The following is a 57671-nucleotide window of genomic DNA, read 5'->3' as shown; positions in this document are numbered from 1 at the left end:
ATCTGACGACCCAGTTCGGCGATACGCGCTTTAATCTCCGCTTCGGGGATCATTACTTCTACAGTATGTTTCATATCTCTAACCATATGATTTAAAAACAAATCACTTCGCACGGGCGGGATTCAGCACCGCAACAAAGCGCAAGACATGCAGTATACCAGTAAAACTATTCATTCGCGGAATCTGTTAATAAAGCTCAAATTGTGATGACGATCACACATGTTAAAACCTATAATTAATTGCTACTAAAATATTAATTAATTGAAATGGTGTTTCTTTATGGCAATTAACAATCCCGGCTCGCGACGATTACTCGTCACGCTAACCGCCCTATTTGCAGCGCTTTGCGGGCTGTATCTTCTCATTGGCGGAGGCTGGCTGGTCGCCATTGGCGGCTCCTGGTACTACCCTATCGCAGGCCTTGTGATGCTCGGCGTCGCCTGGATGCTGTGGCGCAGTAAACGCGCCGCGCTTTGGCTGTATGCCGCTCTGCTGCTCGGCACCATGATTTGGGGCGTCTGGGAAGTTGGTTTCGACTTCTGGGCGCTGACTCCGCGCAGTGACATTCTGGTCTTCTTCGGCATCTGGCTGATCCTGCCGTTTGTCTGGCGTCGCCTGGTCATTCCTTCTGGCGGCGCAGTTGCTGCGCTGTTAGTCGCACTGTTGATTAGCGGCGGTATCCTCACCTGGGCCGGATTTCACGATCCGCAGGAAATCAACGGCACTTTAAGCGTCGATGCCACACCTGCCGAAGCTATCTCTCCCGTTGCCGATCAAGACTGGCCTGCCTATGGTCGCAACCAGGAAGGTCAACGCTTTTCGCCGCTTAAACAAATTAACACCGATAACGTCCACAACCTGAAAGAAGCCTGGGTGTTCCGCACAGGCGATGTGAAGCAGCCGAACGATCCGGGTGAAATCACCAATGAAGTGACGCCAATTAAAGTGGGCGACACCCTTTACCTGTGTACCGCTCACCAGCGCCTGTTTGCGCTCGATGCCGCCAGCGGTAAAGAGAAATGGCATTACGATCCTGAGCTTAAAACCAACGAGTCTTTCCAGCACGTAACCTGCCGCGGCGTCTCTTATCATGAAGCCAAAGCTGAAACTGCTTCGCCGGAAGTGATGGCGGATTGCCCGCGTCGTATCATTCTTCCGGTCAATGATGGTCGCCTGATTGCACTCAACGCTGAAAACGGCAAGCTGTGCGAAACCTTCGCCAATAAAGGCGTGCTCAATCTGCAAAGCAATATGCCGGACACCAAACCGGGTCTGTATGAGCCGACTTCTCCGCCGATTATCACCGATAAAACCATCGTGATGGCCGGTTCAGTTACCGACAACTTCTCAACCCGCGAAACGTCTGGCGTGATCCGTGGTTTTGATGTCAACACCGGGGAGCTGTTGTGGGCTTTTGATCCGGGCGCGAAAGATCCGAACGCAATCCCGTCTGACGAACACACCTTTACCTTTAACTCACCCAACTCGTGGGCACCTGCTGCCTATGACGCGAAGCTGGATCTGGTCTATCTGCCAATGGGCGTGACCACACCAGATATCTGGGGCGGTAACCGCACACCGGAACAGGAACGTTATGCCAGCTCGATTCTGGCGCTGAATGCCACCACCGGAAAACTGGCGTGGAGCTACCAGACCGTTCACCACGACCTGTGGGATATGGATCTTCCGGCACAGCCGACGCTCGCGGATATCACCGTCAATGGTCAGAAAGTTCCGGTCATTTATGCTCCGGCGAAAACCGGCAACATTTTTGTGCTCGATCGTCGTAATGGTGAACTGGTGGTTCCGGCCCCGGAAAAACCAGTGCCACAAGGTGCAGCGAAAGGCGATTACGTTACCCCTACTCAACCATTCTCGGAACTGAGCTTCCGTCCGACGAAAGATTTGAGCGGTGCGGATATGTGGGGCGCCACCATGTTTGACCAGCTGGTGTGCCGCGTGATGTTCCACCAGATGCGCTATGAAGGCATTTTCACCCCGCCATCTGAACAGGGTACGCTGGTCTTCCCGGGTAACCTGGGGATGTTCGAATGGGGCGGGATTTCCGTTGATCCGAATCGTGAAGTGGCGATTGCCAACCCAATGGCACTGCCGTTTGTTTCGAAACTGATCCCACGCGGTCCTGGCAACCCGATGGAGCAGCCGAAAGATGCCAAAGGCACGGGTACGGAATCCGGCATTCAGCCGCAGTACGGTGTGCCGTATGGCGTCACGCTCAACCCGTTCCTCTCACCGTTTGGTCTGCCATGTAAACAGCCAGCATGGGGTTATATCTCGGCGCTGGATCTGAAAACCAATGAAGTGGTGTGGAAGAAACGTATTGGTACGCCGCAGGACAGCATGCCGTTCCCGATGCCTGTACCGGTGCCGTTCAATATGGGTATGCCGATGCTTGGCGGGCCAATCTCCACAGCGGGTAACGTGCTGTTTATCGCCGCTACGGCAGATAACTACCTGCGCGCTTACAACATGAGCAACGGTGAAAAACTGTGGCAGGGTCGTTTACCTGCGGGTGGTCAGGCAACGCCGATGACCTACGAAGTGAATGGCAAGCAGTATGTGGTGATCTCCGCAGGCGGTCACGGTTCATTTGGTACAAAAATGGGCGATTATATTGTCGCTTATGCGCTGCCGGATGATATGAAGTAACCATAATGCCCGGAGAGATCCGGGCATATTTCCGATTACGGTCTTTTTATACCGTAAACCCTAACATCATCCCCGTATCTTCATGCTCCAGCAGATGGCAGTGCGCCATATAAGCATGCTCTTTCGGTGCATCGTGATTAAACTTCACCAGTACTTCGCTGACATTACCTTCTACCTTAACGGTATCTTTCCAGCCTGCGCGATGCGTCGCTGGCGGTTTGCCATTTTCTGACAAGATACGGAACTGCGTGCCGTGAATATGGAACGGATGCAGCATCATGTCACCCACGCCAGAGATAACCCAACGTTCGTACTGCCCTTTCGCCGCCGCAAACATCGGCTTGTTCATATCAAACGCCTGACCGTTGATTTTATTGGCATGGTGGAAATCGAACTTCCCGCCGTGGTTCATATGATTCATATTGCCATGCCCCATATGGCCCATCATCTGGCTGTGATCCATCCCGGCCATCGCCTGATCGCCATATTTCTCCATCAGCATCTGCATCCCCATCATATCGAGCATCGGGTCCATGGAAAGTTGCAGCTTGCGTACCGTCAGCCCTTCCAGCGAAGGTAACGCAGGCAGGCTACTTAACGCATCAGGTAAGGCACCTGAAGCACTAATGGCAATCGGCTGAATCCGCATTACCGGATGCGGCTTATCAAACGGCGCGATCGCCATCCCCATCTGGCTGACTGGCAGCGTCACCAGGTCAAACGGTTTGTTGTCGTTAACCTCCACCAGCACTTCGAAACGCTCGCCCATCAGCACGGGAAGCTCGCTCACCTTCACCGGTTCGGGCAGCAGACCACCATCGCTGGCAATCACATACAGCGGGCGATTGTCGCTGGTGGCGAAATTGAGCGAGCGGGCGTTACAGCCATTGAGTAAACGCAGGCGCAGCCAGCCGCGCGGTGCTGCGTGTTGCGGGTAGATTGCACCGTTGGTCAGCAACGTATCACCAAACCAGCCCACGGCGGCGGTCATCACATCCAGTTGATAATCAATCTGTCCGTCGGCGTTAAATTTTTTATCCTGAACAATCACCGGAACATCATCGATACCCCACTGTTTTGGAAGCATTAATTTCAGGATCTCGTCATCTTCAATCACCACCAGACCTGCCAGCCCCATCGCCACCTGACGCCCGGTTTTGCCGTGCTGATGCGGATGGAACCAGCAAGTAGCGGCAGGTTGATCGACGTTCAGCGTCACCGTGCGTTGACCGCCTGGCGGAATAATTCCCTGCGGGCCGCCGTCCACTTCACCCGGTACTTCCAGCCCGTGCCAGTGCAACGTCGTCTCTTCCGTCAGTTGGTTATAGATATCAACCGTTACCGCTTTACCGCGCTGTAACTTCACCGCAGGCCCTAACAGATTACCGTTATAGCCCCAGGTGGTCGCCGTTTTCCCGGCAAAGGTGGACTGACCTGGCATGATCGATAATCTTATGCGGCCACGAACATCAGAAGTGAGGAGTTCGGGGATCGGCAGTGTTGGACGTTCTGCGGCAAAAACTGTTCGACTCCACAGCGGCAAAGCCGAAGCCACGCCCAGCGCGACGGAATATTTTAAGAAATCACGGCGTTGCATAGTTATTTCCTTATTCTCAAGCAGGCGAAACAAAATCAAACGTTGAGCATAGCCCTTCCCCTTACGGGAAGGTCAAGCCGCAGACACAATTTAATCGACAATAATGGTCGTCGCCTCGCTCACAGTGTGCTAACGTTTATCTTCTTTAAGTCCTGGTAGAAGCAATGAAGACGTTTTTCAGAACAGTGTTATTCGGCAGCCTGATGGCCGTTTGCGCAAACAGTTACGCGCTCAGCGAGTCTGAAGCCGAAGATATGGCCGATTTAACGGCAGTTTTTGTTTTTCTGAAGAACGATTGTGGTTACCAGAACTTACCTAATGGGCAAATTCGTCGCGCACTGGTCTTTTTCGCCCAGCAAAACCAGTGGGATCTCAGTAACTACGACACCTTCGACATGAAATCCCTCGGTGAAGACAGCTACCGCGATCTCAGCGGTATCGGCATTCCCGTCGCGAAAAAGTGCAAAGCCCTGGCCCGCGATTCCTTAAGCCTGCTTGCCTACGTTAAATAATCACAGCTCCTTTTTGTAGAAATATTGACCGTGCAACCACGGTCAATGTTAGCTATTATGTTGCGCTCTTTTTTTACGAGTGTTAACAAAGGAGGTATCAACCCATGGCCGAAAATAAACTGTGGCATGAAACGCTACACGACCAGTTTGGGCAGTACTTTGCTGTAGATAACGTTCTGTATCATGAAAAGACCGATCACCAGGATCTGATCATTTTTGAGAACGCCGCATTTGGTCGTGTAATGGCGCTGGATGGTGTAGTACAAACCACTGAGCGCGACGAGTTTATCTATCATGAGATGATGACCCACGTTCCACTACTGGCCCACGGTCACGCGAAACATGTGCTGATTATCGGCGGCGGTGACGGCGCAATGCTGCGTGAAGTGACCCGACATAAAAACGTTGAGTCAATCACGATGGTGGAAATCGACGCGGGCGTGGTGTCGTTCTGCCGTCAGTATTTGCCCAACCATAACGCCGGTAGCTACGACGATCCGCGCTTTAAGCTGGTGATCGACGATGGCGTCAATTTCGTGAATCAAACCAGCCAGACCTTTGATGTCATTATCTCCGACTGCACCGATCCTATCGGCCCCGGCGAAAGTCTGTTCACCTCAGCATTTTATGAAGGCTGCAAACGTTGCCTGAATCCTGGCGGTATCTTCGTCGCACAAAACGGTGTCTGCTTTTTACAGCAGGAAGAGGCCATCGGCAGCCATCGCAAACTCAGCCATTACTTCAGCGACGTTGGCTTTTATCAGGCCGCGATCCCGACCTATTACGGCGGCATCATGACCTTTGCATGGGCGACAGATAACGACGCCTTACGCCATCTCTCTACCGAAATTATTCAGGCGCGTTTTCTCGCCTCTGGCCTGAAATGCCGTTATTACAATCCGGCAGTCCATTCGGCAGCTTTTGCCTTACCTCAGTATCTGCAAGACGCACTGGCTTCACAGGCGCTCTAAGGAGAAGATAAGAAATTGAAAAAACTGAAACTGCATGGCTTTAATAATCTGACCAAAAGTCTGAGTTTTTGTATTTACGATATCTGCTATGCCAAAACTGCCGAAGAACGCGACGGTTATATTGCTTATATCGATGAACTCTATAATGCCAACCGTCTGACCGAAATCCTGTCAGAAACCTGTTCCATTATCGGGGCCAATATTCTTAACATCGCCCGCCAGGATTACGAACCACAGGGTGCCAGCGTCACTATTCTGGTGAGTGAAGAACCGGTCGACCCGAAACTTATCGACAAAACAGAACACCCCGGCCCACTGCCAGAAACCGTGGTTGCCCATCTCGATAAAAGTCATATTTGCGTACATACCTACCCGGAAAGCCATCCTGAAGGCGGTTTATGTACCTTCCGCGCCGATATTGAAGTCTCTACCTGCGGCGTGATTTCCCCGCTGAAGGCACTGAATTACCTGATCCACCAGCTTGAGTCCGATATCGTGACCATTGATTATCGCGTGCGCGGCTTTACCCGCGACATTAACGGTATGAAGCACTTTATCGACCATGAGATTAATTCGATTCAGAACTTTATGTCCGAAGATATAAAGACGCTGTATGACATGGTGGATGTAAACGTCTATCAGGAAAATATCTTCCATACCAAGATGTTGCTTAAAGAGTTCGACCTTAAGCACTACATGTTCCACACCAAACCGGAAGATTTAACCGACAGCGAGCGCCAGGAAATTACCGCTGCGCTGTGGAAAGAAATGCGCGAGATTTATTACGGGCGCAATATGCCTGCCGTTTAACGGCCCTGGCGGAGCACGGAGGCTCCGCCTGATTTACCTACTTCTGCTGCACGAAATTACGGTACGCCGCCACCACCTGAAGAAAATCCTCAACGCCGCAAAGCGACAAGCTCTCTTCGTCGTAGTAGTTCATCCCCTCTTCCATTTCATCGCCAGCGAATTCCAGTTGATTGGCGCGAACCATCACCTCTTCGCCGTCCATCCATAGCGTGTACTCATGCCCTGCCCGCTGCCAGGAACGTTCGCTACCTTTGAGCGTGCGCGCGGCGTCTTCCACTTCATCAAGCAAGGCCAGGTTTTCTTTCACCTCTTCATTAAACCAGTGCCCGACCACTTCATGCCCCATGGACATGCGCACCTTTACCACTCCGGTAATATCGCGCAGAAATTCGTAATCCATAGTGTGTTCCTCTGCTCCCGGCAATGCGCCGAAATCGCATTGCGCCATTGATGTAATTATCGCAGCCTTATCGGAGAAAAACAGCGGAGCGACGGTGGTTTAGAGATAAAAAAATGCCCGGGAATCACATTCACCGGGCATTGTGTCGTTTATGCGCAGCGCGTGCGCTTACTTATTAAACCGCAGTCTGGAAAATCACCCCGTCCGCTTTTTCGGTGTACTGAGAAAGCTGGTTGAAGTTCAGATAACGGTAAGTATCAACGGCAGTTTTATCCACCTGCGCAACGTAGGTCTGGTACTCTTCCGGCGTCGGCAGTTTGCCAATCAGCGCCGCAACAGCAGCCAGTTCCGCAGAAGCCAGGAAGACGTTCGCGCCAGTCCCCAGACGGTTCGGGAAGTTACGGGTAGAGGTGGAAACCACCGTCGCACCGTCTGCTACACGCGCCTGGTTACCCATACACAGGGAACAGCCAGGGATCTCGATACGCGCACCGCTCTTACCGAAGACGCTGTAGTAGCCTTCTTCTGTCAGCTGCGCGGCGTCCATACGCGTTGGCGGTGCCACCCACAGGCGGGTCGGCAACTGGCCTTTGTGCGCATCCAGCAGTTTACCCGCAGCACGGAAGTGACCGATGTTAGTCATGCAAGAACCGATAAACACTTCGTCGATCTTCTCGCCCTGTACCGCAGACAGCGGACGCGCGTCATCTGGATCGTTAGGTGCACACAGGATTGGCTCTTTAATATCCGCCAGATCGATGTCGATCACTGCCGCGTATTCCGCATCTGCATCGGCTTCCAGCAGCTCAGGATTCGCCAGCCATTTTTCCATGCCCTGAATACGGCGTTCCAGAGTACGACGATCGCCGTAACCTTCCGCGATCATCCACTTCAGCAGGACGATGTTGGAGTTCAAGTATTCGATGATCGGCTCTTTGTTCAGCTTGATGGTACAACCAGCGGCAGAACGCTCGGCGGACGCATCGGTCAGCTCAAAGGCCTGCTCAACTTTCAGATCCGGCAGACCTTCAATTTCCAGAATGCGGCCAGAGAAGATGTTTTTCTTACCTTTCTTCTCAACGGTCAGCAGACCTTGTTTGATCGCATACAGAGGAATGGCGTGTACCAGATCGCGCAGGGTGATACCCGGCTGCATCTTGCCTTTGAAGCGCACCAGAACAGATTCCGGCATATCCAGCGGCATTACGCCTGTTGCGGCAGCAAATGCCACCAGACCAGAACCCGCCGGGAAAGAGATACCGATCGGGAAACGGGTATGGGAGTCACCACCGGTACCGACGGTATCCGGCAGCAGCATACGGTTCAGCCAGGAGTGGATTACGCCGTCACCCGGACGCAGCGACACACCGCCACGGTTCATAATGAAGTCCGGCAGCGTGTGGTGCGTGTTAACGTCAACCGGCTTCGGATACGCCGCAGTGTGACAGAAGGACTGCATCACCAGGTCAGCCGAGAAGCCCAGGCACGCCAGGTCTTTCAGTTCATCACGGGTCATCGGGCCGGTGGTGTCCTGGGAACCTACAGAAGTCATTTTCGGTTCACAGTACGCGCCTGGACGAATACCTTTTACACCACAGGCGCGACCTACCATTTTCTGCGCCAGCGAGAAGCCACGGTCGCTTTCAGCGACATCTTTCGCCTGACGGAACACATCGCTCTGCGGCAGACCAAGTGCTTCACGCGCTTTGGTGGTCAGGCCACGCCCGATAATCAGCGGAATACGACCACCAGCACGCACTTCATCAATCAGCACGTCGGTTTTCAGTTCGAAGGTCGCCAGCAGCTCGTTGGTTTCGTGGTTACGCACTTCGCCTTTGTACGGGTAAACGTCAATCACATCGCCCATATTCAGGTTAGAGACGTCCACTTCAATCGGCAGTGCACCCGCGTCTTCCATCGTGTTAAAGAAGATTGGTGCAATTTTACCGCCGAGGCACAGACCACCGCCGCGTTTGTTCGGCACATGCGGAATATCATCGCCCATAAACCACAGTACGGAGTTAGTGGCGGATTTACGCGAAGAACCCGTACCCACAACGTCACCGACATACGCCAGCGGGAAACCTTTCTGTTGCAGAGCTTCGATTTGCTTGATCGGACCAACAGCGCCTGGCTGGTCTGGCTCAATGCCTTCACGGGCGTTTTTCAGCATCGCCAGCGCGTGCAATGGGATGTCCGGGCGCGACCACGCATCCGGTGCCGGAGAAAGGTCATCGGTGTTGGTTTCGCCAGTGACTTTGAAGACGGTAACGGTCAGTTTTTCAGCCAGCGCCGGGCGATTCAGGAACCATTCGGCATCCGCCCAGGACTGCATTACCTGCTTCGCGTATTTGTTGCCTGCTTTGGCTTTCTCTTCTACGTCATAGAAGTTATCGAACATCAGCAGCGTGTGGGACAGTGCTTTGGCAGCGATCGGTGCCAGTTTGGCATCATCCAGCGCGTCGATCAGCGGATGAATGTTGTAACCACCCTGCATGGTGCCCAGCAGTTCGATGGCTTTTTCCGGAGTCAGCAGTGGGGATTTGGCTTCGCCTTTGGCGACAGCAGCCAGGAAACCTGCTTTTACATAGGCGGCTTCATCGACGCCAGGGGGAACACGGTTGGTTAACAGATCTAACAGGAATTCTTCTTCGCCCGCGGGCGGGTTTTTCAGCAGCTCTACAAGCGCGGCCATTTGGTTTGCATCCAGGGGTTTGGGCGCAATCCCCTCAGCGGCACGCTCAGCTACGTGCTTACGGTATTCTTCTAGCACGACGGTTCTCCTCGCTCTCATTGTCATAGTGCGGCAGGCGATTCTCTTCACGCTCCTGTGAGACAGCAGTTTGTAGGGTAAATGCCCAGTACCGCAACGGGCAGAATAGCAGGATTTTGACGATGTGTTAATCTGTTTACAAAAAAGCAACATAAAAAAGTGGCTGAATCGTTAAGGATGGTCTAGAGATTGTTTCCCTCCGTAAAAACTTCGTTAATTCGCATGATGATAATCACCTTTCTCAACGAATCCCAAGATTAGTCAAAATTTAAACTACCGCCTCTTTATACTCGGATTCACAGCACCTGCGGGTGGCAGTTCGCCGACCATTGCGATTTCCTTGAGATCCGAATTATGAAAATGACTTTGCCGTTTAAACCCCATGTGCTGGCGCTAATTTGCAGTGCCGGGCTTTGTGCCGCCTCTGCCGGGCTATATATAAAAAGCCGCACAGTGGAAGCACCTGTGGAACCGCAATCGACACAACAGACTGCGCCTGACATCACCGCGGTTACGCTTCCTGCAACGGTTTCCGCGCCCCCCGTAACGCCTGCCGTCGTCAAATCTACATTCAGCACTGCACAAATCGATCAATGGATCGCGCCCGTCGCGCTATATCCCGACGCTCTGCTTTCGCAGGTGCTGATGGCATCGACCTATCCGGCAAATGTCGCCCAGGCCGTGCAGTGGTCGCACGACAATCCGCTCAAGCAAGGTGATGCCGCTATTCAGGCTGTATCCGACCAGCCGTGGGATGCCAGCGTCAAATCACTTGTGGCTTTTCCGCAATTGATGGCGTTGATGGGGGAAAACCCGCAATGGGTACAAAATCTTGGCGACGCGTTTCTGGCGCAGCCGCAGGATGTGATGGACTCGGTACAACGTTTGCGGCAACTGGCGCAACAAACCGGGTCACTGAAGTCATCAACTGAACAAAAGGTCATCACGACAACGAAAAAAGTCGTACCGGCAAATCAGCCCGCCAGCGCCCCTGTCACACAATCAAATAACGTTTCTACGTCCAGCCCCGTCGTCGCAGGACCTGCGCCGACCGTAATAACCATTGAGCCCGCCAATCCGGATGTAGTTTATATTCCCAACTACAACCCAACCGTGGTTTACGGCAGTTGGGCCAACACCGCTTATCCGCCGGTTTACCTGCCGCCGCCAGCCGGAGAACCGTTTGTTGACAGCTTTGTGCGCGGATTCGGCTACAGCATGGGCGTTGCTACCACGTACGCACTATTCAGCAGCATCGACTGGGACGATGACGATCATGACCATCATCATCATGACGATGATGATTACAATCACCACGATGGCGGTCATCGTGACGGTAATGGCTGGCAACACAACGGCGACAACATCAATATCGACGTCAACAATTTCAACCGTATTACTGGTGAGCATCTTACTGACAAGAATATGGCATGGCGGCACAATCCAAACTACCGCGATGGTGTGCCTTATCATGATCAGGATATGGCAAAACGGTTTCACCAAACCGATGTTAAAGGCGGCATGAGTGCCACACAGTTACCTGCCCCAACGCGCGACAGCCAGCGCCAGGCGGCAGCAAGTCAGTTTCAGCAACGAACACACGCAGCACCAGTCACTACGCGAGATACCCAGCGTCAGGCTGCGGCACAGCGGTTTAATGAAGCGGAACACTATGGCAATTATGACGACTTCCGCGAGTTCAGCCGCCACCAACCATTGACCCAGCAGCAAAAGGACACCGCTCGCCAGCGTTATCAATCTGCCTCGCCTGAACAGCGCCAGGCGGCTCGCGAGAAAATGCAGACTAACCCGCAGAACCAGCAGCGAAGAGAGGCGGCGCGTCAGCGTATCCAGTCGGCCTCGCCTGAGCAGCGTCAGGCGGCTCGCGAGAAAATGCAGACTAACCCGCAGAACCAGCAGCGAAGAGAGGCGGCGCGTCAGCGTATCCAGTCGGCCTCGCCTGAGCAGCGTCAGGCGGCCCGCGAGAAAATGCAGACTAGCCCGCAGAATCAACAGCAAAGAGATGCAGCACGTCAGCGTATCCAGTCTGCCTCGCCTGAGCAGCGTCAAGTTGCGCGGGAGAAAATTCAGGAGAGCCGCCCGCAACGTCTGAACGACAATAACCATACTGCCCGATTGAATAATGAGCAACGGTCAGCGGTACGCGAACGGTTGTCTGAGCGTGGAACAAGGAGACTGGAAAGGTAAATTGCAGGCATAAAAAAAGCGGCGTAGTTAGCCGCTTAAGACTGATGACAAACATCGAATTGCCCGATACGCAAGTTTATCGGGCCTACATAGCTCCTGCAATATATTGAATTTGCATGATTTTGTAGGTCGAATAAGGCGTTCACGCCGCATCCGGCATCAACAACGAGCACTTTATCAACAATCTGAAGCGGCCTGGTCAGCCGCTTCTTAATTTACCGGATGTTCCGGCACAAGAAGAATTACTTCTTCTTCGCTTTCGGGTTCGGCAGGTCGGTGATGCTACCTTCGAATACTTCTGCTGCCAGGCCCACAGACTCGTGCAGAGTCGGGTGCGCGTGGATAGTCAGCGCGATGTCTTCAGCGTCACAACCCATTTCGATTGCCAGACCGATTTCACCCAACAGCTCGCCGCCGTTGGTACCGACAATCGCGCCACCGATCACACGGTGAGATTCTTTGTCGAAAATCAGCTTGGTCATACCGTCTGCGCAGTCGGAAGCAATAGCACGGCCAGATGCAGCCCACGGGAAGGTGGCGGTTTCGTAACTGATGCCTTTCTCTTTCGCTTCTTTCTCGGTCAGCCCTACCCATGCAACTTCTGGTTCGGTGTACGCGATAGACGGGATAACTTTCGGATCGAAGTAGTGTTTTTGACCTGCGATAACTTCAGCGGCAACGTGACCTTCGTGAACACCTTTGTGTGCCAGCATCGGCTGACCGACGATATCGCCGATAGCAAAGATGTGCGGTACGTTGGTACGCAGCTGTTTGTCAACGCGGATGAAACCACGGTCGTCAACTTCCACGCCAGCTTTGCCTGCGTCGAGGTTTTTACCGTTCGGCACACGACCAATCGCTACCAGCACGGCGTCGTAACGCTGCGGTTCAGCCGGTGCTTTTTTGCCTTCCATCGTCACATAAATACCGTCTTCTTTCGCTTCAACGGCGGTAACTTTGGTTTCCAGCATCAGGTTGAATTTCTTGCTGATACGCTTGGTGAAGACTTTAACGATGTCTTTGTCCGCAGCCGGGATAACCTGGTCGAACATTTCAACCACGTCAATCTGTGAACCCAGCGCGTGGTATACGGTACCCATTTCCAGACCGATGATACCGCCACCCATTACCAGCAGGCGTTCTGGTACTTCTTTCAGTTCCAGCGCGTCAGTGGAGTCCCAGATACGCGGATCTTCGTGCGGAATAAACGGCAGTTGGATCGGGCGAGAACCCGCTGCAATGATCGCGTTGTCGAAGTTGATCACGGTTTTACCGTTCTCACCTTCAACTTCCAGGGTGTTAGCCCCGGTAAATTTACCCAGACCGTTGACCACTTTGACTTTGCGGCCTTTCGCCATACCAGCCAGACCACCGGTCAGCTGATTGATCACTTTCTCTTTCCAGGTACGAATCTTGTCGATATCGGTTTTCGGTTCGCCGAAGACGATACCGTGTTCAGCCAGCGCTTTGGCTTCTTCGATAACTTTTGCTACGTGCAGCAGTGCTTTAGAAGGGATACAGCCGACGTTCAGGCAAACACCACCAAGGGTGTTGTAACGTTCTACGATTACGGTTTCCAGACCTAAATCAGCGCAACGGAAGGCAGCGGAGTAACCTGCGGGGCCTGCCCCAAGTACCACGACCTGAGTTTTGATTTCAGTACTCATCATGACCTCTATATATTTATCTCCGGCGGTCATACCCGTCGTCTTTCAGGCCGCAGCGGCGTTAGCTTCACGCCCTCACCCCAGTCACTTACTTATGTAAGCTCCTGGGGATTCTGGCGCTTGCTACCTTGCTGCACCCAGAAATCCATAGGGTATGTGAAGTAATACCCTAACCACCACCGGGTCGTTCTATCCGTCGGTATTTTACAAAATTGTTAACAATTTTTAAACAACAAACGGCAACCGATTTGTCTATTCGCTAATAATCTCAATACATTCATGAGATTACCAGAAAAAAGCCGGCCGTTGGGCCGGCTCTTTTATTTACATCACCAGACGGCGAATATCAGACAGCGTGTTGTTAATGATGGTAATGAAACGGGCACCATCAGCACCGTCGATCACGCGGTGGTCGAAGGAGAGAGAAATCGGCAGCATCAGACGCGGCACGAACTCTTTACCATTCCACACCGGCTCCATCGCGGACTTGGAAACGCCGAGGATAGCCACTTCCGGCGCATTCACAATCGGCGCGAAGTGGGTAGTACCCAGGCCGCCGATGCTGGAGATGGTAAAGCAACCGCCCTGCATTTCGCCCGCAGTCAGCTTACCGTCACGCGCTTTCTTAGAAATAGTCATCAGCTCGCGAGACAGCTCGATGATGCCTTTCTTGTTGACGTCTTTGAATACCGGAACAACCAGACCGTTCGGGGTATCCACCGCCACACCGATGTTGATGTATTTCTTCAGGGTCAGACGCTGACCGTCTTCCGACAGCGAACTGTTGAAGCGAGGCATCTGCTCAAGCGCTGCAGCAACGGCTTTCATGATGAAGACAACTGGGGTTATCTTCACATCCAGCTTACGTTTCGCTGCTTCTTCGTTTTGCTGTTTACGGAACGCTTCCAGCTCGGTGATATCAGTTTTGTCGAAGTGGGTAACGTGCGGGATCATCACCCAGTTACGGCTCAGGTTAGCACCAGAAATTTTCTGAATGCGGCCCAGTTCCACTTCTTCGATTTCACCAAACTTGCTGAAGTCCACCTTCGGCCACGGCAACATGCCAGGGATACCGCCGCCAGTCGCTGCCGGAGCCGCTTCTGCACGTTTGATAGCTTCTTTCACGTAAGCCTGAACGTCTTCACGCAGAATACGACCTTTACGGCCAGAGCCCTTCACTTTCGCCAGGTTAACGCCAAACTCGCGTGCCAGACGGCGGATCAGCGGAGTCGCGTGAACGTAAGCGTCGTTTTCAGCAAATTCAGATTTGCCTTCGGCTTTCGCAGCCGGTGCTGCTGCCGGGGCTTCAGCTTTTGCTGCCGGAGCCGGCGCTGCCGCTTCCTGTTTCGCTGGAGCTGCCGCAGGCGCTGCGCCTTCAACTTCGAAGATCATAATCAGCGAACCAGTTTTCACTTTATCGCCAACGTTGACTTTCAGTTCCTTCACGACGCCAGCAAACGGAGCCGGAACTTCCATAGAAGCTTTGTCGCCTTCTACGGTGATCAGTGACTGTTCAGCGGCAACTTTGTCGCCCACTTTCACCATCACTTCGGTCACTTCAACTTCGTCACCGCCGATATCCGGAACGTTAACTTCTTTCACGCCAGCTGCAGCCGCTGGTGCTGCTGCAGGAGCCGCTTCCTGTTTAGCTGCTGGAGCTGCCGCGCCTGCTGCACCCGCGACTTCGAAGACCATAATCAGCGAGCCGGTAGACACTTTGTCACCCACGTTCACTTTGATCTCTTTCACGGTGCCAGCAAACGGAGCCGGAACTTCCATAGAGGCTTTATCGCCTTCTACGGTGATCAGCGACTGCTCAGCTTCAACTTTGTCGCCCACTTTCACCAGGATTTCGGTCACTTCAACTTCGTCGCTGCCGATATCCGGAACGTTAACGTCTTTTGCTGCCGCAGCCGCGGGTACTGCTGCCGGAGCTGCTTCTTTCTTCTCTTCTGCCTGAGCAGGTGCAGCGTCTGCTGCACCGTCGGCGGAATCGAAAATCATAATCAGTGCGCCGGTCTGGGTTTTATCGCCAACAGAGACTTTGATCTCTTTAACGATACCCGCCTGCGGAGACGGAACTTCCATAGAGGCTTTGTCGCCTTCTACGGTGATCAGCGACTGTTCGGCTTCAACTTTGTCGCCCACTTTGACCAGGATCTCGGTGATTTCAACTTCATCAGCCCCGATGTCCGGTACTTTGATTTCGATAGCCATTATTCTTTTACCTCTTACGCCAGACGCGGGTTAACTTTATCTGCATCGATGTTGAATTTGGCGATTGCGTCAGCAACCACTTTCTTATCGATTTCGCCACGTTTAGCCAGTTCGCCCAGCGCCGCTACAACCACGTAGGAAGCATCAACTTCGAAGTGGTGACGCAGGTTCTCACGGCTGTCGGAACGACCGAAGCCATCAGTACCCAGTACGCGGTAGTCGTCAGCCGGTACGTAAGTACGGACCTGCTCAGCGAACAGTTTCATATAGTCGGTAGATGCCACTGCCGGAGCGTCGTTCATCACCTGAGCGATATACGGAACGCGCGGAGTTTCCAGCGGGTGCAGCATGTTCCAGCGTTCACAATCCTGACCATCACGCGCCAGTTCGGTGAAGGAGGTCACGCTATAAACGTCAGAACCTACGCCGTACTCTTTCGCCAGGATCTGTGCTGCTTCACGGACGTGACGCAGGATAGAACCGGAGCCCAGCAGCTGAACTTTACCTTTGCTACCTTCAATGGTTTCGAGTTTGTAGATACCTTTACGGATACCTTCCTCAGCACCTTCCGGCATTGCCGGCATGTGGTAGTTTTCGTTCAGCGTGGTGATGTAGTAGTAAACGTTCTCTTGTTTTTCACCGTACATACGCTCCAGACCGTCATGCATGATGACAGCAACTTCGTAAGCGTAAGCCGGGTCGTAAGAGATACAGTTCGGGATAGTCAGCGACTGAATGTGGCTGTGACCATCTTCGTGCTGCAGACCTTCGCCGTTCAGAGTGGTACGACCGGAAGTACCGCCGATCAGGAAGCCACGCGCTTGCTGGTCGCCAGCCGCCCAGCACAGATCGCCGATACGCTGGAAGCCGAACATCGAGTAATAGATGTAGAACGGAATCATCGGCAGATTGTTGGTGCTGTAAGAGGTCGCCGCTGCCAGCCAGGAACAACCTGCGCCCAGCTCGTTGATCCCTTCCTGCAGAATCTGACCTTTCTCGTCTTCTTTATAGTAAGCAACCTGCTCGCGGTCCTGCGGGGTGTACTGCTGACCGTTCGGGCTGTAAATACCAATCTGACGGAACAGACCTTCCATACCGAAAGTACGCGCTTCGTCGGCGATGATCGGCACAAGCCTGTCTTTGATCGACTTGTTCTTCAGCATCACGTTCAGGGCGCGAACGAAAGCGATAGTGGTAGAGATCTCTTTGCTCTGCTCTTCCAGCAGCGCACCGAAGTCTTGCAGGCTCGGCAGCTCCAGCTTCTCGGTGAAGTTCGGCTGGCGGCTTGGCAGATAACCGTGCAGTTTCTGACGCTGAGCGTGCAGATAGGTATGCTCTTCAGAACCTTCCGGGAAGGTGATGTACGGCAGTTTTTCGATATCCGCATCAGACACCGGCACATTAAAACGGTCGCGGATGTGACGCACGCCGTCCATGTTCATTTTCTTAACCTGGTGCGCGATGTTTTTACCTTCAGCCGCATCGCCCATGCCGTAACCTTTAATGGTATGAGCAAGGATTACTGTCGCTTTGCCTTTGGTTTCCTGCGCTTTCTTGAATGCAGCGTAGATTTTCTTCGGATCGTGACCACCACGGTTCAGTGCCCAGATCTGCTCGTCAGTCCAGTCTGCAACCAGTGCTGCGGTTTCAGGATATTTACCGAAGAAGTGTTCACGAACGTACGCACCATCTTTCGATTTGAAGGTCTGGTAGTCACCGTCAACGGTTTCGTTCATCAGCTGGATCAGTTTACCGCTGGTATCTTTACGCAGCAGTTCATCCCAACGGCTACCCCACATCACTTTGATCACGTTCCAGCCAGCACCTTCGAAGATGCCTTCCAGTTCGTTGATGATCTTGCCGTTACCGGTGACCGGGCCGTCAAGACGCTGCAGGTTACAGTTGATAACGAAGACCAGGTTATCCAGTTTTTCACGGGTAGCGATGGTGATCGCACCTTTGGATTCCGGTTCGTCCATTTCACCGTCGCCGAGGAACGCGTAAACGGTCTGTTTAGAGGTATCTTTCAGGCCACGGTGTTCCAGATATTTCAGGAATTTAGCCTGGTAAATAGCACCAATCGGACCCAGACCCATAGATACGGTCGGGAACTGCCAGAATTCCGGCATCAGTTTCGGGTGCGGATAGGAAGAGAGGCCATTGCCGTGAACTTCCTGACGGAAGTTATCCAGCTGCTCTTGAGTCAGACGACCTTCCAGGAAAGCACGTGCGTAAACGCCCGGGGAGATGTGGCCCTGGAAGTAAACCAGGTCGCCGCCATCCTGCTCGTTGCGTGCACGGAAGAAGTGGTTAAAGCACACATCATAAATGGTTGCGGAAGACTGGAAGGACGCCATGTGGCCGCCCAGTTCGAGGTCTTTTTTCGACGCACGCAGAACCGTCATGATGGCGTTCCAGCGGATAGCTGAACGAATACGGCGTTCCAGTTCCAGATTACCCGGATACTCCGGTTGTTCTTCAACGGGGATGGTGTTGATGTAGTTGCTGATATCGGTGCCTGCGGCTACGTTGACTCCGCCTTTGCGGGCTTCAGCAAGCAGTTGGTCGATCAGATACTGAGCACGCTCAACACCTTCTTCACGGATGACCGATTCGATCGCCTGGAGCCAGTCGCGAGTTTCGATCGGATCCACGTCATTTGGGAAACGTTCTGACATGGGTTATTCCTTATCTATCTAATAACGTTGAGTTTTCTGGAACCTGTCCCATTGAACTCTCGCCGGAAAGCCCAATAAGACAGGTTCTACGTTTAGTTGCCGCGCTTTTATATGCGCTTGATTTACAACATCTTCTGGATAATTTTTACCAGAAAAATCACTAATTCTTTCGTTGCTCCAGACGGCGCAGAGAACGCTCACGGCGACTCTCTTCACGGCTTCTGTCGAGCAAAATTTCTTCGATAAAGGCCAGATGGCGATGCGATGCTTCGCGCGCTTCTTCCGGCTTACCGGCCATAATCGCTTCGAATATGCGGGTGCGGTGACTACTCACCAGCGGCAGCATCTCGCGACGCGAATAGAGCAATTCGAAGTTCTGACGGACATTCTGGGCCAACATCGGCTCCATACACCTTAGCAGATGAAGCAAAACCACATTGTGGGCCGCTTCGGTGACGGCAATCTGATACTGGAGTACGGCGTTTGATTCCGCGTCCAGATCGCCAGACTGCTGCGCCAGTTCTATGGCGTGGTGGAGTTCACGGATGCGTTCCTTGTCTTCATCGGTACTACGCAGCGCGGCGTAATAAGCGGCGATACCTTCCAGGGCGTGTCGTGTTTCGAGCAAGTCATACTGTGATTCAGGATGGTCGGAGAGCAGCTCCACCAGCGGATCGCTGAAGCTTTGCCAGAGGCTGCTCTGAACAAACGTGCCGCCACCCTGGCGACGAAGCAACAAGCCCTTCGCTTCGAGACGTTGAATCGCCTCACGCAATGAGGGACGGGATACATCGAACTGTTTTGCCAGTTCGCGTTCCGGTGGGAGTTTTTCGCCCGGGCGGAGAGTGCCTTCGAGGATCAAAAACTCCAGTTGCTGCTCAATCACATCGGAGAGTTTTGGTTGGCGGATTTTGCTGTAGGCCATGAGTTCCTGTCTTAAGCCACTTGCCGAAGTCAATTGGTCTTACCAATTTCATGTCTGTGACGCTAAAGTAACAAAGTATTCACCTTATGTCCATACAGGTTTTGATTGAAATCATGAAACTGTGCACATTTTAACAACTTGACATATATAACGTTTCAAAATTGTAACTATGCACAAATGTAGACTTTACGTAGTAAAGTGATTTTTTAACGATTATTAAACTATAAAAATCCGAATTGAACCGATTCACTTACCAATTTTTCGATTTTTAATTCAATTAAAATGAATTTATATTCATTTTATATATTGAGCGGATTTGAGGCTGATCTTTACAAACGGTTCCTTTTTAAGCAACTCATCTTCAACCATGCATAAAGCGGGTGCATTCGCTGCCACATACCATTATTCTTGATCTGACGGAAGTCTTTTTGTAACAATTCAAACGTCCTTAATGTAAACAAATTAATACAACAAACGGAATTGCAAACTTACACACGCATCATTGCGTAGATCAAAAAAACAATCACCGCACGAGGTTTCATGATGGAAGGTCAACAGCACGGCGAGCAGCTAAAGCGCGGCCTTAAAAACCGCCATATTCAGCTTATCGCGCTGGGTGGCGCAATAGGAACCGGGCTATTCCTGGGAAGCGCCTCCGTAATACAGTCCGCAGGGCCAGGGATTATCCTGGGTTATGCCATTGCAGGTTTTATCGCCTTTCTGATCATGCGTCAGCTAGGTGAAATGGTGGTCGAAGAACCTGTCGCAGGCTCCTTCAGCCACTTTGCTTATAAATACTGGGGCAGCTTTGCCGGATTCGCTTCTGGCTGGAACTATTGGGTACTGTACGTTTTAGTTGCCATGGCAGAACTTACAGCTGTCGGCAAATACATCCAGTTCTGGTATCCGGAAATCCCCACCTGGGCTTCTGCCGCCGTATTCTTTGTGGTGATTAACGCCATCAACCTGACCAACGTTAAAGTGTTTGGTGAGATGGAGTTCTGGTTTGCCATTATCAAAGTTATCGCGGTGGTGGCGATGATCATCTTCGGCGGCTGGCTGCTGTTCAGCGGCAACGGCGGCCCGCAGGCGACCGTTAGCAACCTGTGGGCTCAGGGTGGCTTCCTGCCGCACGGCTTCACCGGGCTGGTGATGATGATGGCGATTATCATGTTCTCGTTCGGTGGTCTGGAACTGGTGGGGATCACCGCTGCAGAAGCTGATAACCCGGAGCAAAGCATCCCGAAAGCAACTAATCAGGTTATCTACCGCATCCTGATTTTCTACATTGGTTCGCTAGCCGTTCTGCTCTCACTGATGCCATGGACACGCGTTACCGCTGACACCAGCCCGTTTGTGCTGATCTTCCACGAGTTAGGCGATACCTTTGTGGCAAATGCGCTGAACATCGTGGTACTGACGGCTGCGCTCTCCGTGTACAACAGCTGCGTATATTGCAACAGCCGTATGCTGTTCGGTCTGGCACAACAGGGTAACGCACCGAAAATGCTCGCTTCCGTCGATAAACGCGGCGTACCAGTAAATACCATTCTGGTATCTGCGCTGGTTACGGCATTGTGCGTACTGATTAACTACCTTGCCCCAGAGTCCGCTTTCGGACTGTTAATGGCGCTGGTGGTTTCTGCACTGGTTATTAACTGGGCGATGATTAGCCTGGCACATATGAAGTTCCGTCGCGCTAAGCAGGAACAAGGTGTGGTAACTCGTTTCCCTGCCCTGCTCTATCCGCTGGGTAACTGGATCTGCCTGCTGTTTATGGCGGCGGTACTGGTGATAATGCTGATGACGCCGGGGATGGCGATTTCGGTTTACCTGATCCCGGTATGGCTGGTTGTGTTAGGTATCGGTTATCTGTTCAAAGAGAAAACCGCAAAAGCCGTAAAAGCACATTAATCTCTCTACGCCCTCACCCGTTCTGGGTGAGGGCAGCAATATTTACACCAATGTCCCGTAAATCGTCAGTAGCGCAATCACCACCACAACCACGAACGAGGTTTTCTTCGCCATTGAAACCGCTGCTTTCGGTGTCTCAACCTTATCGACATGCGGTTCACGCGCCAGAGAGAACTGTGCCAGACGCGTTAACACCTGGTATTGCGATGTATGGAAATCGGTCAGTGAAGCAAACCAGGCTGGTAACGCTTTCTCACCGTGACCAATCAAGGCATAAACTACGCCCGCAAGGCGAACTGGCACCCAATCCACTACATGAAGCACGGCATCAACCCCCGACTGTAAGCGATGATGCGGCGTCTGGTAGCGCGCCAGCCAGTATTGCCATGCACGCAAGAATGCATAGCCCATCAGGGTAACGGGTCCCCAGATACCGCCTACAATTAGCCAGAACAGTGGCGCAAGGTAAAAACGAAAGTTAATCCACAACAGGGCATTTTGCAGTTCACGCAAAAACTCACGCTCATCGCAGCCTGCGGGGACGCCATGAATCATGGTTAACTCGCGAGCCATCGTGGAACGGGCATGGCTGTCGTTACGAGAAGCTGCGGTCAGATAAGCATGATAATGGAGACGAACTTTTCCTGCGCCAATACACAACAAACCAATCAACAGCCACACCACCAGCGTCGGGACGTTGAACAATAACCCATGCAACGCGCGCAACAGTAAAAAGGTCGCCCCCATCGCGATAATGGTCATCCCTAATGTGCGCCCCAGCGAAAAATGTTTCACCCGACGGAAAAACGCCTCGAGGCGGTGATCAAGCTGCCAGTGCTCGCCCAACTTAAACAGGCGCTCGAAAATTAACACCAGTAAGGTTGTAAACAGCGTCATGTTGTCTCCTTGCTGACCAGGGCGCGAAACCGTGCCCAATCAAAGGCAGGGCCGGGATCGGTTTTACGCTCCGGCGCAATATCACAATGGCCCGTCATATTATTGGCAATGGCTGGATAGCGATGAATCAATGCCCGCGTGACCGCCGCCAGTTGCTGATACTGCGCATCGGTATACGCCAGCGTATCAGTGCCTTCCAGCTCAATCCCAATAGAGAAATCATTACAGCGTTCGCGCCCCTGATACACGGAAACACCCGCATGCCAGGCGCGTTTATCGAAAGGAACATACTGGACAATTTCACCATCACGGCGAATCAAACAGTGAGCGGAGACGCGTAAATGGGCAATCTCTGCAAAGAAGGGATGAGCCTGCGGATCAATAGTTCCGGTGAATAATGCATCAATCCACGGACCGCCAAACTCGCCTGGCGGCAGGCTAATATTGTGCACCACCAGCAAGGTGGGAGTTTCGTCATCCGGGCGACAATCGTAATGTGGTGAGGGAACGCGGCGCGCGCCGACCAGCCACCCCTGTTCTAACAACATGCAGGATCTCCTTATATGTGGTGCTAATACCCGGTTCAGAGTAGCATGTTTCTACCTTATGATTCGTTAGCTATCTGGAGTTTTAACATGCCGCCTCGCCGCTATAACCCTGACACCCGACGTGACGAGCTGCTGGAACGCATTAATCTCGATATCCCCGGCGCGGTGGCCCAGGCGCTGCGAGAAGATTTAGGCGGAACAGTCGATGCCAACAACGACATTACGGCAAAACTTTTACCGGAAAATTCACGCTCTCATGCCACGGTGATCACCCGCGAAGAGGGCGTATTTTGTGGTAAACGCTGGGTTGAAGAAGTGTTTATTCAACTGGCAGGCGACGATGTCACCATTACCTGGCATGTGGATGACGGTGATGTCATTAACGCCAATCAACTCCTTTTCGAACTCGAAGGCCCATCTCGCGTGCTGTTAACCGGCGAACGTACTGCGCTTAATTTTGTACAAACTCTTTCTGGCGTAGCCAGTAAGGTTCGCCACTATGTTGAGTTACTGGAAGGCACCGATACGCAGTTGCTGGATACGCGAAAAACCTTACCCGGCCTGCGTTCTGCCCTGAAATACGCGGTACTTTGCGGCGGCGGGGCTAACCATCGTCTGGGGCTTTCTGACGCCTTCCTGATCAAAGAAAACCATATTATTGCCTCCGGCTCAGTGCGCCAGGCGGTCGAAAAAGCGTCCTGGCTGCACCCGGATGCGCCAGTAGAAGTTGAAGTCGAGAATCTGGAAGAACTTGATGAAGCACTGAAAGCAGGTGCCGATATCATCATGCTGGATAACTTCGACACAGAACAGATGCGCAAAGCCGTTAAACGCACCAACGGCAAGGCGCTGCTGGAAGTGTCTGGCAACGTCACCGACAAAACGCTACGCGAGTTTGCTGAAACGGGCGTGGACTTTATCTCCGTCGGTGCGCTAACTAAACACGTACAGGCACTCGATCTTTCAATGCGTTTTCGCTAATTGCTGACAGATTTATCCGCTCCATCGCGGGCGGATAACCTCCCCTTCCCCAACTTTCTTCGTAACGCCTCGCAAATTTTCTGTCTTTCGCTGCAACGTAATAAAAAACCTCGGAAGCCGCCTTCCCGTTTCGTTTTTTGCCCCTCGCCTGTGCTGATGGCGTTTGCCAAAGTAGCGCCAACCAAATCAAGGAGCGAAACAGATGGACAAGCAACGCGGTTTTACACTTATCGAACTGATGGTGGTTATTGGCATCATTGCCATTTTAAGCGCCATTGGTATTCCCGCTTATCAAAACTACCTGCGCAAAGCCGCACTTACCGACATGCTACAAACCTTTGTGCCTTACCGTACCGCCGTAGAATTGTGCGCGCTGGAACATGGCGGACTGGACACCTGCGACGGCGGCAGCAATGGCATCCCCTCGCCTACCACCACCCGCTATGTTTCAGCCATGAGCGTGGCAAAGGGCGTGGTGTCACTGACCGGGCAAGAGAGTCTCAATGGGCTAAGCATCGTTATGACACCCGGTTGGGATAACGCTAACGGTGTCACCGGCTGGACGCGCAACTGCAATATTCAAAGTGACAGCGCATTGCAGCAAGCCTGCGAAGATGTCTTCCGCTTTGATGACGCCAACTAAGGAGCGGCGATGAATATTTCACAGCTCACCGCCCTGTGTTTGCGTTACCAGGGGGTCTTACTGGATGCCAGCGAAGAAGTGGTTCATATTGCGGTGGTCGATGCCCCCTCACATGAGTTGCTGGACGCATTGCATTTCGCTACCACCAAACGTATTGAGCTCACCTGCTGGACGCGCCAACAGATGGAAGGTCACGCCAGCCGCTCACAACAGACATCGCCCGTAGCCGTTCAGGAGAAGCATCAGCCCAAAGCAGAGTTGCTGACCCATACGTTGCAATCTGCACTGGAACAACGCGCGTCAGATATTCATATCGAACCAGCGGACAATAGCTATCGTATCCGCTTACGTATCGACGGCGTGCTGCATCCTTTACCTGATGTTTCACAGGATGCCGGAGTCGCTTTAACCGCCAGGTTAAAAGTGCTGGGAAGCCTGGATATTGCGGAACATCGCCTGCCGCAGGACGGGCAATTCACTGTCGAACTGGCCGGGAACACCGTCTCATTTCGCATTGCTACCTTGCCATGTCGCGGCGGTGAAAAGGTGGTATTACGGTTGTTACAGCAGGTGGACCAGGCGCTGGATGTCAACACGCTAGGGATGCAACCGTCACAACTGACGGACTTTACCCACGCCTTGCAGCAACCACAGGGACTGGTGCTGGTAACTGGCCCTACCGGCAGCGGCAAAACAGTCACGCTGTATAGCGCACTGCAAACGCTGAATACCGCCGATATTAATATTTGCAGCGTGGAAGATCCGGTTGAGATCCCCATCGCCGGGCTAAACCAGACACAAATACATCCGCGTGCCGGACTCACCTTTCAGGGCGTTTTGCGGGCGTTATTGCGCCAGGATCCTGACGTCATCATGATCGGAGAGATCCGCGATGGCGAAACGGCAGAAATTGCCATTAAAGCCGCGCAAACGGGTCATCTGGTATTGTCCACGCTACACACCAACTCCACCTGTGAAACGCTGGTGCGTTTACAGCAAATGGGCGTTGCTCGCTGGATGCTCTCGTCGGCCCTCACTCTGGTAATAGCCCAGCGCCTGGTACGTAAACTTTGTCCGCATTGCCGCCAGCAGCATGGGGAACCGATCCGCCTTCCGGACAATGTATGGTCATCTCCGCTGTCCCGCTGGCAGGCACCGGGTTGTGAACATTGCTACCACGGTTTTTATGGTCGTACCGCCTTGTTTGAAGTCCTGCCCATTACACCAGCCATACGCCAGCTTATTTCCTCTAATACTGAAGTTGAATCGCTGGAAACGCACGCCAGGCGGACAGGTATGCGCACACTTTTTGAAAACGGCTGCCTAGCCGTGGAACAAGGCTTAACCACCTTTGAAGAGTTAATCCGCGTGCTGGGGATGCCACATGGCGAATAAGCAACTCTGGCGATGGCATGGCATAACCGGCGACGGCAATGCGCAAGATGGGATGCAATGGTCAGAGAGCCGTGCTTTGCTACTTTTGGCTCTACAGCAGCAAAGGGTTACCCCACTAAGCCTGAAGCGAATCGCCATCAATTCTGCGCATTGGCGAGGAGATAAAAGCGCGGAAGTCATTCATCAACTGGCGACGCTACTTAAAGCCGGGTTAACGCTTTCTGAAGGGCTGGCACTGCTGGCTGAACAGCATCCAAGTAAGCAATGGCAGGCATTGTTGCAATCGCTGGCGCACGATCTCGAACAGGGCATTGCCTTTTCCAGTGCCTTATTACCCTGGTCAGAGGTATTTCCGCCGCTCTATCAGGCGATGATCCGCACGGGGGAAGTGACCGGTAAGCTGGATGAATGCTGCTTTGAACTGGCGCGTCAACAAAAAGCCCAGCGCCAGTTGGCCGACAAAGTGAAATCAGCGTTGCGTTATCCCATCATCATTTTAGCGATGGCAATCATGGTGGTTGTGGCAATGCTGCATTTTGTTCTGCCGGAGTTTGCCGCTATCTATAAAACCTTTAACACCCCACTACCGGTACTAACGCAGGGGATCATGACGCTGGCAGACTTTAGTGGCAAATGGGGCTGGCTGCTGATAGTGCTCGGCTTTCTGCTGGCGATAGCCAACAAACTGCTGATGCGTCGCCCTACCTGGCTTATTGCGCGGCAGAAATGGTTATTACGCATCCCGATAATGGGAGCCCTGATGCGGGGACAAAAACTCACGCAGATCTTTACGATTCTGGCGCTGACACAAAGTGCAGGGATTACTTTTTTGCAGGGAGTGGAGAGCGTCAGGGAGACGATGCGCTGCCCGTACTGGGCGCAACTTCTGACACAAATTCAGCATGATATCAGTAACGGTCACCCCATCTGGCTGGCGCTAAAAAATACGGGGGAGTTTAGCCCGCTCTGTTTGCAGTTAGTGAGGACAGGAGAGACATCCGGGTCGCTGGATCTCATGCTGGAGAATCTTGCCCATCATCATCGGGATAACACGCTGGCGCTGGCAGATAACCTTGCCGCCTTACTGGAACCGGCGTTGCTGGTCATTACTGGAGGAATTATCGGTACGTTGGTGGTGGCAATGTATCTGCCAATTTTCCATCTGGGCGATGCGATGAGTGGGGTGGGATAATGCTGGCGTGTTGCTCCACGCCAGCATTGGGAGATTACAGATTATTGAAGATGCGGTTTTCTTGTTCCAGTACGCGGATAAACGTGGTGCGTTTGGTCAGCTCTTTCAGGCGTGAAGCCCCAACGTAAGTGCAGGCTGAACGCAGACCGCCTAAAATATCACGCGCGGTATTTTCAACCGGACCGCGCAGAGGAAGCTTAACGGTTTTACCTTCTGCAGCGCGATATTCCGCAACGCCGCCAACGTGACGTTTCATCGCAGACTCGGAGCTCATACCGTAGAACAGCATAAATTTCTCACCGTTCTCTTCAACAATACGGCCGCCGCTCTCTTCGTGACCAGCCAGCATTCCGCCAAGCATTACGAAATCGGCACCGCCACCAAAAGCTTTAGCCACATCGCCCGGTGTGGTACAGCCGCCATCGCTGACGATCATCCCGCCCAGACCGTGCGCGGCATCGGCGCATTCGATCACCGCAGAAAGCTGCGGATAACCGACGCCCGTTTTCACGCGAGTTGTACAAACAGAGCCAGGACCAATGCCAACTTTAACGATATCGGCACCGGAGAGGATAAGCTCCTCACACATTTCGCCAGTTACCACATTGCCTGCACAAATAGTTTTGGTCGGCCACGCTTCACGCGCCTTCGCCACAAACTGCACGAAGTGCTCAGAATATCCATTCGCAACATCAATACAAACGAAGTTTAATGCCGGATTCAGATCGAGAATTTGTTTAGTTTTTTCGAAATCGGCATCCGACGTGCCGGTAGAAACCATCACATGTTTCAGCACATCAGCAGAAGAATTGTTGATAAACGCTTGCCACTCTTCAACAGAGTAATGTTTATGTACAGCGGTCAAAATATCGAAAGAAGCCAGTGCCGTAGCCATACTAAAAGTGCCTACGGTGTCCATATTTGCGGCGATAATCGGCACGCCGGACCAGCTTTGACCTGAATGTTTGAAGGTGAATTGACGTTCCAGTTCAACATCGGAACGGCTTTTAAGGGTAGAGCGTTTAGGGCGGATGAGGACGTCTTTAAAACCTAACTTCAGATCTTCTTCGATACGCATGTGCAGATTCCTGGGGTTAATGGCTGTAAGGGTAAGAGCGCAACTCCAGTGACGCTATCATACGCACTAATCGATATGGCGCAAGACTGCGAAATTGTCTTTTTTTACGCTACAATCCCATAAATTTACCTGGTAAATAGTGGGCGAACGTTTCATCAATTTCGCTTTCGCGCGCTCTTTATTAACATTTTGATAATCATGATGAATTCCCAGGAATATATATTATGAGGTATACAGTTGCCTTAACAGGCGGCATTGGCAGTGGCAAGAGTACCGTTGCAAATGCATTTGCTGACCTCGGAATTAATGTCATTGATGCCGATATTATTGCACGTCAGGTGGTTGAACCGGGTACACCTGCACTGCGTGCCATTGCTGAACACTTTGGCGCGGATATGATTGCTGCTGATGGAACATTGCAACGTCGCGCCTTGCGCGAGCGGATCTTTGCCTATCCGGAAGAGAAAAACTGGCTTAATGCCCTGCTGCATCCTCTGATTCAGCAGGAGACGCAACGCCAGATCCAGCAAGCAACGTCACCTTATGTGTTATGGGTTGTGCCATTGCTGGTAGAAAACTCACTGTATAAAAAAGCGAATCGAGTGCTGGTGGTGGATGTCAGCCCAGAAACGCAGCTTAAGCGCACCATGCAGCGCGATGATGTTACTCGCGAGCATGTCGAACAAATTCTTGCTGCCCAGGCAACGCGCGAAGCCCGTCTTGCGGTGGCAGATGACGTCATTGATAATAACGGCACACCAGATGCTATTGCATCAGATGTTGCCCGCCTGCACGCACACTATTTGCAGCTCGCGTCGCAGTTTGTCTCACAGGAAAAAACTTAATGCAGACCCAGGTCCTTTTTGAACATCCACTAAATGAAAAAATGCGTACATGGCTGCGCATTGAGTTTTTAATTCAACAACTCACCGTAAATTTGCCTATTGCTGACTACGCTGGTGCTCTGCATTTCTTCCGTAATGTTAGTGAATTGCTGGATGTGTTCGAGCGTGGAGAAGTTCGTACCGAACTACTGAAAGAGCTGGAACGTCAACAGCGTAAACTCCAGACCTGGATTGGTGTGCCTGGCGTGGACCAGACCCGTATTGAAGCATTAATTCAGCAGTTGAAGGCCGCTGGTAGCGTACTGATTTCCGCGCCGCGTATCGGGCAATTTCTGCGTGAAGACAGGATGATTGCCCTGGTGCGCCAGCGTCTGAGCATTCCCGGCGGTTGTTGCAGCTTTGATTTACCTACGTTGCATATCTGGTTGCATTTACCCCAGTCGCAGCGCGACAGTCAGGTCGAAACCTGGATTGCCAGCCTGAGCCCGCTGACACAGGCACTTACAATGGTGTTGGATTTGATTCGTCAGTCGGCACCGTTCCGCAAACTGACCAGTCTGAACGGTTTTTATCAGGATAACGGCGAAGACGCCGATTTGTTACGCCTGAATCTGGCACTCGATTCACAGCTTTACCCGCAAATATCCGGTCATAAGAGCCGTTTTGCCATTCGCTTTATGCCGCTGGACAGTGAAAATGGACAAGTACCGGAACGTCTGGATTTCGAACTGGCTTGTTGCTAAGGAGTAAAAATGTCAGAAACTATTACGGTGAATTGCCCCACCTGCGGGAAAACGGTGGTGTGGGGTGAAGTCAGCCCATTTCGGCCATTTTGTTCCAAACGCTGCCAGTTGATCGACCTCGGAGAATGGGCTGCGGAAGAAAAACGAATCCCCAGCAGTGGCGATCTTTCTGAGAGCGATGACTGGAGCGAAGAGCCAAAGCCGTGACATTTGTCTGATGCCGCACGTACGCCTGATAAGACGCGCCAGCGCCGCATCAGGCATCGTGTGTAAATGTCGGATGCGGCGCAAACGCCTTATCCGACCTAAAAAACCTGATTTATCAACGAGTTAATAAACCTCGTAGGCCTGATAAGACGCGCCAGCGTCGCATCAGGCATCGTGTGCAAATGTCGGATGCGGCGCAAACGCCTTATCCGACCTTGTATTATCCCTCCTGTGCAGAGAAAATTGGCCAGTTTTCTCTGCCTGCAGTCCGTATGCCGTATCCGGCCTTGGGTTCTAACCTGTGTTGTAGATTTATGCAGCGGACTGCCTTTCTCCCAAAGTGATAAACCGGACAGTATCATGGACCGGTTTTCCCGGTAATCCGTATTTGCAAGGTTGGTTTCACTATGGAACATGAACTTCATTATATCGGTATCGACACCGCTAAAGAGAAACTGGATGTCGATGTGTTGCGTCCTGATGGTCGTCATCGCACCAAAAAATTCGCTAACACCACTAAAGGGCACGATGAGCTGGTGAGCTGGCTGAAAGGTCACAAGATTGACCATGCGCATATCTGCATCGAAGCGACCGGCACCTATATGGAACCTGTCGCAGAGTGCCTTTACGATGCAGGCTACATAGTGTCAGTCATTAATCCTGCACTGGGTAAAGCTTTCGCTCAGAGTGAAGGACTGCGTAACAAGACTGATACCGTGGATGCGCGCATGCTGGCAGAGTTCTGTCGTCAGAAGCGTCCTGCAGCCTGGGAAGCGCCTCACCCGCTTGAGCGCGCGTTGCGTGCCCTGGTAGTACGCCACCAGGCGCTGACAGATATGCACACACAGGAACTGAATCGCACTGAAACGGCGCGGGAAGTCCAGAGGCCGAGCATTGATGCTCACCTTCTGTGGCTTGAAGCAGAGCTGAAGCGTCTTGAGAAGCAGATAAAAGACCTGACAGACGATGATCCGGATATGAAACACCGCAGGAAACTGCTGGAAAGTATCCCGGGTATCGGAGAGAAAACATCTGCGGTATTGCTGGCTTATATCGGTCTGAAGGACCGCTTCGCCCATGCCAGACAGTTCGCCGCTTTTGCGGGTCTGACACCACGGCGTTATGAATCAGGCAGCAGTGTGAGAGGGGCAAGCCGGTTGAGTAAAACCGGACATGTGTCGCTTCGCAGGGCGTTGTATATGCCTGCAATGGTAGCCACCAGTAAGACTGAGTGGGGACGGGCGTTCCGCGACCGTCTGGCAGCTAATGGCAAGAAAGGAAAGGTGATTCTCGGCGCGATGATGCGTAAGCTGGCACAGATGGCGTATGGAGTGCTGAGGTCAGGGGTGCCGTTCGATGCGTCACGGCATAATCCGGTAGCGGCGTAAAAATCGCGGAAGGGATGAAACAACAGCGCCTGACGGCGCTGTGTCTGGCATGCCTGCAATCAGGGAAACCGGGGTAGAAAAAAAACTTGCAGGCCATAACAGTATCTACAAAATCTGATTTATCAACGAGTTAATAAACCATGTAGGCCTGATAAGACGCGCCAGCGTCGCATCAGGCATCTTGTGCAAATGTCGGATGCGGCGTAAACGCCTTATCCGACCTCCAGACACTTAAGCTTCGCAATTACCGGTTCATTGGCTGGCGGAAAATCTTCTGCATCGAGGCTGGCCAGCGCCATCCACTCACCGGGCTGTCCCTCTTTCCCCCATGGTTCCCCTTCCCAGCTTTCGACCAACCAGAACCACAGTGTGATATGCCTGTCAGAGAACTGATATTCCAGCTTTTCAAACAGCGAAAAACGTTGCGGGGTAACCCCGACTTCTTCCTGAAGCTCCCGTACCATCGCTTGTTCTGCCGTTTCTCCCGTTTCTATTTTACCGCCCGGAAACTCCAGCTTATTTGCCATGTGCGCATCTGCGGCGCGACGGGTTATAAAGATTTCGTTGTTTTCGTTGCGAATAATACCTACCGCGATTTGCAGTTTTTTCATTGTCTTAAGCCTATAAAAAAGGCGCAGAATCCTGCGCCTTTTATTTCAACACTTAGCTTTTATTGCAGGCGACCATGGCACTGCTTGTATTTTTTACCAGAACCGCATGGGCAAGGATCGTTACGTCCAACTTTACGATCGCCGGTTTGCGCTGCCAGCGCAGCCGCAGCTGCAGAGTCGTCATCCTGATGGCTAAGCTGCTGCATTTGCGCTAAACGCTCAGCTTCCATACGACGCTGCTGCTCCAGCTCTTCAACTTCTTCCGGCATGCGTACTTGTACTTTGCTTAACGTGCTGATGACTTCATATTTCAACGATTCCAGCATCGCCGCAAACATGGAGAACGATTCACGTTTGTATTCCTGCTTCGGATCTTTCTGTGCATAGCCACGCAGGTGGATACCCTGACGCAGATAGTCCATCGCCGCCAGGTGCTCTTTCCACAGGGAGTCCAGCGTTTGCAGCATCACCCCTTTCTCGAAGTGACGCATCATCTCAGCGCCAACCACTTCTTCTTTACGGTGATACACTTCGATGGACTGCTCCAGGATACGCTCACGCAGCGTCTCTTCATGCAGTTCTGGCTCTTTGTCCAGCCACTCGGCAATCGGCAAATCAAGGTCGAAGTCGTTTTTCAGACGTTCTTGCAAACCTGGAATGTCCCACATTTCTTCCAGTGACTGTGGCGGAATGTAGGCATCGATGGTTGCTTTGAACACATCTTCACGAATGCTGTTGATGGTTTCGCTCACATCGCTGACATCCAGCAGTTCGTTACGCTGGGAGTATATGGCACGACGCTGATCGTTAGCTACGTCATCGTATTCCAGCAGCTGTTTACGAATGTCGAAGTTACGGCTTTCAACTTTACGCTGAGCATTGGCAATTGCTTTAGTTACCCACGGATGCTCAATGGCTTCACCGGGTTTCATACCCAGTTTACGCATCATGCCTGATACGCGGTCGGAAGCAAAAATACGCATCAGCGCATCTTCCATCGACAGGTAGAAACGGGAAGAACCGGCATCACCCTGACGACCAGAACGGCCACGCAGCTGGTTATCGATACGACGAGATTCGTGACGCTCGGTACCGATGATATGCAGGCCACCTGCTTCCAGTACAGCGTCGTGACGCACCTGCCAGTCGGCTTTAATTTTTTCAATTTGCTCAGCGGTCGGGTTTTCCAGCGCGGCAACTTCTGCCTGCCAGCTACCACCAAGCACGATGTCAGTACCACGACCCGCCATGTTGGTCGCGATGGTCACTGCAGCCGGATAGCCCGCCTGAGCAACGATTGCCGCTTCGTTGGCGTGGAATTTAGCGTTCAGAACGTTGTGTTTGATACCGGCTTTGGTCAGCTCGTTTGATACCAGTTCCGATTTCTCGATTGAAATAGTACCCACCAGCACTGGCTGGCCTTTCGCAGTACGTTCTTTGATATCTTCAATGATCGCCTGAATTTTTTCCGCTTCGGTCATGTAGACCAGATCCGGCAGATCTTTACGAATCATCGGGCGGTTGGTCGGAACGACTACAGTATCCAGCTTGTAGATGGAACTGAATTCGAAGGCTTCGGTATCAGCCGTACCGGTCATCCCCGCCAGTTTTTCATACAGACGGAAGTAGTTCTGGAAGGTGATCGAAGCCAGTGTCTGGTTTTCGTTCTGAATCTGTACACCCTCTTTTGCTTCCACAGCCTGGTGCAGACCATCAGACCAGCGACGGCCCTGCATGGTACGACCGGTATGTTCGTCAACGATGATAACTTCACCATCTTTAACGATGTAATCGACGTCGCGGGTAAACAGCGCGTGAGCACGCAGCGCCGCCGTTACGTGGTGCATCAGCATAATATTGGCCGGAGAGTACAGCGACTCACCTTCATCCATAATGCCTTCTTTCACCAGCAGCTCTTCAATAAGCACCAGACCACGTTCGGTCAGGTTCACCTGGCGAGATTTTTCATCCACCGAGAAGTGGCCTTCGCCCTGGAAGGTTTCGGAGTCTTCTTTTTCCTGACGGATCAGGTACGGAATGATTTTGTTTACACGCTTATACATTTCCGAACTGTCTTCCGCCGGGCCGGAAATGATCAGAGGTGTACGCGCTTCATCGATCAGGATGGAGTCCACTTCGTCCACCAGCGCATAGTGCAGTTTACGCTGTACACGTTCTTCAGGGCTGAACGCCATGTTGTCGCGCAGGTAGTCAAAGCCGTATTCGTTGTTAGTACCGTAAGTAATGTCAGCCGCGTAAGCTTCACGCTTTGCCGGTGCTGGCATGCCCGGCAGGTTGATGCCGACGGTCAAGCCGAGGAATTCAAACAGCGGACGGTTGTTTTCGGCGTCACGTTGCGCCAGGTAATCGTTGACGGTAACAACGTGCACGCCTTTACCGGTTAATGCGTTCAGGTAAGCAGGCAGCGTTGCGGTCAGGGTTTTACCTTCACCTGTACGCATTTCCGCGATGCAACGTTCATTAAGAACCATACCGCCGAGCAGCTGTACGTCGAAGTGGCGCATGCCAAAAACACGCTTACTGGCTTCACGCACGACAGCGAAGGCTTCCGGAATCAAGTTTTCCAGCACTTCGCCTTTTTCCAGACGCGCGCGGAACTCTGCCGTTTTTCCTTTCAGTTCTTCGTCGGAGAGTTTTTCAATCTCCGGTTCCATGGCATTGATAATGTTGACGACTTTGCGCATCCGGCGCAGGGTACGATCGTTACGACTACCGAAAACTTTAGTTAATAATTTGATTAGCATAATAAAATCTCAAACACCCCGCATTGCGGAGTAAATAAAATGAAGTAAAGGTTTCTCGTTGTTAGCTGAGGCGTTGAGGGCCAGCACGGATGCCCTGCGCCTGGCTTATCCAGACGGGCGTGCTGAAGTTTACTTGAGGGGTAAAATGCGCATAATCAATGCGATAACCATTTTCAGACCGCGTGCCTTCCTGGGTCAGCAGCGCGCTGAGCGTATCCAGTAAAGCAAGATGTTGCGCCTGAAGCGGTAAAGATTCCTCGGCAACGGGCAGCGTTTGCGGCGCCATTGCAAAGGAGAGATGGCGGATTACCGTGCGAATAGCATGTTGATGCCAGTAATCAACGGAATAGTTCGAGTTCGGGCGGCGTGTGTTTGCTTCCAGCAAGGCCAACTGACTAAAGTTAACTTTGGCGGAAGGCTCGTGATTGCGCGTTGTCGCTTTTGCGGGCGCGTTTGGCTCGGCGGCGTTGCTGAGCGCAGGCAAACCTAAACTCGCCGCGACCATCCCTAATAAGAGATGCGGCCAGAAGTAGCGTCTACCTAACTGTCGCCAGCGCGTCAGTATTCCACTCACGTTATTGCCATCCCGATCGTATTCAACGTTTTTAGCGCACAAATCTTATCATTAAAGCCAGAAGTCCACAGCAGTATTCAAGATAAGTAACACGTAAAAGTGCTTAAGAAAACAGCGTTCGCACCGATTTCTTACGACACTGTAAAAACTCAAAAAAAAACGACTGGGTCACCTGGCCGGAGAGAGTGCCAGATTTGCCAGTCGAATTTTATACGACAGTATAGATGTCGTTATGCCAGTACGGCTGAAGGCGCTTTGAAGGCCAACGGCAGTTCTGCGTCGTCCTGGAAGGTCACATATTCCCAGGCTTCCTGTTTCGCCAGTACAGCCTGTAACAGTTTGTTATTCAGTGCATGACCGGATTTATAAGCGGTAAATGCGCCGATAATGTTGTGACCACACATGAACAAATCACCGATCGCGTCGAGCATTTTGTGACGCACAAACTCGTCTTCAAAACGCAGGCCGTCTTCGTTCAGTACGCGATAATCGTCAACAACGATGGCACAATCGAAGCTGCCGCCCAGGCACAGGCCACGGGACTGCAGATATTCGATATCACGCATGAAACCAAACGTACGCGCACGGCTGATCTGGCGCATAAACGCATCAGCAGAGAAGTTCATCGCATAGCGTTGATTGCTGGAATCGATTGCCGGATGGTTGAAATCGATGGTGAAGTCCAGCGAAAAACCATTGTACGGCTTGAATTCAGCCCACTTATCGCCATCTTCGACGCGAACAGTCTCTTTGATGCGAACAAATTTCTTGGCGCAGTTCAGCTCGTCGATACCAGCATCAAGCAGCAGGTAAACAAACGGAGCGGCACTGCCGTCCATGATTGGGATTTCCGGCGCGTTAACTTCGATAACAATGTTATCGATGCCTAAGCCCGCGAGCGCTGCGTTCAGGTGCTCAACAGTTGAAATCCGTACATCATGCTCGTTGACCAGACACGTACAGAGCATGGTATCACGCACAGATTTGGCATCGGCCGGGAAATCTACCGGTGGATTCAAGTCGGTGCGACGATAGATGACCCCGGTGTTGGCCGGCGCAGGGCGTAAGGTCAGGGTGACTTTCTTGCCGGTATGTAAACCGACACCCGTCGCCTGAACGATACGTTTAAGTGTCCTTTGTTTGATCATCGTATTATCTCGCCAAATTATCTATCCAACCGAAGTGTACTATACATTCGGCAGGCCAGTTTAGCACAAAGAGCCTCGCAACCCAAATTCCAGCTAATTCTTAGTCAGCTTGCTTACGCAGGAATGCCGGGATATCCAGATAATCCGGCTCTTTCACGGTTTGTGGCGTATTGTCGTTCACCACTTTAGCCACGGGCTTCTGCTCTTGCGTCAGCGGCGCCATACCATGCTGCTGGTAGCGATCCATCACTGGCTGTTGAACTTGCTTATTGGTCACGAGGGTGATTTCAGGACGTTTGTCCATACCGATACCTGTAGCAACCACGGTTACACGCAGTTCATCGTTCATATCCGGGTCAAGAGAAGTACCGATAACCACAGTCGCGTTGTCCGAAGCAAATGCACGGATGGTGTTACCTACGGTTTCGAACTCATCCAGACGCAGGTCGAAGCCCGCAGTGATGTTAACCAGCACGCCGCGCGCGCCAGACAGGTCGATATCTTCCAGCAGCGGAGAAGAAATTGCCATTTCGGCCGCTTCTTCCGCACGGTCTTCACCGCTCGCCACGCCAGAACCCATCATTGCGTAGCCCATTTCAGACATCACAGTACGTACGTCTGCAAAGTCCACGTTCATCAGACCCGGACGAGTAATCAGCTCGGCGATACCCTGAACAGCGCCTTTTAGCACATCGTTAGCTGCGCCAAACGCGTCCAGCAGGGAGATACCGCGGCCCAGAACTTTCAGCAGTTTGTCGTTCGGGATTGTGATCAGTGAGTCTACATGTTTGGATAATTCAGTGATCCCCTGCTCCGCAAATGCCATACGCTTCTTGCCTTCAAAGTTGAAAGGCTTGGTCACAACAGCAACGGTCAGAATACCTAAATCTTTAGCCACTTCAGCAACAACCGGCGCTGCACCTGTACCGGTACCACCGCCCATACCCGCTGCAATAAAGACCATGTCTGCACCTTCCAGCGCCGCACGCAGTGCATCACGATCCTCATCAGCCGCATTACGGCCAACTTCTGGATTAGCGCCAGCTCCCAGTCCTTTGGTGATACCACTACCGATCTGAATCGTCTGCCCAACCGCTGTTTTACGCAGCGCCTGTGCATCGGTATTTACCGCGAAAAATTCAACACCTTCAATGCGCTCACGCACCATGTGTTCAACAGCATTACCGCCGCCGCCGCCGACGCCGATGACTTTAATCACCGCGTCGTTGGTAAGTTCCATTGGTTCAAACATAGTTTCTCTCCGATATGTGCCTGTCGCCTGAGGCCGTAATCACCGCCGGCCTCATAAAAATTAAAATTCTTTTCGCAGCCAACTATTGAGTCGCTTGATCCACGAGCCAACAGATGCTGTAACACGTTTTTCAACTTCCGCTTCACCGTTAAGATGTGACTCTTTCCCGTAATGAAGCAATCCCACTGCCGTTGAATAATACGGCTCCTGAGCGTAATCCGTTAAACCGGTGATATTCAGCGGCGCGCCGATACGCACCTGCGTATGAAACACGCGTTGAGCGCAGGCGGCAAGACCTTCGATCTGCGCCGCGCCACCGGTTAATACAATACCCGCAGCCAGGTGATGCTTTACGCCTTGTTGGCGAAGCTTTTCCTGCAGCTGCAATATCTCTTCGTTGACCAGGTTGAGCAGCTCGGTATAGCGCGGCTCAATCACCTCCGCCAGCGTCTGACGTTGCAGACTACGCGGCGGACGACCACCTACACTCGGCACTTCCACGCTCTCGTCTTTACCGACGATGGAACCCAGCGCGCAGCCATGACGAACTTTAATCGCTTCGGCGTCGCTTGGCGGTGTGCCAAAGGCATAAGCGATATCACTGGTCACGACATTGCCAGCATAAGGAATTACCTTGGTGTGACGCAATGCCCCGCCAGTATAAACGGCGATATCCATTGTACCACCACCGATATCGACGACGCAGACGCCCAGTTCACGTTCGTCTTCCGTCAATACCGAATAACTTGATGCCAGTCCGGCAAATATCAGTTGGTCAACTTTCAGGCCACAACGTTCAACGGCTTTCACAATGTTTTTTGCCATATCGTTGTGACATGTGATCAGGTGCACTTTTGCCTGCATACGCACGCCAGAAAGTCCTACCGGATTTTTGATCCCTTCCTGATAGTCAATCGCATACTCTTGCGGGATCACATGCAGCACACGATGTTCATCACGCACGCGCACCGATTTCGCGGTATGGACGACATTTTCTACATCTTCTTGTGTCACTTCTTCTTCAGAAATAGGCACCATACCAATTTCATTCTGGCAGCTGATGTGCTTACCAGAAAGCGCCAGATATACCGAAGAGATCTGACAATCTGCCATCAATTCTGCCTGGTCAATGGCGCGCTGTACGCACTTGACCACGGATTCGAGGTCGTTCACCCCGCCTTTATCCATACCACGTGACGGGCAGCTGCCCACACCAATGATATTGACCATACCGTCGGGCAGAACTTCCCCTACTAAAGCGGCAACCTTCGCGGTACCAATCTCCAGTCCTACTACCAGTTTTCTGTCCGTCGCCTTGATCATTGTTGTTCTGCCTGTGCCTGATTTTGTTGCTGAGTAGATTCCTCTGGCGGCAAGGGCGCCCAGCCGACTGCCGCACCAGAGTCATAACGCAAATCAACGTAGCTAATCCGTTTGCCATCGGTTTGCGCCTGCTGCTGTAAAACCGGATAAAGTTCTACAAAGCGAGCCAAACGTTTCATCGTATCGCCCCGGCCAAGATTGAGCTTAATATCGTTATTCAGCGTCAACTGCCAGGAGCGCCGCGCGGTCATCGCCGCTTCCTTCAGAGTAAATCTGTCCTTTGCCAGCATCTGCCCCATTTCGCGATAGCCCTGCAACACTTCATTTGCGCTGCCTTCCGGACCATACAACATTGGGAGCACCTGCTTGCTGGTGCGATCTGGCGGAACGCTGAAGGTGTTTCCTTCAGCGTCAACCATATGCTGATCATTCCAACGCGCAATCGGCACATATTCAACCAGATGAATCTTCAATTCATCAGGCCACTGCTTTCTGACGCTCACCTGCTTAATCCACGGCAGGCGTTGTTCAATTTGCGTCTGGATGATATTTACATCCTGGGTCATAAAGGTACCTGGCTCACCCAATGCCAGGATCGACTGCCGGATATCGTCATTACGCGTGTAATGGCGTTCACCGGTCAACACCAGCTTTGAGAGCGGCAGGCGTTGCGCATCTTCCATCCAGCCCAACACGACCCAGCCGCTCACCAACACTGTCGTTAAAACGGTCAGCAGGAAAAGGATCCCCGCCAGACGCGTTCCATTATTGCGGTGAGAAGAAATCTCTTCTTCACTGTTTCGCGTGTTCAGAGCAGCCTGCGACATATTAGTCCGCCAGTTCCAGAATTCGTACTACCAACTGCGAGAAGCTCATACCCGCCTGACGTGCCGCCATCGGCACCAGACTGTGACTGGTCATACCCGGTGAGGTATTAGCTTCCAGCAGATAAAACTGTCCATCGCTGTCCAGCATGACGTCTATACGTCCCCATCCTTTGCATCCTAAAGTCGTCCATGCTTTCAGCACTAATGCCTGCAAATTTGCCTCTTGAGCCACTTCTAAACCTGCCGGGCAGAAATACTGTGTCTCATCAGAGAGATACTTCGCCTCATAATCATAGAAGGTTCCAGCGGGTTGAATACGTATTGACGGTAAAATTTCTTCACCGAGTATCGCAACCGTGAACTCCGGCCCACTTAGCCATTTTTCAATCAATACTTCTTCATCGTGCTGAAATGCCAATCTTAATGCATCTTGCAGAGCATTTTCTGCTACTACTTTTGACATTCCCACACTGGAACCTTCGCGGCTCGGCTTGACGATAAGCGGCAAACCTAAGGCAGAAATTTCTGCTAACTGCTTATCACTAATGCCTTTTTCAAACTCTGCGCGGGTTAATGCTACCCACGGCGCTACCGGTAAACCAGCCCCCTGCCAAAGCAGTTTGCTGCGTAGTTTATCCATTGAAAGCGCAGATGCCATCACTCCACTGCCGGTATAAGGCAAGCCCATCAGCTCGAGCATACCCTGCAGCGTGCCATCTTCACCACCGCGACCGTGCAGAGCGATAAACACTTTCTGAAAGCCCATCGACTTCAGTTGCGTTACGTCGACTTCTTTCGGGTCGACAGGATACGCGTCAATACCGCCTTCACGCAGCCCAGCTAACACTGCCGCGCCAGAATTCAGAGAAACTTCCCGCTCTGCGGAGGTCCCGCCCAACAGGACCGCGATTTTATCAGTCATGTCGCTCTTCCTCTGTAGTTTGCGGCTTCAGTTTGATTTCAGCTAAAGATCGGGCAATTTTTCCGATATTTCCTGCCCCCTGAACGAGGATCAGGTCGTTACCAGTTAATACTGGTGCTAACATCTCGGCCACCTGCGCCGGGTCCGGCACCAGAATCGGATCAATTTTCCCACGGCCACGGATTGTACGACACAACGAACGACTGTCCGCTCCCGGAATAGGCGCTTCGCCTGCCGGATACACTTCCAGCATCAGCAGGGTATCCACCTGAGTCAGCACATTGGCAAAATCATCATACAGGTCGCGCGTGCGGGTGAAACGGTGCGGCTGAAACAGCATCACCAGGTTTTTATCCGGCCAACCTGCTCGCGCCGCTTTAATAGTGGCGTCCACCTCGGTCGGGTGGTGACCATAGTCATCAACCAGCATTGCCGTACCGCTTTTACCATTCACAGGTTCCAATGGAAATTCACCAAGGAAATCAAAGCGGCGTCCGGTTCCCTGGAAACTCTCCAGCGCACGCAAAATAGCCTCGTCTTCAATCCCCTCTTCCGTGGCGACCGCAACGGCAGCGGCAGCATTCAGGGCATTGTGACGACCTGGCGCATTCAGTGTAACGCGCATTGGCTCTTTGTCCTGACGCAGCAGCGTAAAGTGTCCCTGCGGGCCAATCTGCTGATAATCTTCCACACGCACGTCAGCATCTTCGCTGAAGCCGTAAGTGGTGGTTTGACGGCCTACACGCGGTAACAATTCGCGAATTACCGGATCGTCAACACACATCACCGCACGACCGTAAAACGGCAGGTTGTGCAGAAAATTAATAAAAGTCTGTTTTAAATTCTCAAAGTCGCCCTGGTAGGTATCCATATGGTCGGCTTCGATATTAGTGACAATCGCTACCATCGGTTGCAGATGCAGGAACGACGCATCGCTTTCATCAGCTTCAGCAATCAGGTAACGACCGTGGCCTAAACGTGCATGAACACCCGCCGCTTTTACCAGCCCACCGTTCACGAAGGTCGGGTCGAGGCCCGCTTCTGCGTAGATGCTGGAAACCATCGCGGTGGTTGTGGTTTTGCCATGCGTCCCGGCAATGGCGATGCCATGACGAAAACGCATTAACTCAGCCAGCATTTCAGCACGACGAATAACCGGAATACGTGCCTCATGAGCGGCAACAATTTCCGGGTTATCGGCAGAAATCGCGCTGGAAACTACGACCACACTGGCATCACGCACGTTTTCCGGGCGATGGTTGAAGTAAATCGTCGCTCCCAGGTTCATTAGCTGTTGCGTGACTGGGTTTGGCGCTAAATCGGAACCACTGATCTGATACCCTTCATTGGCCAGAACTTCGGCAATACCGCCCATACCGGCACCACCGATGCCGACAAAGTGTATGTGCCGAACGCGACGCATTTCAGGCACGATGGAACGCAGTTTTGCCAATTGTTGTGTATTCATTCTTTACGCCATTAACTTCTCAAATTCATACGATGCAAAAGGCATCGCTACGATTACGCCCGGGCAGCCCGGCTCACTTCATTTGCCACTCGCTCGGTGGCATCCGGAATGGATGCAGCTCGGGCGCGTTCTGCCATGGTTAATAAGGTTTCTCGCGACCACCCGGCCAGGGTGTTGGCGACGGCATCCACAGTAAGCTGCGGCTGCTCGATAATTTTGGCTGCGCCCGCTTTTTCCAGCGGCAGCGCATTCCAGTACTGTTGGCGGTCTTTATGTTGAAACGGCACAAACAACGCAGGTAGCCCTGCCGCAGCGATTTCACTCACCGTCAACGCGCCAGAACGGCAAACGACGACATCCGCCCACGCATAGGCCGCCGCCATATCATCAATAAATTCCGTCACTTTATGCTGCGGTTGCCCCGCTTCGGCATAAGCCTGTTCAACGGTTTGTTGCGAACCTTTGCCGCTCTGATGCCAGATAGTGACTGAATCACCCAGCTTTGCTGCAACCTGCGGCATTGTCTGGTTAAGGATGCGCGCTCCCTGGGAACCACCCACAACCAGAACACGAACCGGACCTTCACGACCAGCCATACGCTGCTGTGGCAACGGCAGCGCCAGCACATCAGTACGCACCGGGTTACCAACAACTTCGGCATCAGGGAAAGCCCCCGGAAACGCCTGCATCACTTTGGTAGCAATTTTCGCCAGCCATTTATTGGTCAAGCCAGCAATGCCGTTTTGTTCGTGAAGTACGACCGGAATGCCTAACGACCATGCTGCCAGACCACCAGGCCCGGAAACATAGCCGCCCATACCGAGCACCACATCGGGCTTGTAAGCTTTCATAATCGCCCGCGCCTGACGCCAGGCGTTAAATATCCGCAGCGGAGCCGCGAGCAACGCTTTAATACCCTTGCCGCGCAGACCAGAAATACGAATAAAGTCGATCTCGATACCGTGCTTCGGCACTAAGTCCGCTTCCATACGATCGGCAGTACCCAGCCAGCGAACTTGCCACCCCTGGGCCATTAAATGGTGCGCAACAGCCAGTCCCGGGAACACGTGCCCGCCAGTACCGCCTGCCATCACCATTAATCGCTTCCCTTTACCACTCATCGAGAACCTCGTACAAACGCCTGCGCTTTCTCCAGACGTGTTTCATAATCAATACGTAACAGCATCATGATGGCTGTCGACATAATCAGTAAGCTCGAACCACCGTAACTGATCAGCGGCAATGTCAGACCTTTAGTTGGCAACATCCCCGCTGCCGCGCCTACGTTAACCAGCGCCTGGAAGCTAAACCAGATACCAATTGAACAGGCGAGAAAACCGGAAAAACGGTGGTCAATTTCTAACGCTTTACGGCCAATCGACATCGCGCGAAAAGCGACGAAGAATACCATTAAAAGCGCCAGCACCACACCGATATACCCCAGTTCTTCGCCGATAATGGCGAAAATGAAGTCAGTGTGAGCTTCTGGCAGATACTCCAGTTTTTGTACCGAATTGCCTAAACCTTGCCCCCACAATTCGCCACGACCAAACGCCATCAGGGATTGCGTTAACTGATAGCCGCTACCGAAGGGATCTTCCCACGGGTTCCAGAACGCAGTAACACGGCGGATACGGTACGGTTCGGCGAGGATCAGCAGCACGACCGCTGAAATCCCCATGCCGATAATGGCAATGAACTGCCACAATTTTGCCCCCGCCAGGAACAGCATCGCCAGTGTGGTGACGAACAATACGACTACTGTACCAAGGTCTGGCTGTGCCAGCAGTAACACTGCCAGCACCAGAATTACGCCCATCGGTTTCAGGAAGCCGCGCAGGTTGTTACGTACTTCGTCGCCTTTGCGCACCAGATAGTTGGCGATGTAACAAAACAGCGACAGCTTGGTCAACTCCGCAGGCTGAATACGCAGCAGGCCGAGATCGATCCAACGTGATGCCCCTTTAACTGAGCTACCTACCACCAGCACGATCATCAGCAGGATGATTGATCCAAGCAGCATCGTGGCGCTGTAACGTTGCCAGAACTCCATCGGCAGACGCAGCGTAATGATCGCCAGAATGAATGCCAGGATCAGATAGACGCCATCACGCTTCGCGAAGAAAAACGGATCGTTGGTTAAGCGCTGCCCAATGGGCATTGACGCCGAAGTCACCATGATAAAGCCGATCGCCGCGAGGCCGAAGGTCAGCCACAGCAAGGTGCGATCGTACATGATCAGGCTGTCGGTATCTTTTTCCCGCGAGCCCATCACCCAGCCTTTAAGCGCCGTGGAGATCCAGACCAGGATACTGAGTCCTGGCAGGCGCGGCATTTTCAGGCGAGGGAGAGATAAACGCATCAACCTAACTCCTTCGCCAGACGGGCGAACTCATTGCCCCGTTGTTCAAAGTTCTTGAACTGATCGAGGCTGGCACAGGCTGGTGACAACAGCACCATATCCCCTGGCTGCACGCGTGGCGCCAGCAAGAGCATCGCCTGCTCCATGGTTTCGGTTTGCTCTGCCACTTCCGGGCGCAGCGCCGCTAACTGGGCGCCATCACGACCAAAACAGTACAAACGCACGTTGTCGCCATTCAGATAGCGCGCCAGTGGACTGAAATCCGCCGATTTGCCATCACCGCCCAGCAATAAATGCAGCGTACCGTCTACCTGCAAGCCGTTCAGCGCCGCCTCTGTACTCCCGACGTTGGTGGCTTTCGAATCGTTAATCCAGCGCACGCCGTTATGCTCCAGCACCACTTCAAAACGATGCGGCAGACCAGTGAACGTGGTTAACGCTTTCAGGCTGCTGGCGCGCGGTAACCCTGCGGCATCAGCCAGCGCCAGCGCTGCCAGCGCATTGGTATAGTTGTGTTGCCCGGAAAGTTTCATCTCTTTCACGTTCAACACTTTCTCGCCTTTCACCCGCAGCCAGGTTTCGCCCTGCTGATGATTCAGGTGATAGTCACCCATGTTGACGCCAAAGCTGACGCAGCGTTCATCCGCACCGCGAACCGGCATCGTTAAGGCATCATCGGCATTGACGACACAAACTTTCGCATTTTCGTAAATGCGCAGTTTTGCCGCACGATATTGCTGCAATCCAAACGGATAGCGATCCATATGATCTTCAGTCACGTTCAGAATGGTCGCCGCCACCGCCTGTAAGCTGGAGGTGGTTTCCAGCTGGAAGCTCGACAGTTCCAGCACGTACAGTTCGCACTCGGCATCCAGCAACATCAACGCAGGCAGGCCAATGTTACCCCCCACGCCGACGTTAACACCTGCCGCTTTCGCCATTTCGCCCACTAAGGTGGTGACAGTGCTTTTGCCGTTAGAACCGGTGATCGCCACAATCGGTGCCTGCGCTTCGCGGCAGAACAGTTCGATATCGCCAACAATTTCAATTCCGGCATCGGCAGCGGCGCTTAAAGATGGATGCGCCAGCGCAATACCAGGGCTGGCGACGATCAGATCGGCTGCCATCAGCCACGCGTCATTAAGACCGCCAGTGTGACGTTCCACCGCTTCGGGTAATTTATCCAGGCCAGGCGGTGTCATACGTGTATCCATAACGCGCGGCGTCACGCCGCGAGCAAGGAAAAAGTCCACGCAGGAAAGCCCGGTGAGGCCCAGGCCGATAATAACGACATTTTTACCCTGGTAATCAGCCATGATTAACGTACCTTCAGCGTTGCCAGACCAATCAGGACCAGCATCAGCGAAATAATCCAGAAGCGCACAATGACGCGCGGTTCCGGCCAACCTTTCAGTTCATAGTGGTGATGAATCGGCGCCATGCGGAAAATACGTTGCCCGCGCAGTTTAAAGGAGCCGACCTGCAAAATAACCGACAGGGTTTCAACCACAAACACACCGCCCATAATCACCAGCAGGAATTCCTGACGCAGCAGCACAGCGATAATGCCCAGCGCGCCGCCTAATGCCAGCGAACCGACATCGCCCATAAAGACCTGCGCCGGATAGGTGTTAAACCACAAGAAGCCCAGCCCTGCCCCGACTATCGCGGTGCAGACAATAACCAGTTCCCCGGCGTGCCGCAGATACGGTATATGCAAGTAGCTGGCAAAGTTCATGTTGCCGGTTGCCCACGCCACCAGCGCAAAACCACCGGCGACAAATACGGTCGGCATAATCGCCAGCCCGTCGAGGCCATCGGTCAGGTTTACCGCGTTACCGGTACCAACAATGACGAAGTAAGCCAGCAGGATGTAGAACAGCCCCAGCTGCGGCATCACATCTTTAAAGAACGGCACCACCAGCTGCGTTGCTGGCGTGTCTTTCCCCGCAAGATACAGCGCAAAGGCGACGCCCAGCGCGATCACCGACATCCAGAAATACTTCCAGCGCGCAATCAGGCCCTTGGTGTCTTTACGCACCACTTTGCGATAGTCGTCGACAAAACCAATGATGCCGTAACCCACCAGCACCACAAGCACGCACCAGACATATGGGTTAGCGGGATAAGCCCACAGCAGTACGGAGATCACAATCGCTGTCAGGATCATAATCCCGCCCATAGTCGGCGTACCGCGCTTACTAAAGTGCGATTCCGGGCCATCGTTACGAACGACCTGACCAAAGGAGAGTTTTTGCAAATGGGCAATCATACGCGGGCCCATCCACAATGAGATAAACAGCGCGGTCAGCAGGCTGACGATGGCGCGAAACGTCAGATAGGAAAAGACGTTAAAGCCGGAATAATATTTGACCAAATGTTCGGCCAGCCAAACTAGCATGTCCCATTCTCCTGTAAAGCGCGTACCACCTCTTCCATGGCGGCACTACGTGAACCCTTAACTAAAATCGTAATCACCTGTTGCTCTGCAATCAGTGATTTAAGAAGCGCAATTAACGCGGATTTATCAGCAAAATGTTCGCCAACGCCGCTGGCGGTGCTGATAGCATGGCTTTGTTTACCCACGCTTAACACGCGGTCAATACCAGCCGCCTTCGCCGCTTCGCCCACCTGTACATGGCAGGCTTCGCTTTCAGCGCCCAGTTCCGCCATATCGCCCACCACCAGCACGCGGTAGCCAGGCATTTCAGCCAGTACCTGGACTGCTGCGGTCATTGAACCGACATTGGCGTTGTAGGAGTCGTCGAGCAACAACTGGTTTTCCGCCAGTTGAATCGGGAACAGACGCCCGGGAACGGCTTTCAGATTCGCCAGCCCCGCTTTGATAGCATCAAGCGTTGCGCCCACGGACATGGAGAGCGCGGCGGCTGCCAGCGCATTCGCAATATTGTGACGCCCCGGCAACGGCAGCAGAACATCGACGCTACCCGTTGGGGTTTGTAGCGTAAATTCCGTACCGTGCGAAGTCACATGGATATTGGTGGCGGTGAAATCGCTGTTGGCGGCATTCGGTGAGAAACGCCACACTTTGCGTGAGCCAATTACGCTCTGCCAGTTCAGCCAGTCGTTGTTGTCGGCATTCATAATGGCGATACCGTTTTCCGGCAGGCCGGTAAAGATTTCGCCTTTCGCTTTCGCGACACCAGCAAGCGAGCCGAAACCTTCCAGATGCGCCGCCGCCAGGTTGTTGACCAGCGCCGCTTCCGGGCGAGTCAGACTCACAGTCCAGGCAATTTCGCCCTGATGGTTCGCGCCAAGTTCAATAACTGCGTAATCGTATTCCGGCGTTAAGCGCAGCAGCGTCATTGGCACGCCGATGTCGTTGTTGAGATTGCCCGCGGTATAAAGCGTATTGCCGCACTGGCTTAAAATCGCCGCAGTCATCTCTTTAACGGAGGTTTTACCGGAGGAACCGGTCAGAGCAACCACGCGCGCCGGAACTTGCTGGCGAACCCATGCAGCCAGTTCACCAAATGCCAGACGCGTGTCTTTAACGATTAACTGCGGCAGGTCGATATCCAGTGGACGGCTGACCAAGAGCGCGCCTGCGCCCCCAGCTTTCGCCTGGTCGGCAAAGTCGTGGGCATCGAAACGTTCGCCTTTCAGGGCAACAAACAGACAGCCTGGCGTCAGTTTCCGCGTGTCAGTCGTTACGGCATCCAGGGTGATATCCGCCCCTTTTAGTTCACCGTTGAGAATATCGGTAAGTTGGCTAAGGGTTACGCTAATCATGCGATCACCCCCAGCAGACGCGCTACCGTGACGCGATCGGAGTAGTCCAGGCGCTGATTGCCAACAATCTGGTAATCTTCATGGCCTTTGCCCGCGACCAGCACCACATCGTTCTCTTTAGCCTGCATAACGGCGCAAGTCACCGCTTCGGCGCGGCCTTCCATCACTTTGGCATGTCCGGCATCTAACATTCCCGCCAGAATATCGTTGATGATGGCGCGCGGTTCTTCGGTACGCGGGTTATCGTCAGTTACTACCGCCACGTCGGCAAACTCTTCAGCAATCGCCCCCATCAGTGGACGCTTGCCTTTATCACGATCGCCGCCACAGCCGAAGACGCACCACAGCTTGCCTGCACAGTGAAGTCGTGCAGCCTGCAAGGCTTTTTCCAGTGCATCCGGGGTGTGAGCGTAATCCACAACCACCGTCGGTTTGCCCGGTGCAGTAAACACTTCCATACGTCCGCAAACCGGTTGCAGACGCGCGGCGGTTTTCAGCAGGTCAGCCAGCGGATACCCCAGTGCCAGCAGCGTCGCCAGCGCGAGCAGCAGGTTGCTGACGTTAAAAGCGCCCATCAGATGGCTTTCAATTTCCCCATCGCCCCAGCTTGAACTAAAGCGAATGGTTGCGCCGCTGTCGTGATAGTTCACGTCGGTCGCTTTCAACCAGCGGCCATGACAGTTCAGATTGATATGGTCTTCCATCGACACCGCAACTGCATCCGGCAGTTTTGCCAGCCAGCGACGGCCTACTTCGTCATCGGCGTTGACTATCGCCTGACCGCAATGATGTTCAGAATAAAGCAGCCATTTTGCGGCTTCGTAATGTTCCATATCACCATGATAATCAAGGTGATCGCGGCTTAAGTTGGTAAAGACCGACGCCGCAAATTTCAATGCCGCCACACGGTGCTGTACCAGCCCGTGGGAGGAAACTTCCATTGCGCAAAAAGTCGCGCCCTGATCCACCAGCCCCGCCAGCTCATGCTGAACGTCGACTGCCGAACCGGTCGTGTTTTCCGTCGGAATAACTTTACCCAGCAGGCCGTTACCTACGGTACCCATCACCGCGCTGGTTTCACCAAGCAACTGACTCCACTGCGCCAGAAGCTGGGTAGTGGTGGTTTTGCCGTTGGTACCCGTTACGCCCACGAGACGTAAATTGTCAGAGGGTTCATGGTAAAAGCGGCCCGCCATCGCTGATAAACGCTCATTGAGCTGGCAGAGATAGATGACCGGTACGCCGTGCATTTCACGGATTTCACCATCGGTCGCCTCATCTTTTGCCTCTGCAATAATGGCAGCCACACCTTGCGCTATCGCCTGCGGGATATATCGACGCCCGTCCGCCAGATGACCTACTACAGCTACAAAAAGATCGCCCGACGCAGCCACACGGCTGTCGAGTGTCATCTCTCGCAGTGCTCGCGAAGGTGCGTTTGGCACCCACGGAGCAAGAAGGTCGCGCAAATTACGATCTGCCACCTGTCCCCTCGCCTTGATTAATCACAAATTCGTTTTTATCACCCGTTGTCAGCGCATCCGGTTCGATGTTCATGGTGCGCAATACGCCGCCCATGATGGCACCAAAGACCGGCGCGGAAACGGCGCCGCCGTAGTATTTACCCGCCTGCGGATCGTTGATAACAACAACCAGCGCGAAGCGCGGCTGACTCGCAGGCGCAACGCCTGCGGTATAAGCAATATATTTATTGATGTAGCGACCATCCGGCCCGACCTTTTTCGCGGTACCGGTTTTAATGGCGATACGATAGCCTTTAATCGCCGCCTTCACGCCACCGCCGCCCGGTAGTGCCACGCTTTCCATCATATGCACCACGGTGCGAACAATGGATTCCGGGAAGACACGTTCACCGGGAACCGGGGGATCAACCTTGGTAATCGACAGCGGGCGATAGATGCCATAGCTGCCGATGGTTGCGTAGACTCGCGCTAACTGTAACGGTGTTACCATTAGCCCGTAGCCGAAAGAGAAGGTGGCCCTCTCTATGTCAGACCACCGTTGTTTTTGAGGATATAAGCCACTGCGTTCTCCGACCAACCCCAAATTGGTCGCTTTTCCCAACCCAAAACGTGAGTAAGTATCTACTAACGCTGAGGACGGCATCGCTAACGCCAGCTTGGAAACACCGACGTTACTCGACTTCTGTAATACCCCGGTCAGGGTTAATTCGCTATAGCGCGCCACGTCTTTAATTTCGTGGCCGTTAATTCGATAAGGCACGGTATTAAGCACCGAGTTTTCCCGCACCACACCACGTTGCAACGCGGTCATCACCACCATCGGTTTGACAGTAGAGCCCGGTTCAAACACGTCGGTAATGGTACGGTTACGCATCGCCTCTTTTGGCGTGCCACTCAGATTGTTGGGGTTGTAAGACGGGCTGTTGGCCATCGCCAGCACTTCGCCGGTGTTGACATCCACCAGCACGGCGCTGCCGGATTCAGCCTTGTTAAAGGCCACGGCGTTGTTCAGTTCGCGATAAACCAGCGCCTGCAGGCGTTCATCAATACTCAACGCCAGGTTGTGCGCCGCCTGGCTGTCGGTAGAAGAAATATCTTCGATTACACGTCCATAGCGGTCTTTACGCACAATACGTTCGCCCGGTTGCCCGGTAAGCCATTTATCAAAACTTTTCTCGACACCCTCAATCCCCTGGCTATCAACGTTGGTAAAGCCAATGAGGTGAGCGGTCACTTCGCCAGACGGGTAGTAACGGCGAGATTCTTCGCGCAGATGAATCCCCGGCAGCTTCAGTTTTTTGATGTAGTCCGCCATGTCAGGGTTAACCTGACGCGCCAGATAGATAAAGCGCCCTTTCGGGTTAGCATTAATACGGGCGGAAAGTTGATCCAGCGGAATATTGAGCGCGTTAGCCAGCGCCTTCCAGCGGTCACCGACGCTGATGCCACCAGCTTCATGCACTTCTTTCGGGTCGGCCCAGATCGCTTTTACTGGCACACTCACTGCTAACGGGCGACCAGAACGGTCGGTAATCATGCCGCGGGAGGTAGAGACTTGCTGAACGCGAAGAGAGCGCATGTCGCCCTCTTTCACCAGCATATCCGGGGAGATTACCTGCAACCAGGCAACACGCCCCAGCAGGAAAGCCAGTGCCAATAAAATACAGCCGCATAACAACGCAAAACGCCAACTGATAAAGTTGGCATGTTCTTCCTGACGTTTTGATTTCTGCGTTTTCGCCGCTGCTTTCATGCGTCGCGTTTATCCTTATTTTTGCACTACGATATTTTCTTGTGATGGATCAACATGCTGCATTTGCAGCTTCTCCGTGGCGATCCGTTCCACCCGGCTATGGTCGCCGAGCGCATTCTCTTCAAGAATGAGGTTGCGCCATTCAATGTCTAAAGCGTCTCGCTCCAGCACCAGTTGTTCGCGCTGAGCGGTGAGCAAACGGGTATGGTGCGCCGTGGTCACCACAGTCACCGCCGTCAAAATAATGCAAATGAACAAGCAGAGCGGCAGCTTCCCAAACCGCAAAAGATCGTCACCGATAACGCCAGGCAAGGCATGGCGCTCGTGGCTTCCCATCGATCCTTTAACTTTGCTGAGGGCTTCTGTCACTCTGCTGATCATGCGTTCGTCCTCTCTGCAATACGCAGAACTGAACTACGGGCACGAGGGTTCTCTGCCACCTCTTCTTCGCCCGGCATCAACTTACCTAGTGCTCGCAACTGACGGCCACCCAGTTTTTTGAGCTGCTCTTCAGTCATCGGTAACCCTGCCGGAACTTGTGGACCGCGACTGTTTTCACGCATAAAGCGTTTCACAATACGATCTTCCAGCGAATGAAAACTGATGATCGAAAGCCGCCCGCCTGGGGCCAGCACGTTAAGCGAGCTTTTTAGCGCCTGCTCTATCTCCTCCAGTTCACTGTTCACCCAAATGCGCACCGCCTGGAAGGTACGGGTCGCGGGATGTTTGAATTTGTCTTTCACCGGCGTTGCCGCAGCAACGACGTCTGCCAGTTCTTTAGTGCGGGTCATCGGCTGTTCGCGGTTACGCTCGACAATGGCGCGTGCAATACGTTTAGCAAAACGCTCTTCGCCATAGGTTTTTAATACCCAGGCAATATCGGATTCTTCTGCGGTTTGTAGCCATTCGGCGGCAGACTGACCGCGCGTCGGGTCCATACGCATGTCCAACGGGCCATCGCGCATAAAGGAAAAACCGCGTTCAGCATCATCGAGTTGTGGTGAAGAGACGCCAAGATCGAGCAGAATGCCGTCGATCTTACCGATAAGATCGCGCTCGGCGACATATTCGCCCAGCGCAGAGAAAGGTCCATGAATGATGGAGAAGCGCGGATCATCAATAGTCTTCGCGACGGCAATAGCCTGCGGGTCGCGATCGATTGCCAACAAGCGTCCCGTTTCGCCAAGTTGCGAAAGAATCAGACGTGAGTGACCACCGCGACCAAAAGTTCCATCAATGTAGATACCGTCAGGACGGATATTGAGGCCATTTACGGCTTCGTCCAGCAGTACCGTGGTATGTTTATAGTTTTCCATCATTTTATAGAGACAAGTCCTGCAGTCGCTCCGACAAGTTTTCGGTAACAGACTGTTCAGCGTCGATATCTTCCCTGACCTGTTGATGCCAGGTCGTTTCATCCCACAGTTCGAACTTATTGAACTGCCCGACCAGCATCACTTCTTTCGTCAGCCCGGCATGCTGCCGCAACACAGGCGCGATTAATAATCGACCTGCGCTATCCAGCTGACACTCACTGGCATGCCCTAACAGAAGGCGTTGAACACGACGTTCAACAGGGTTCATGCTCGAAAGACGCGATAATTTGTGCTCGATAATTTCCCATTCAGGAAGGGGGTAAAGCAGCAGGCACGGGTGATGAATGTCAATGGTACACACCATTTGACCGGCAGCGCTCCCGAGCAGTTCTTCCCGATAACGGGTAGGCACCGATAAGCGCCCTTTACTGTCGAGATTGACTAACGTTGCTCCCCGGAACATGCCAGTCTCCCCCCGATTACCACTTTATCCCACAAATTCCCACTAAAAGGAGTTTACGGAGCGGAGGAAAAGCTTGTCAAGCCAGGAACATTCCTTACCGAAGCAAAAAACCCAATGTTTACGGCTAATATCTGCATTGTTTAAAAATCGCCCAACAAACGAAGCAAATTAACGTCATGAATAGTTGTAAGAAAAAATCCCATTCATCATTACCGTTTTAAAAACGACTCAATTTTCCTTAATGGAAATATAAAGTGTCAGTTTGCGACGCGAGCGGCATTTTAGGACATATCTCCCCCGGATAACAGTCCCTGTTGCACGTGCGCCATGCCTGATGCCAGCGACTTTGAACAAAAGTTTAGAAAAGTGTTTGTTTAATCGGCAATTGCCGATTTGCTTGTAACAAAATAATGCAATTGCAATCTACCGTTACGAGTTAATTATCATTCAACGCAGCGAATGGAGTTAATTGGCAGGATATTCAGGAGGGCTTATGGATAATTGTCCAGAATAGTCTTATTTACATTATGGATATCGATGTCCAATTACGTACTCAATGCGCCAGAGGTAAAATCCACTGGCGCATCTTTTCGTAATGTTTATCTACGGCTTAGTACACCACGACGATAAAGATTACGTTTAATGCGTGTTAAGCCTGGTTTTGGTTTGCGCGGTTCGTCCAGACTGGCGAGCACAATCTCCAGTACGCGTTCCGCAACATCGCGATGACGCTGGGCTACCGCCAGTACCGGACACTGTAAGAAGTCGAGCAATTCGTTGTCACCAAAGGTCGCAATTGCCAAATCAGAAGGCAGTTTGCCATCGCGGCGCAGCGTGACATCCATAACGCCTTGCAACAACGCAAATGAGGTGGTGAACAGCGCCTGCGGCATCGGATGCGTTTCCAGCCATTTTTCGAATAACTGGGCAGCGGTTTCCCGCTCATAACTGTTGGCATAAAGGAAATGCACTTCGCGTGGATCATCTTTCCAGGCGGTACGGAAACCCTGCTCGCGCAGGAAGCTGACAGAAAGCTCCGGCAACGCGCCAAGATAAAGCACCGTCTCAGCAGGAAACTTACGTAACTCTTCGGCCAGCATTTCTGCATCATCCTGGTCGGCACCCACAACGCTGGTGAAGTGTTCACGATCGAGGGCGCGGTCCAGCGCGACAATCGGGAACGGGTCGTTAGCCCAGCGTTGATAAAAAGGATGCTCCGGCGGCAGCGACGTCGAAACAATGATGGCATCGACCTGGCGCTGCAAAAGATGCTCAATACAGCGCATTTCGTTGTCTGGCTGATCTTCGGAACAAGCAATCAGTAGTTGATAACCCCGTTGCCGCGCCTGACGTTCAAGATAATTAGCGATACGGGTGTAACTTGTGTTCTCCAGATCGGGGATCACAAGACCAATCGAACGTGTGCGTCCAGCACGAAGCCCAGCAGCCACGGCATTTGGGTGGTAATTGTGCTCACGCACCACTGCCATGACTTTTTCAACGGTTTTGTCGCTCACACGGTATTGCTTCGCTTTGCCGTTAATAACATAGCTTGCAGTGGTCCGCGACACTCCCGCCAGCCGAGCGATTTCATCCAGTTTCACAATTGCCCCTTGAGTAAAATGTAAAAACCATACCCATTGTACTGGCATGGGTTAAATTCATTAACATCTAAGCGCAGAAAATTAACTGCGGCAACTGCTTTTATTCCAGGTTCCCACTGAATTCGCAAAAAAAGCCCAACGTGACATGTTGGGCTGTAAATTGCGCATTGAGATCATTCTCAACGCATTATTTTATCGCCGCGCGAAAGTCCTACTACGCCGGAACGAGCGACCTCCACAATTTTCGCCACATCGCGAATCGATGCTAAAAATGCATCAAGCTTATCGCTGGTTCCCGCCAATTGAACGGTATAAAGCGATGGCGTGACATCAATGATTTGCCCACGGAATATTTCCGTATTTCGCTTCACTTCATCACGTCCGTAGCCACTGGCCTGAATTTTCACCAGCATGATTTCCCGCTCAACATGCGCCCCCTGCCCCAGTTCGCTAACACGCAGCACATCGACCAGCTTGTGTAATTGCTTTTCAATCTGCTCCAACACTTTTTCATCGCCCACGGTCTGGATAGTCATACGCGATAATGTCGGATCGTCGGTTGGCGCAACGGTCAGGCTTTCAATGTTATAGCCCCGTTGGGAAAAGAGGCCGATCACGCGGGATAACGCGCCTGATTCATTTTCGAGTAATACGGATAATATCCGGCGCATAATCAGGTTCTCTCCGTTTTGCTTAACCACATTTCATCCATTCCGCCGCCACGAATCTGCATCGGGTAGACGTGCTCGCTGCCATCAACAGTGACATCAACAAACACCAGGCGATTATTGCGGACCTGTTCCAGTGCCTCGCTAAGTTTGTTTTCCAGCTCTTGCGGATGAGAGATCTGGATCCCAACATGGCCATAGGCTTCCGCCAGACGAACGAAATCCGGTAGCGACTGCATATAAGATTGTGAATGGCGGCCGGAATAGATCATGTCCTGCCACTGCTTCACCATCCCCAGATAGCGGTTATTGAGATTCACCACCAGCACCGGCAGTTCATATTGCAAAGCGGTAGACAGTTCCTGAATGTTCATCTGAATGCTGCCGTCGCCAGTGACACAGACCACGGTTTCTTCTGGCAATGCCATTTTGACACCCAGCGCCGCAGGCAAACCAAAGCCCATAGTGCCGAGGCCACCGGAATTGATCCAGCGGCGCGGTTTATCGAAAGGATAATAAAGCGCGGCGAACATCTGGTGCTGCCCGACGTCGGACGTGACATATGCATCACCTTTCGTTAGCCGCCAGAGTGTCTCGATCACCGCTTGCGGTTTAATCTTTTCGCTCTGAGTGTCGTATTTAAGGCACTGGCGAGCGCGCCACTGTTCAATCTGTTGCCACCAGTCACGAATTTCATCCAACGGTTGGTGAGCCGTTTCTTGTGCCAGCAACTCCAGCATTTGATCCAGCACCAACCGCGCGTCACCAACGATCGGAATGTCGGCGGTAACGGTTTTTGAGATCGACGTAGGATCGATATCAATATGTAAAACCGTTGCATTCGGGCAGTACTTGGCCAGATTGTTAGTGGTGCGATCGTCAAAGCGCACGCCGACCGCAAAAATAACATCGGCATTATGCATGGTCATATTGGCTTCGTAGGTGCCGTGCATTCCCAGCATCCCCAGCGCCTGACGATGCGTTGCCGGAAACGCCCCCAGCCCCATTAATGAAGAGACAACGGGAAGATTAAGCTGCTCAATAATCTGTTTGAGTTGTTGATGGCAACTCGCAGTCACGGCGCCGCCGCCAACGTAAACTACCGGTTTTTTCGCTGCCGCCAGTGTCTGCAATGCGCGTTTAATCTGCCCCTTATGACCCAGTGTGGTCGGGTTATAAGAGCGCATACTGACCGACTCCGGCCAGACGTAGGGTAATTTGTTCGCCGGATTAAGAATATCTTTCGGTAAATCAACCACCACTGGCCCAGGACGACCACTTGCCGCCAGCCAGAATGCTTTTTTCAGCACCTGAGGAATATCTTCCGTTTGCTTAACCAGGAAACTGTGTTTTACCACCGGGCGGGAAATTCCCACCATGTCGCACTCCTGAAAGGCATCGTAGCCTATCAGCGAGGTCGCTACCTGACCAGAAAGGACAACCAAGGGAATGGAGTCCATATAAGCAGTAGCGATACCGGTAATCGCGTTAGTCGCCCCAGGACCCGACGTCACCAGCACGACCCCCACTTCCCCGGTTGCACGTGCCAGGCCATCGGCCATATGCACAGCCGCTTGCTCATGACGAACTAATACGTGATCGATACCCCCCACGGTATGCAATGCATCGTAAATATCAAGGACCGCGCCTCCGGGATAACCGAATACTTGTTTAACGCCCTGATCGATAAGCGATCGGACGACCATCTCGGCTCCAGACAACATCTCCATGGCCTGCCTCACTGTTTGGCGGAAAAAATGTGTAAAACACATTAACCGTCCGATCTTGCTTAAGCAATTGGCAGACAGAGTCACAAACGTGAAGAAATAAGAATAAACAGGAGGAAAGGAGAAAAGAAACGATAAAATACTCCAGAATGAAGGCGTAAATTGATAATAAATTGGCTAGATTCGGCTACTTACAGCAATTTCTCTATTTTTTTAATTTTTCATGAAATCTGGCGCACATGCATTTAGAACAAAATTCTACATTTAATAAAAAAAGCAGAATAAACCAGAAAGGAATGCCTGATTTATTCTGCTTTTGTTTAGCGTTTACATATAGAGACTAATTGCTCTTCCATCCACTGATGGCCTTTATCGCGCCCGGCAGCCTCATG

49 protein-coding genes (2 of these 49 only partly in view) are annotated in these 57671 nt (G+C 52.6%); 14 read left to right on the top strand and 35 right to left on the bottom strand.

What is annotated here, in order from left to right; translation table 11 throughout:
- Positions 1-74, bottom strand: the beginning of a protein-coding gene (gene hpt / locus FEK42_RS20055; protein WP_000683335.1) for a hypoxanthine phosphoribosyltransferase. 463 nt of this gene lie to the left of the window's left edge; 74 of the gene's 537 nt are visible here — the first part of the coding sequence; the start codon lies at positions 72-74; its stop codon lies off the left edge, out of view.
- A 205-nt stretch (positions 75-279) separates the two neighbouring features.
- Between hpt and gcd the strand changes: the two genes are divergently transcribed.
- Positions 280-2670, top strand: coding sequence for a quinoprotein glucose dehydrogenase (gene gcd, locus FEK42_RS20050; protein WP_135491921.1), 2391 nt, complete (start codon positions 280-282; stop codon positions 2668-2670).
- Between the two features lie 46 nt (positions 2671-2716).
- On the opposite strand, the gene cueO is transcribed toward gcd, so the two are convergent.
- A complete protein-coding gene (gene cueO, locus FEK42_RS20045; RefSeq protein ID WP_135491920.1) occupies positions 2717-4267 on the bottom strand; it encodes a multicopper oxidase CueO in 1551 nt (516 codons plus the stop codon).
- 164 nt (positions 4268-4431) lie between these two features.
- Between cueO and FEK42_RS20040 the strand changes: the two genes are divergently transcribed.
- From FEK42_RS20040 to speD, 3 genes are all read left to right on the top strand, one after another.
- Positions 4432-4779 (top strand): YacC family pilotin-like protein, encoded by a 348-nt coding sequence (locus FEK42_RS20040; RefSeq protein ID WP_000846617.1) that lies wholly within the window; start codon positions 4432-4434, stop codon positions 4777-4779.
- A gap of 104 nt (positions 4780-4883) precedes the next feature.
- Positions 4884-5750: a polyamine aminopropyltransferase gene (gene speE, locus FEK42_RS20035; protein ID WP_130204953.1), complete on the top strand. Its 867-nt coding sequence runs from the start codon at positions 4884-4886 to the stop codon at positions 5748-5750.
- A 15-nt stretch (positions 5751-5765) separates the two neighbouring features.
- Positions 5766-6560, top strand: a complete 795-nt coding sequence (speD, locus tag FEK42_RS20030; protein ID WP_130260722.1) for an adenosylmethionine decarboxylase — start codon at positions 5766-5768, stop codon at positions 6558-6560.
- 37 nt (positions 6561-6597) lie between these two features.
- Here the strand turns inward: speD and yacL are convergent, their stop codons facing one another.
- Together yacL and acnB are read right to left on the bottom strand one after the other, a co-directional pair.
- Positions 6598-6960: a protein YacL gene (yacL, locus tag FEK42_RS20025; RefSeq protein ID WP_000384304.1), complete on the bottom strand. Its 363-nt coding sequence runs from the start codon at positions 6958-6960 to the stop codon at positions 6598-6600.
- 175 nt (positions 6961-7135) lie between these two features.
- Positions 7136-9733, bottom strand: a complete 2598-nt coding sequence (gene acnB / locus FEK42_RS20020) for a bifunctional aconitate hydratase 2/2-methylisocitrate dehydratase (protein WP_130204951.1) — start codon at positions 9731-9733, stop codon at positions 7136-7138.
- Between the two features lie 354 nt (positions 9734-10087).
- Between acnB and FEK42_RS20015 the strand changes: the two genes are divergently transcribed.
- Entirely contained in the window at positions 10088-11941 is a 1854-nt protein-coding gene (locus FEK42_RS20015) for a DUF3300 domain-containing protein (protein ID WP_138211935.1), read from the top strand.
- A gap of 242 nt (positions 11942-12183) precedes the next feature.
- Here FEK42_RS20015 and lpdA read toward each other — a convergent pair whose 3' ends face one another.
- The 4 genes from lpdA to pdhR form a co-directional block, all read right to left on the bottom strand.
- The gene (gene lpdA, locus FEK42_RS20010; protein ID WP_130205068.1) at positions 12184-13608 is read right to left on the bottom strand and encodes a dihydrolipoyl dehydrogenase; all 1425 of its coding nucleotides are present in this window, start codon (positions 13606-13608) and stop codon (positions 12184-12186) included.
- 324 nt (positions 13609-13932) lie between these two features.
- Positions 13933-15825, bottom strand: a complete 1893-nt coding sequence (gene aceF / locus FEK42_RS20005; protein ID WP_135491918.1) for a pyruvate dehydrogenase complex dihydrolipoyllysine-residue acetyltransferase — start codon at positions 15823-15825, stop codon at positions 13933-13935.
- Between the two features lie 14 nt (positions 15826-15839).
- On the bottom strand, positions 15840-18503 hold the full coding sequence (gene aceE, locus FEK42_RS20000; RefSeq protein WP_135409472.1) for a pyruvate dehydrogenase (acetyl-transferring), homodimeric type: 2664 nt from the start codon (positions 18501-18503) through the stop codon (positions 15840-15842).
- 160 nt (positions 18504-18663) lie between these two features.
- Positions 18664-19428 (bottom strand): pyruvate dehydrogenase complex transcriptional repressor PdhR, encoded by a 765-nt coding sequence (gene pdhR / locus FEK42_RS19995; RefSeq protein WP_000331776.1) that lies wholly within the window; start codon positions 19426-19428, stop codon positions 18664-18666.
- Between the two features lie 540 nt (positions 19429-19968).
- Between pdhR and aroP the strand changes: the two genes are divergently transcribed.
- Positions 19969-21342, top strand: coding sequence for an aromatic amino acid transporter AroP (aroP, locus tag FEK42_RS19990; RefSeq protein WP_165383261.1), 1374 nt, complete (start codon positions 19969-19971; stop codon positions 21340-21342).
- A 42-nt stretch (positions 21343-21384) separates the two neighbouring features.
- Here aroP and ampE read toward each other — a convergent pair whose 3' ends face one another.
- Positions 21385-22239, bottom strand: coding sequence for a beta-lactamase regulator AmpE (gene ampE / locus FEK42_RS19985; protein ID WP_135409471.1), 855 nt, complete (start codon positions 22237-22239; stop codon positions 21385-21387).
- The gene (ampD, locus tag FEK42_RS19980) at positions 22236-22787 is read right to left on the bottom strand and encodes a 1,6-anhydro-N-acetylmuramyl-L-alanine amidase AmpD (RefSeq protein ID WP_130204944.1); all 552 of its coding nucleotides are present in this window, start codon (positions 22785-22787) and stop codon (positions 22236-22238) included. Before ampD ends, ampE begins: the two co-directional genes overlap by 4 nt.
- An 87-nt stretch (positions 22788-22874) precedes the next feature.
- Between ampD and nadC the strand changes: the two genes are divergently transcribed.
- From nadC to hofC, 4 genes are all read left to right on the top strand, one after another.
- Positions 22875-23768 (top strand): carboxylating nicotinate-nucleotide diphosphorylase, encoded by an 894-nt coding sequence (gene nadC, locus FEK42_RS19975; RefSeq protein WP_130204942.1) that lies wholly within the window; start codon positions 22875-22877, stop codon positions 23766-23768.
- 202 nt (positions 23769-23970) lie between these two features.
- Complete coding sequence (ppdD, locus tag FEK42_RS19970; RefSeq protein WP_130204940.1) at positions 23971-24411, top strand: prepilin peptidase-dependent pilin; 441 nt, start codon at positions 23971-23973, stop codon at positions 24409-24411.
- A 9-nt stretch (positions 24412-24420) separates the two neighbouring features.
- Positions 24421-25806 (top strand): type II secretion system protein GspE, encoded by a 1386-nt coding sequence (gene gspE, locus FEK42_RS19965; protein ID WP_135491917.1) that lies wholly within the window; start codon positions 24421-24423, stop codon positions 25804-25806.
- Positions 25796-26998: a protein transport protein HofC gene (hofC, locus tag FEK42_RS19960; protein WP_138211934.1), complete on the top strand. Its 1203-nt coding sequence runs from the start codon at positions 25796-25798 to the stop codon at positions 26996-26998. The genes gspE and hofC overlap by 11 nt, the downstream gene beginning before the upstream one ends.
- 34 nt (positions 26999-27032) lie before the next feature.
- Here the strand turns inward: hofC and guaC are convergent, their stop codons facing one another.
- Complete coding sequence (gene guaC, locus FEK42_RS19955; RefSeq protein ID WP_130204936.1) at positions 27033-28076, bottom strand: GMP reductase; 1044 nt, start codon at positions 28074-28076, stop codon at positions 27033-27035.
- A gap of 224 nt (positions 28077-28300) precedes the next feature.
- Here guaC and coaE point away from each other — a divergent pair, with 224 nt between their 5' ends.
- From coaE to FEK42_RS19930, 4 genes are all read left to right on the top strand, one after another.
- Positions 28301-28921: a dephospho-CoA kinase gene (gene coaE, locus FEK42_RS19950; protein WP_130221628.1), complete on the top strand. Its 621-nt coding sequence runs from the start codon at positions 28301-28303 to the stop codon at positions 28919-28921.
- Entirely contained in the window at positions 28921-29664 is a 744-nt protein-coding gene (gene zapD / locus FEK42_RS19945; RefSeq protein WP_130217398.1) for a cell division protein ZapD, read from the top strand. The genes coaE and zapD overlap by 1 nt, the downstream gene beginning before the upstream one ends.
- Before the next feature lie 9 nt (positions 29665-29673).
- Positions 29674-29871, top strand: coding sequence for a DNA gyrase inhibitor YacG (yacG, locus tag FEK42_RS19940; protein WP_130257847.1), 198 nt, complete (start codon positions 29674-29676; stop codon positions 29869-29871).
- Between the two features lie 407 nt (positions 29872-30278).
- Positions 30279-31259 carry an IS110-like element IS621 family transposase gene (locus FEK42_RS19930; protein WP_135491916.1) on the top strand — a complete coding sequence of 327 codons (981 nt, stop codon included), beginning with the start codon at positions 30279-30281 and terminating at the stop codon, positions 31257-31259.
- A 212-nt stretch (positions 31260-31471) separates the two neighbouring features.
- Here the strand turns inward: FEK42_RS19930 and mutT are convergent, their stop codons facing one another.
- From mutT to leuO, 24 genes are all read right to left on the bottom strand, one after another.
- Positions 31472-31870: an 8-oxo-dGTP diphosphatase MutT gene (gene mutT / locus FEK42_RS19925; RefSeq protein ID WP_130204930.1), complete on the bottom strand. Its 399-nt coding sequence runs from the start codon at positions 31868-31870 to the stop codon at positions 31472-31474.
- A gap of 59 nt (positions 31871-31929) precedes the next feature.
- The gene (gene secA / locus FEK42_RS19920) at positions 31930-34635 is read right to left on the bottom strand and encodes a preprotein translocase subunit SecA (protein WP_130204928.1); all 2706 of its coding nucleotides are present in this window, start codon (positions 34633-34635) and stop codon (positions 31930-31932) included.
- Between the two features lie 61 nt (positions 34636-34696).
- Entirely contained in the window at positions 34697-35209 is a 513-nt protein-coding gene (gene secM / locus FEK42_RS19915; protein WP_135491915.1) for a secA translation cis-regulator SecM, read from the bottom strand.
- Positions 35210-35439: 230 nt separating this feature from the next.
- Entirely contained in the window at positions 35440-36357 is a 918-nt protein-coding gene (gene lpxC / locus FEK42_RS19910; protein ID WP_000595482.1) for a UDP-3-O-acyl-N-acetylglucosamine deacetylase, read from the bottom strand.
- Positions 36358-36457: 100 nt separating this feature from the next.
- Complete coding sequence (ftsZ, locus tag FEK42_RS19905; protein WP_064525175.1) at positions 36458-37609, bottom strand: cell division protein FtsZ; 1152 nt, start codon at positions 37607-37609, stop codon at positions 36458-36460.
- 60 nt (positions 37610-37669) lie between these two features.
- On the bottom strand, positions 37670-38932 hold the full coding sequence (ftsA, locus tag FEK42_RS19900) for a cell division protein FtsA (RefSeq protein ID WP_000588474.1): 1263 nt from the start codon (positions 38930-38932) through the stop codon (positions 37670-37672).
- Positions 38929-39759 carry a cell division protein FtsQ gene (ftsQ, locus tag FEK42_RS19895; protein WP_000075731.1) on the bottom strand — a complete coding sequence of 277 codons (831 nt, stop codon included), beginning with the start codon at positions 39757-39759 and terminating at the stop codon, positions 38929-38931. The genes ftsA and ftsQ overlap by 4 nt, the downstream gene beginning before the upstream one ends.
- 1 nt (position 39760) lies before the next feature.
- Positions 39761-40681 (bottom strand): D-alanine--D-alanine ligase, encoded by a 921-nt coding sequence (gene ddlB / locus FEK42_RS19890; RefSeq protein WP_135491914.1) that lies wholly within the window; start codon positions 40679-40681, stop codon positions 39761-39763.
- Positions 40674-42149, bottom strand: a complete 1476-nt coding sequence (gene murC, locus FEK42_RS19885; RefSeq protein WP_135491913.1) for a UDP-N-acetylmuramate--L-alanine ligase — start codon at positions 42147-42149, stop codon at positions 40674-40676. The genes ddlB and murC overlap by 8 nt, the downstream gene beginning before the upstream one ends.
- Before the next feature lie 53 nt (positions 42150-42202).
- Positions 42203-43270, bottom strand: coding sequence for an undecaprenyldiphospho-muramoylpentapeptide beta-N-acetylglucosaminyltransferase (murG, locus tag FEK42_RS19880; RefSeq protein ID WP_130204920.1), 1068 nt, complete (start codon positions 43268-43270; stop codon positions 42203-42205).
- On the bottom strand, positions 43267-44511 hold the full coding sequence (gene ftsW, locus FEK42_RS19875; RefSeq protein WP_130204918.1) for a cell division protein FtsW: 1245 nt from the start codon (positions 44509-44511) through the stop codon (positions 43267-43269). The genes murG and ftsW overlap by 4 nt, the downstream gene beginning before the upstream one ends.
- Complete coding sequence (gene murD, locus FEK42_RS19870; RefSeq protein WP_131161247.1) at positions 44511-45827, bottom strand: UDP-N-acetylmuramoyl-L-alanine--D-glutamate ligase; 1317 nt, start codon at positions 45825-45827, stop codon at positions 44511-44513. The genes ftsW and murD overlap by 1 nt, the downstream gene beginning before the upstream one ends.
- Positions 45828-45829: 2 nt before the next feature.
- Entirely contained in the window at positions 45830-46912 is a 1083-nt protein-coding gene (gene mraY, locus FEK42_RS19865) for a phospho-N-acetylmuramoyl-pentapeptide-transferase (protein ID WP_094337176.1), read from the bottom strand.
- The gene (murF, locus tag FEK42_RS19860) at positions 46906-48264 is read right to left on the bottom strand and encodes a UDP-N-acetylmuramoyl-tripeptide--D-alanyl-D-alanine ligase (protein ID WP_135491911.1); all 1359 of its coding nucleotides are present in this window, start codon (positions 48262-48264) and stop codon (positions 46906-46908) included. The genes mraY and murF overlap by 7 nt, the downstream gene beginning before the upstream one ends.
- A complete protein-coding gene (murE, locus tag FEK42_RS19855; RefSeq protein WP_135491910.1) occupies positions 48261-49748 on the bottom strand; it encodes a UDP-N-acetylmuramoyl-L-alanyl-D-glutamate--2,6-diaminopimelate ligase in 1488 nt (495 codons plus the stop codon). The genes murF and murE overlap by 4 nt, the downstream gene beginning before the upstream one ends.
- A complete protein-coding gene (gene ftsI, locus FEK42_RS19850; protein WP_138211933.1) occupies positions 49735-51501 on the bottom strand; it encodes a peptidoglycan glycosyltransferase FtsI in 1767 nt (588 codons plus the stop codon). The genes murE and ftsI overlap by 14 nt, the downstream gene beginning before the upstream one ends.
- Positions 51502-51516: 15 nt before the next feature.
- Entirely contained in the window at positions 51517-51882 is a 366-nt protein-coding gene (ftsL, locus tag FEK42_RS19845) for a cell division protein FtsL (protein ID WP_000625658.1), read from the bottom strand.
- A complete protein-coding gene (rsmH, locus tag FEK42_RS19840) occupies positions 51879-52820 on the bottom strand; it encodes a 16S rRNA (cytosine(1402)-N(4))-methyltransferase RsmH (RefSeq protein ID WP_135491909.1) in 942 nt (313 codons plus the stop codon). Before rsmH ends, ftsL begins: the two co-directional genes overlap by 4 nt.
- Before the next feature lies 1 nt (position 52821).
- Complete coding sequence (mraZ, locus tag FEK42_RS19835) at positions 52822-53280, bottom strand: division/cell wall cluster transcriptional repressor MraZ (protein WP_064525207.1); 459 nt, start codon at positions 53278-53280, stop codon at positions 52822-52824.
- Positions 53281-53879: 599 nt separating this feature from the next.
- Positions 53880-54884, bottom strand: coding sequence for a catabolite repressor/activator (cra, locus tag FEK42_RS19830; protein ID WP_064525210.1), 1005 nt, complete (start codon positions 54882-54884; stop codon positions 53880-53882).
- An 81-nt stretch (positions 54885-54965) separates the two neighbouring features.
- A complete protein-coding gene (locus tag FEK42_RS19825; RefSeq protein WP_032160836.1) occupies positions 54966-55052 on the bottom strand; it encodes a hypothetical protein in 87 nt (28 codons plus the stop codon).
- 11 nt (positions 55053-55063) lie between these two features.
- Entirely contained in the window at positions 55064-55555 is a 492-nt protein-coding gene (gene ilvN / locus FEK42_RS19820) for an acetolactate synthase small subunit (protein WP_001252744.1), read from the bottom strand.
- 2 nt (positions 55556-55557) lie between these two features.
- A complete protein-coding gene (gene ilvI, locus FEK42_RS19815) occupies positions 55558-57282 on the bottom strand; it encodes an acetolactate synthase 3 large subunit (protein WP_130204910.1) in 1725 nt (574 codons plus the stop codon).
- 317 nt (positions 57283-57599) lie between these two features.
- Positions 57600-57671, bottom strand: the final stretch of a protein-coding gene (gene leuO / locus FEK42_RS19810) for a transcriptional regulator LeuO (RefSeq protein WP_130204908.1). The gene runs 873 nt beyond the window's last position; 72 of the gene's 945 nt are visible here — the last part of the coding sequence; the start codon falls outside the window, past its right edge — the gene reads right to left on this strand; the stop codon is at positions 57600-57602.

Source organism: Escherichia sp. E2748 (assembly GCF_005781125.1).
Classification (GTDB): domain Bacteria; phylum Pseudomonadota; class Gammaproteobacteria; order Enterobacterales; family Enterobacteriaceae; genus Escherichia.
This window is presented reverse-complemented; position numbering and strand designations above follow the sequence as displayed.

Bases quoted from the DNA above. Each gene is read 5' to 3' on its own strand.
- FEK42_RS20040 (WP_000846617.1), top strand. From the start codon at position 4,432: ATGAAGACGTTTTTCAGAACAGTGTTATTCGGCAGCCTGATGGCCGTT.
- murC (WP_135491913.1), bottom strand. From the start codon at position 42,149: ATGAATACACAACAATTGGCAAAACTGCGTTCCATCGTGCCTGAAATG.
- aceF (WP_135491918.1), bottom strand. From the start codon at position 15,825: ATGGCTATCGAAATCAAAGTACCGGACATCGGGGCTGATGAAGTTGAA.
- gcd (WP_135491921.1), top strand. From the start codon at position 280: ATGGCAATTAACAATCCCGGCTCGCGACGATTACTCGTCACGCTAACC.
- lpxC (WP_000595482.1), bottom strand. From the start codon at position 36,357: ATGATCAAACAAAGGACACTTAAACGTATCGTTCAGGCGACGGGTGTC.
- zapD (WP_130217398.1), top strand. From the start codon at position 28,921: ATGCAGACCCAGGTCCTTTTTGAACATCCACTAAATGAAAAAATGCGT.
- ftsL (WP_000625658.1), bottom strand. From the start codon at position 51,882: ATGATCAGCAGAGTGACAGAAGCCCTCAGCAAAGTTAAAGGATCGATG.
- murF (WP_135491911.1), bottom strand. From the start codon at position 48,264: ATGATTAGCGTAACCCTTAGCCAACTTACCGATATTCTCAACGGTGAA.
- pdhR (WP_000331776.1), bottom strand. From the start codon at position 19,428: ATGGCCTACAGCAAAATCCGCCAACCAAAACTCTCCGATGTGATTGAG.
- murG (WP_130204920.1), bottom strand. From the start codon at position 43,270: ATGAGTGGTAAAGGGAAGCGATTAATGGTGATGGCAGGCGGTACTGGC.
- FEK42_RS20015 (WP_138211935.1), top strand. From the start codon at position 10,088: ATGAAAATGACTTTGCCGTTTAAACCCCATGTGCTGGCGCTAATTTGC.
- secA (WP_130204928.1), bottom strand. From the start codon at position 34,635: ATGCTAATCAAATTATTAACTAAAGTTTTCGGTAGTCGTAACGATCGT.
- hofC (WP_138211934.1), top strand. From the start codon at position 25,796: ATGGCGAATAAGCAACTCTGGCGATGGCATGGCATAACCGGCGACGGC.
- nadC (WP_130204942.1), top strand. From the start codon at position 22,875: ATGCCGCCTCGCCGCTATAACCCTGACACCCGACGTGACGAGCTGCTG.
- murD (WP_131161247.1), bottom strand. From the start codon at position 45,827: ATGGCTGATTACCAGGGTAAAAATGTCGTTATTATCGGCCTGGGCCTC.
- lpdA (WP_130205068.1), bottom strand. From the start codon at position 13,608: ATGAGTACTGAAATCAAAACTCAGGTCGTGGTACTTGGGGCAGGCCCC.
- mutT (WP_130204930.1), bottom strand. From the start codon at position 31,870: ATGAAAAAACTGCAAATCGCGGTAGGTATTATTCGCAACGAAAACAAC.
- cueO (WP_135491920.1), bottom strand. From the start codon at position 4,267: ATGCAACGCCGTGATTTCTTAAAATATTCCGTCGCGCTGGGCGTGGCT.
- ppdD (WP_130204940.1), top strand. From the start codon at position 23,971: ATGGACAAGCAACGCGGTTTTACACTTATCGAACTGATGGTGGTTATT.
- ftsW (WP_130204918.1), bottom strand. From the start codon at position 44,511: ATGCGTTTATCTCTCCCTCGCCTGAAAATGCCGCGCCTGCCAGGACTC.
- ampE (WP_135409471.1), bottom strand. From the start codon at position 22,239: ATGACGCTGTTTACAACCTTACTGGTGTTAATTTTCGAGCGCCTGTTT.
- gspE (WP_135491917.1), top strand. From the start codon at position 24,421: ATGAATATTTCACAGCTCACCGCCCTGTGTTTGCGTTACCAGGGGGTC.
- FEK42_RS19825 (WP_032160836.1), bottom strand. From the start codon at position 55,052: ATGCGCAATTTACAGCCCAACATGTCACGTTGGGCTTTTTTTGCGAAT.
- rsmH (WP_135491909.1), bottom strand. From the start codon at position 52,820: ATGATGGAAAACTATAAACATACCACGGTACTGCTGGACGAAGCCGTA.
- guaC (WP_130204936.1), bottom strand. From the start codon at position 28,076: ATGCGTATCGAAGAAGATCTGAAGTTAGGTTTTAAAGACGTCCTCATC.
- ampD (WP_130204944.1), bottom strand. From the start codon at position 22,787: ATGTTGTTAGAACAGGGGTGGCTGGTCGGCGCGCGCCGCGTTCCCTCA.
- ddlB (WP_135491914.1), bottom strand. From the start codon at position 40,681: ATGACTGATAAAATCGCGGTCCTGTTGGGCGGGACCTCCGCAGAGCGG.
- speE (WP_130204953.1), top strand. From the start codon at position 4,884: ATGGCCGAAAATAAACTGTGGCATGAAACGCTACACGACCAGTTTGGG.
- yacL (WP_000384304.1), bottom strand. From the start codon at position 6,960: ATGGATTACGAATTTCTGCGCGATATTACCGGAGTGGTAAAGGTGCGC.
- yacG (WP_130257847.1), top strand. From the start codon at position 29,674: ATGTCAGAAACTATTACGGTGAATTGCCCCACCTGCGGGAAAACGGTG.
- coaE (WP_130221628.1), top strand. From the start codon at position 28,301: ATGAGGTATACAGTTGCCTTAACAGGCGGCATTGGCAGTGGCAAGAGT.
- ilvI (WP_130204910.1), bottom strand. From the start codon at position 57,282: ATGGAGATGTTGTCTGGAGCCGAGATGGTCGTCCGATCGCTTATCGAT.
- FEK42_RS19930 (WP_135491916.1), top strand. From the start codon at position 30,279: ATGGAACATGAACTTCATTATATCGGTATCGACACCGCTAAAGAGAAA.
- ftsA (WP_000588474.1), bottom strand. From the start codon at position 38,932: ATGATCAAGGCGACGGACAGAAAACTGGTAGTAGGACTGGAGATTGGT.
- ilvN (WP_001252744.1), bottom strand. From the start codon at position 55,555: ATGCGCCGGATATTATCCGTATTACTCGAAAATGAATCAGGCGCGTTA.
- aceE (WP_135409472.1), bottom strand. From the start codon at position 18,503: ATGTCAGAACGTTTCCCAAATGACGTGGATCCGATCGAAACTCGCGAC.
- aroP (WP_165383261.1), top strand. From the start codon at position 19,969: ATGATGGAAGGTCAACAGCACGGCGAGCAGCTAAAGCGCGGCCTTAAA.
- mraZ (WP_064525207.1), bottom strand. From the start codon at position 53,280: ATGTTCCGGGGAGCAACGTTAGTCAATCTCGACAGTAAAGGGCGCTTA.
- ftsZ (WP_064525175.1), bottom strand. From the start codon at position 37,609: ATGTTTGAACCAATGGAACTTACCAACGACGCGGTGATTAAAGTCATC.
- mraY (WP_094337176.1), bottom strand. From the start codon at position 46,912: ATGCTAGTTTGGCTGGCCGAACATTTGGTCAAATATTATTCCGGCTTT.
- ftsQ (WP_000075731.1), bottom strand. From the start codon at position 39,759: ATGTCGCAGGCTGCTCTGAACACGCGAAACAGTGAAGAAGAGATTTCT.
- ftsI (WP_138211933.1), bottom strand. From the start codon at position 51,501: ATGAAAGCAGCGGCGAAAACGCAGAAATCAAAACGTCAGGAAGAACAT.